General features: G+C 69.0%; 40 protein-coding genes and 1 tRNA gene. 11 read left to right on the forward strand and 30 right to left on the reverse strand.

Annotated features, from left to right (window positions below; genetic code table 11):
* Positions 1–17: 17 nt before the first annotated feature.
* On the reverse strand, positions 18–1301 hold the full coding sequence (locus ACEN2M_RS17160) for an APC family permease (RefSeq protein ID WP_441649356.1): 1284 nt from the start codon (positions 1299–1301) through the stop codon (positions 18–20).
* A 115-nt stretch (positions 1302–1416) separates the two neighbouring features.
* Here ACEN2M_RS17160 and ACEN2M_RS17165 point away from each other — a divergent pair, with 115 nt between their 5' ends.
* Positions 1417–1779, forward strand: a complete 363-nt coding sequence (locus ACEN2M_RS17165) for a hypothetical protein (RefSeq protein WP_441649357.1) — start codon at positions 1417–1419, stop codon at positions 1777–1779.
* Between the two features lie 13 nt (positions 1780–1792).
* Positions 1793–2092: a DUF1905 domain-containing protein gene (locus ACEN2M_RS17170; protein ID WP_441649358.1), complete on the forward strand. Its 300-nt coding sequence runs from the start codon at positions 1793–1795 to the stop codon at positions 2090–2092.
* 63 nt (positions 2093–2155) lie between these two features.
* Here the strand turns inward: ACEN2M_RS17170 and ACEN2M_RS17175 are convergent, their stop codons facing one another.
* The 3 genes from ACEN2M_RS17175 to ACEN2M_RS17185 all read right to left on the reverse strand — a co-directional run bounded on the left by ACEN2M_RS17175 (position 2156) and on the right by ACEN2M_RS17185 (position 4663).
* Complete coding sequence (locus tag ACEN2M_RS17175; RefSeq protein WP_441649359.1) at positions 2156–3133, reverse strand: ribose-phosphate diphosphokinase; 978 nt, start codon at positions 3131–3133, stop codon at positions 2156–2158.
* Positions 3134–4558, reverse strand: a complete 1425-nt coding sequence (gene glmU, locus ACEN2M_RS17180) for a bifunctional UDP-N-acetylglucosamine diphosphorylase/glucosamine-1-phosphate N-acetyltransferase GlmU (RefSeq protein WP_441649360.1) — start codon at positions 4556–4558, stop codon at positions 3134–3136.
* 33 nt (positions 4559–4591) lie between these two features.
* Positions 4592–4663, reverse strand: a tRNA-Gln gene (locus ACEN2M_RS17185).
* Between the two features lie 103 nt (positions 4664–4766).
* On the opposite strand from ACEN2M_RS17185, the gene ACEN2M_RS17190 reads away from it, so the two are divergent.
* Positions 4767–5258: a MarR family winged helix-turn-helix transcriptional regulator gene (locus ACEN2M_RS17190; protein WP_441649361.1), complete on the forward strand. Its 492-nt coding sequence runs from the start codon at positions 4767–4769 to the stop codon at positions 5256–5258.
* 7 nt (positions 5259–5265) lie between these two features.
* Here the strand turns inward: ACEN2M_RS17190 and ACEN2M_RS17195 are convergent, their stop codons facing one another.
* The 22 genes from ACEN2M_RS17195 to rsmI form a co-directional block, all read right to left on the reverse strand.
* Positions 5266–6039, reverse strand: a complete 774-nt coding sequence (locus ACEN2M_RS17195; protein WP_441649393.1) for a phosphate ABC transporter ATP-binding protein — start codon at positions 6037–6039, stop codon at positions 5266–5268.
* 258 nt (positions 6040–6297) lie between these two features.
* The gene (locus ACEN2M_RS17200; RefSeq protein ID WP_441649362.1) at positions 6298–7158 is read right to left on the reverse strand and encodes a sortase; all 861 of its coding nucleotides are present in this window, start codon (positions 7156–7158) and stop codon (positions 6298–6300) included.
* Positions 7159–7310: 152 nt separating this feature from the next.
* On the reverse strand, positions 7311–8042 hold the full coding sequence (locus ACEN2M_RS17205; RefSeq protein WP_441649363.1) for a hypothetical protein: 732 nt from the start codon (positions 8040–8042) through the stop codon (positions 7311–7313).
* 93 nt (positions 8043–8135) lie between these two features.
* The gene (locus ACEN2M_RS17210; RefSeq protein ID WP_441649364.1) at positions 8136–9194 is read right to left on the reverse strand and encodes a WxL protein peptidoglycan domain-containing protein; all 1059 of its coding nucleotides are present in this window, start codon (positions 9192–9194) and stop codon (positions 8136–8138) included.
* Positions 9195–9287: 93 nt separating this feature from the next.
* Positions 9288–10367, reverse strand: coding sequence for a hypothetical protein (locus tag ACEN2M_RS17215; RefSeq protein ID WP_441649365.1), 1080 nt, complete (start codon positions 10365–10367; stop codon positions 9288–9290).
* A gap of 68 nt (positions 10368–10435) precedes the next feature.
* On the reverse strand, positions 10436–11542 hold the full coding sequence (locus tag ACEN2M_RS17220) for a hypothetical protein (protein ID WP_441649366.1): 1107 nt from the start codon (positions 11540–11542) through the stop codon (positions 10436–10438).
* Between the two features lie 109 nt (positions 11543–11651).
* Entirely contained in the window at positions 11652–14255 is a 2604-nt protein-coding gene (locus ACEN2M_RS17225; RefSeq protein ID WP_441649367.1) for a hypothetical protein, read from the reverse strand.
* On the reverse strand, positions 14252–15886 hold the full coding sequence (gene pstS / locus ACEN2M_RS17230; RefSeq protein ID WP_441649368.1) for a phosphate ABC transporter substrate-binding protein PstS: 1635 nt from the start codon (positions 15884–15886) through the stop codon (positions 14252–14254). Before pstS ends, ACEN2M_RS17225 begins: the two co-directional genes overlap by 4 nt.
* Entirely contained in the window at positions 15883–17142 is a 1260-nt protein-coding gene (gene pstA / locus ACEN2M_RS17235; RefSeq protein WP_441649369.1) for a phosphate ABC transporter permease PstA, read from the reverse strand. Before pstA ends, pstS begins: the two co-directional genes overlap by 4 nt.
* A gap of 2 nt (positions 17143–17144) precedes the next feature.
* On the reverse strand, positions 17145–18185 hold the full coding sequence (gene pstC, locus ACEN2M_RS17240) for a phosphate ABC transporter permease subunit PstC (protein ID WP_441649370.1): 1041 nt from the start codon (positions 18183–18185) through the stop codon (positions 17145–17147).
* A 169-nt stretch (positions 18186–18354) separates the two neighbouring features.
* A complete protein-coding gene (locus ACEN2M_RS17245; protein WP_441649371.1) occupies positions 18355–20073 on the reverse strand; it encodes a protein kinase domain-containing protein in 1719 nt (572 codons plus the stop codon).
* Positions 20070–20882 carry a murein transglycosylase gene (locus ACEN2M_RS17250; protein ID WP_441649372.1) on the reverse strand — a complete coding sequence of 271 codons (813 nt, stop codon included), beginning with the start codon at positions 20880–20882 and terminating at the stop codon, positions 20070–20072. The genes ACEN2M_RS17245 and ACEN2M_RS17250 overlap by 4 nt, the downstream gene beginning before the upstream one ends.
* Entirely contained in the window at positions 20879–21439 is a 561-nt protein-coding gene (locus ACEN2M_RS17255; protein ID WP_441649373.1) for a hypothetical protein, read from the reverse strand. Before ACEN2M_RS17255 ends, ACEN2M_RS17250 begins: the two co-directional genes overlap by 4 nt.
* A gap of 168 nt (positions 21440–21607) precedes the next feature.
* Positions 21608–22267 carry a methionine ABC transporter permease gene (locus ACEN2M_RS17260; RefSeq protein WP_441649374.1) on the reverse strand — a complete coding sequence of 220 codons (660 nt, stop codon included), beginning with the start codon at positions 22265–22267 and terminating at the stop codon, positions 21608–21610.
* Positions 22268–22269: 2 nt separating this feature from the next.
* Entirely contained in the window at positions 22270–23310 is a 1041-nt protein-coding gene (locus ACEN2M_RS17265) for a methionine ABC transporter ATP-binding protein (RefSeq protein WP_441649375.1), read from the reverse strand.
* A gap of 70 nt (positions 23311–23380) precedes the next feature.
* A complete protein-coding gene (locus ACEN2M_RS17270) occupies positions 23381–24271 on the reverse strand; it encodes a MetQ/NlpA family ABC transporter substrate-binding protein (RefSeq protein WP_441649376.1) in 891 nt (296 codons plus the stop codon).
* Between the two features lie 288 nt (positions 24272–24559).
* The gene (locus ACEN2M_RS17275; RefSeq protein WP_441649377.1) at positions 24560–26365 is read right to left on the reverse strand and encodes an ABC-F family ATP-binding cassette domain-containing protein; all 1806 of its coding nucleotides are present in this window, start codon (positions 26363–26365) and stop codon (positions 24560–24562) included.
* Between the two features lie 47 nt (positions 26366–26412).
* Positions 26413–27351, reverse strand: a complete 939-nt coding sequence (locus ACEN2M_RS17280) for a 4-(cytidine 5'-diphospho)-2-C-methyl-D-erythritol kinase (protein ID WP_441649378.1) — start codon at positions 27349–27351, stop codon at positions 26413–26415.
* A gap of 9 nt (positions 27352–27360) precedes the next feature.
* The gene (gene rsmA, locus ACEN2M_RS17285; RefSeq protein WP_441649379.1) at positions 27361–28251 is read right to left on the reverse strand and encodes a 16S rRNA (adenine(1518)-N(6)/adenine(1519)-N(6))-dimethyltransferase RsmA; all 891 of its coding nucleotides are present in this window, start codon (positions 28249–28251) and stop codon (positions 27361–27363) included.
* Complete coding sequence (locus tag ACEN2M_RS17290; RefSeq protein WP_441649380.1) at positions 28248–29204, reverse strand: TatD family hydrolase; 957 nt, start codon at positions 29202–29204, stop codon at positions 28248–28250. Before ACEN2M_RS17290 ends, rsmA begins: the two co-directional genes overlap by 4 nt.
* Complete coding sequence (gene metG, locus ACEN2M_RS17295; RefSeq protein WP_441649381.1) at positions 29197–30759, reverse strand: methionine--tRNA ligase; 1563 nt, start codon at positions 30757–30759, stop codon at positions 29197–29199. Before metG ends, ACEN2M_RS17290 begins: the two co-directional genes overlap by 8 nt.
* A gap of 67 nt (positions 30760–30826) precedes the next feature.
* Entirely contained in the window at positions 30827–31702 is an 876-nt protein-coding gene (gene rsmI / locus ACEN2M_RS17300) for a 16S rRNA (cytidine(1402)-2'-O)-methyltransferase (protein ID WP_441649382.1), read from the reverse strand.
* Between rsmI and ACEN2M_RS17305 the strand changes: the two genes are divergently transcribed.
* The 5 genes from ACEN2M_RS17305 to ACEN2M_RS17325 all read left to right on the forward strand — a co-directional run bounded on the left by ACEN2M_RS17305 (position 31701) and on the right by ACEN2M_RS17325 (position 37682).
* A complete protein-coding gene (locus tag ACEN2M_RS17305; RefSeq protein ID WP_441649383.1) occupies positions 31701–33296 on the forward strand; it encodes a dolichyl-phosphate-mannose--protein mannosyltransferase in 1596 nt (531 codons plus the stop codon). The genes rsmI and ACEN2M_RS17305 overlap by 2 nt on opposite strands.
* 190 nt (positions 33297–33486) lie before the next feature.
* Positions 33487–34587: a fatty acid desaturase family protein gene (locus ACEN2M_RS17310; protein ID WP_441649384.1), complete on the forward strand. Its 1101-nt coding sequence runs from the start codon at positions 33487–33489 to the stop codon at positions 34585–34587.
* An 84-nt stretch (positions 34588–34671) separates the two neighbouring features.
* A complete protein-coding gene (locus ACEN2M_RS17315; protein ID WP_441649385.1) occupies positions 34672–35706 on the forward strand; it encodes a YeiH family protein in 1035 nt (344 codons plus the stop codon).
* Positions 35707–35790: 84 nt separating this feature from the next.
* Positions 35791–37092, forward strand: a complete 1302-nt coding sequence (locus ACEN2M_RS17320) for an O-acetylhomoserine aminocarboxypropyltransferase/cysteine synthase family protein (protein ID WP_441649386.1) — start codon at positions 35791–35793, stop codon at positions 37090–37092.
* A gap of 89 nt (positions 37093–37181) precedes the next feature.
* Entirely contained in the window at positions 37182–37682 is a 501-nt protein-coding gene (locus ACEN2M_RS17325; protein ID WP_441649394.1) for a CoA-binding protein, read from the forward strand.
* Positions 37683–37698: 16 nt separating this feature from the next.
* On the opposite strand, the gene ACEN2M_RS17330 is transcribed toward ACEN2M_RS17325, so the two are convergent.
* Positions 37699–38478: an ABC transporter permease gene (locus ACEN2M_RS17330; RefSeq protein ID WP_441649387.1), complete on the reverse strand. Its 780-nt coding sequence runs from the start codon at positions 38476–38478 to the stop codon at positions 37699–37701.
* A complete protein-coding gene (locus ACEN2M_RS17335) occupies positions 38475–39482 on the reverse strand; it encodes an ATP-binding cassette domain-containing protein (protein WP_441649388.1) in 1008 nt (335 codons plus the stop codon). The genes ACEN2M_RS17330 and ACEN2M_RS17335 overlap by 4 nt, the downstream gene beginning before the upstream one ends.
* A 62-nt stretch (positions 39483–39544) precedes the next feature.
* Between ACEN2M_RS17335 and ACEN2M_RS17340 the strand changes: the two genes are divergently transcribed.
* On the forward strand, positions 39545–40504 hold the full coding sequence (locus tag ACEN2M_RS17340; protein WP_441649389.1) for a helix-turn-helix transcriptional regulator: 960 nt from the start codon (positions 39545–39547) through the stop codon (positions 40502–40504).
* Between the two features lie 22 nt (positions 40505–40526).
* On the forward strand, positions 40527–41906 hold the full coding sequence (locus tag ACEN2M_RS17345) for an L-serine ammonia-lyase (RefSeq protein ID WP_441649390.1): 1380 nt from the start codon (positions 40527–40529) through the stop codon (positions 41904–41906).
* 20 nt (positions 41907–41926) lie between these two features.
* Here ACEN2M_RS17345 and ACEN2M_RS17350 read toward each other — a convergent pair whose 3' ends face one another.
* Positions 41927–43807: a DUF2207 domain-containing protein gene (locus ACEN2M_RS17350; protein WP_441649391.1), complete on the reverse strand. Its 1881-nt coding sequence runs from the start codon at positions 43805–43807 to the stop codon at positions 41927–41929.
* A gap of 181 nt (positions 43808–43988) precedes the next feature.
* Here ACEN2M_RS17350 and ACEN2M_RS17355 point away from each other — a divergent pair, with 181 nt between their 5' ends.
* Positions 43989–44441: a LysM peptidoglycan-binding domain-containing protein gene (locus ACEN2M_RS17355; RefSeq protein ID WP_441649392.1), complete on the forward strand. Its 453-nt coding sequence runs from the start codon at positions 43989–43991 to the stop codon at positions 44439–44441.
* Positions 44442–44506: 65 nt separating this feature from the next.
* Here ACEN2M_RS17355 and ACEN2M_RS17360 read toward each other — a convergent pair whose 3' ends face one another.
* Positions 44507–45526 (reverse strand): Gfo/Idh/MocA family protein, encoded by a 1020-nt coding sequence (locus tag ACEN2M_RS17360; protein WP_441649395.1) that lies wholly within the window; start codon positions 45524–45526, stop codon positions 44507–44509.
* Positions 45527–45628: the final 102 nt, after the last annotated feature.

The raw sequence follows: 45628 nt of genomic DNA on the forward strand, positions 1-45628 counted from the left end.
ACGGCGACCACAGAGATCTACATGAATTTGGGGTCGGCGGAGGCGTAAGGTGGGGAGAAGAGACAGGCCCGGCCCGGGCGCGGGGCCCGGCCGAGGAGGCCCAGGGCGAGCCAGGCCGCGGCGGCCAGCACGCCGGGCCAGGGCAGGGTCACCGCGAGAAGCAGGCACCCGGCGGCTCCCAGGAACTGCACCCAGCGGGGCAGCCAGCGCTGTTCGGGTGGCTGCCGCAGGGCCGCCAGGTGCGCGATCGCGTAGTAGACCAGCACCGCGCAGGCCGAGAAGCCCACCAGCTGGGCGGGCTCGAGCAGCAGCACGCCGGCGACGGCGACGAGTCCGATGGTCACCTCGGCCGTCACCGGCGCGTGCGTCTGCGCCGAGATGCGGCTGAGCGCGCCGGGCAGGTCCCCCTCCCTGGCCATGGCCAGCCCGGTGCGGCTGAGCCCGGCCAGGATCCCGGCCAACGAGCCCAGGCAGGCGACGGCCGCCAGCACCCTGGCAATGCCGGTCCACGGCTCAGCGCCGCCCACCAGGTCGGCCAGCGGCGAGGAGGAGGCCGCCAGCCGTTCGGGGCCCAGCACCGTGACGGTCAGCACCCCGAGCACCCCGTAGATCACCAGGGTGAGCCCGAGCGCAGCCACGATCGCCCGCGGCAGGGTGTGGCGCGGGTTCCGCACCTCCTCCCCCAGTGTGGCCATGCGGGCGTACCCGGCGAAGGCGAAGAAGAGCAGACCGGCCGACTGCAGGATGCCCGCCCAGCCGCCCTCCAGCAGCGTCGCCGGGTCGAACGCGGCCGCCCTGGACCCGCCCACGATCCCGGCTCCCACGACGACCACCAGCGCGAGCAGGCCGCCGAGCACCAGGAACACCACCACCGCGCTGAGCCTGGCGGTGCTGCGGATGCCGGCGAGATTCACGGCGCCGAGCACGAGGATCGCCAGTACCGCCACCAGCCTGGCCTGCTCCGGCCACAGGTAACCGCCCAGGATCAGGGCGATGGCTCCGGCGGAGGCGGTCTTGCCGGCCAGGAACAACCAGCCGGCGGCAAACCCCCACCACGGTCCGAGGGTGGCCCGTCCGAACGCGTACGCTCCCCCGGAGACGGGGTGACTCATTGACAGCTGGGCCGAACTCAGGGCGTTGAGCGAGGCGATGAGCCCGGCGATGACGAGGCCGATGAGCAGGCCGGAGCCGGCCGCCGCCGCCGCGGGCGCCCAGACATAGAAGACGCCGGCGCCGATCATCGCGGCCAGGCCCACCACGATCGCCCCGCCGGAGCCGAGGTGCCGCTGCAGCGTCGTCATGCCCGCGGGCCCTGCCATCCGTTCATGCCACCAGCGTAAGGGCGCGAGGTGAACGGCCGGCATCCCGATTGGTCATGTGCCCGGCACGCGCAGTCTGATTTACTGGTGGGTACCCATGAGCAACGACCACCCCGAACTCTCCGGCTACGAGCCCTATGACTCCGCCCGCCCCCTCCGCGGCCGGCGGATGGTGCTGCTCATGCGTGTCGTGGTGGTGCTGGGCCTGGTGGCCCTGATCGTGCCCGGCGTCCTCACCAGTCTGAGCATCGCCTCGGCCACCGCCGTGCGCGCCTGCACGCAGGCCGTGGCCCGCTATTACCCGCTCTCCGAGGGCATCGACGCCAGGTTCGAACTGGCCGGGGCCGGCGGCTTCGGCTGGCAGTGCTACGCGATCGACCAGAACGAGCGCCAGACCTTCGTGCTGCCGTTGGGCATCATCCCCGGTCCCTTCCGGCCACCGGCGACCAGCGTTTCCTGACGAGAGGAACCCCGTGGGTCCCCGGTTCACCTTCACGACCACGCTCTGGAACACCGAGAGCATGAACGCCTGGGTCTTCGTGTCGCTGCCGCACGACCAGTCCGCCGACATCCGCGACCTCACCGATGGCCTGCGCACCGGGTTCGGCTCGCAACGGGTCAAGGTGAGCATCAATGCGTCGCACTGGGCCACCTCGATCTTCCCGGAGAGCGCCACCGGCCGGTTCGTGCTTCCGGTGAAAAAGGCCATTCGCCAGGCCGAGGGCATCGACGTGGGCGACACGGCCACGGTCACCATGGAGCTCGTGCTCTGACCGGGCCCTGAAACGACGACAGGCCGGCCCCGAGAACGGGACCGGCCTGGCAGAAGCTCGGGGTTATGCAGCACCCTCGAACATCGACGTGACGGATCCCTCGTCGAAGACCTCGTGGATGGCGCGCGCGAGCAGCGGCGCGATCGGCAGCACGGTCAGCGTGGGGAAGCGCTTGTCTTCGGGGATCGGCAGGGTGTCGGTGACGACGACCTCCTGGATGGCCTCGTTCTGCAGCAGCTCCAGTGCGGGCGGGCTGAACACGGCGTGCGTGGCGGCCACGACGACACCGGTGGCACCGGCGGCCATGAGCGCCTCGGCGGCCTGCACGATGGTGCGGCCGGTGTCGATCAGGTCGTCGACGATCAGGCACACCCGGCCCTTGACCTCTCCGACGATCTCGTGCACCGTGATCTGGTTGGGCACCAGCGGGTCGCGGCGCTTGTGGATGATGGCCAGCGGGGCGCCGAGCTTGTCGCTCCAGATGTCGGCGACGCGCACACGGCCCATGTCCGGGGACACGATGGTGAGCGTGGACGGGTCAAGCTTGGCGCGGAAGTGCTCGAGCAGAACGGGCATGGCGAAGAGGTGGTCGACGGGGCCGTCGAAGAAACCCTGGATCTGCGCGGCGTGCAGGTCGACCGACATGATGCGGTCGGCGCCGGCCACCTTGAACAGGTCGGCGACGAGGCGGGCGGAGATCGGTTCGCGACCGCGGCCCTTTTTGTCTTGGCGGGCATACGGGTAGAACGGGGCGACCACGGTGATCCGCTTGGCCGACGCACGCTTGAGCGCGTCTACCATGATGAGCTGTTCCATCAGCCACTCGTTGATCGGGTTCGTGTGCGACTGGATGACGAACGCGTCGGCCCCGCGCACGCTCTCGTCGAACCTGGCGTAGATCTCGCCGTTGGCGAAGGTGCGTGCGTCGGTGGGGATCAGCTCCGAACCAAGTTCTGCGGCGATGTCGATAGCGAGCTGTGGGTGCGCTCGCCCCGAGATGAGCACCAATTTCTTCTCGCCGCTGCTCTTGATTCCAGGCACCTAGTCTCCGCTCTGTGACGCGGCTGTCGCCGCATCTGTTCCCGGCCGGTTGGTCTCTACCCAACCGACCATATTGCGTTGCGGAGCCACGTTGATCGCGAGCGCCCCGGCCTGCACGTCCTTGCGGACAACAGTGCCGGCGCCCGTGTAGGCTCCGTCTCCGATTCTAATCGGCGCGACGAACACGTTGTGCGATCCGGTGCGCACATGCGACCCGATCACGGACGGGTTCTTGTTCACGCCGTCGTAGTTCGCGAAGATCGTGCCGGCCCCGATGTTGGAGTGCACCCCGACCGTGGCATCGCCGACGTAGCTGAGGTGCGGCACCTTGCTGCCCTCGCCGATGACGGCGTTCTTGGTCTCGACGAAGGTGCCGATCTTGCCGTCGGCGCCCAGCCAGGTGCCGGGGCGGAGGTAGGCGAACGGTCCCACGGTGGCGCCGGCGCCGATCACCGCGAGGGTGCCGTCGGTGCGCTTGACGGTGGCGCCCTCCCCGATCTCACAGTCCAGCAGCGTGGTGTCCGGGCCGACGATCGCGCCGGTGGCCACGGTGGTGGAGCCGAGGATCTGGGTGCCGGGCAGCAGGGTCACGTCGCTCGCGAGGGTGGCCTTGAGGTCGATCCAGGTGGTGGCCGGGTCCTGCACGGTCACGCCGGCCAGCTGCCAGCCGCGCACGATCACGGCGTTGAGCTTGGCGGCGGTGTCGCTGAGCTGGGCGCGGTCGTTGATGCCGGCGACGAGCCAGGCATCCGCCACCGGAACGGCGCGCACCTCTGACCCGGCGGCGCGCAGCAGCCCGATCACGTCGGTGAGGTACTTCTCGCCCTGCACGTTCTCGGTGGTGAGACGGGCGAGCTGGTCGCGCAGTTCGTTCAGCCCGAAGACGTACACCCCGGCGTTGATCTCGTCGACGGCGCGTTCGTCGTCGCTGGCGTCCTTGTGCTCCACGATGCGGTCGAAGGTGCCGTCGTCCGACCGGATGATGCGGCCGTAGCCGGTCACGTCGGTCGGGAAGGCGGAGAGCACCGTGGCGGAGACCGCGCGTTCGCGGTGTGCCTCGATGAAGTTGCTGAGGGTGGCGGCGTTCAGCAGCGGCACGTCACCGCTGACCACGAGAACGTCTCCGTCGAAGTCGGCCGGCAACGCGGCGACGGCGAGCTCCACGGCGCGGCCGGTGCCGGGCACCTCGTCCTGGTCGACGAGCAGGCTCTCCGGCAGGTCGAGTGCGACGAGCTCGGCGAGGCGTTCCCGCTCGTGGCGCAGCACCGTGATCACGTGCGCGGCATCCAGTGCCCTGGCCGTGGCCAGCACGTGGCTGATGATGGGCAGACCGGCGAGCGGGTGCATGAGCTTGGGCAGGCTGGACTTCATGCGGGTGCCTTGGCCGGCGGCCAGCACGATGACGGCGAGACGGGAATCGGTCACTGGTTTCCTCTCAATTGTGCTCTCACACCTGAGCTCCGCCGCCAGGACTCGAACCTAGACCTAACAGCTCCAAAGGCTGTCGTGCTGCCATTACACCACGGCGGATTGCGTCGGCTCGGGGCCGGGCAACGGAGTCAAGTCTGCCAGATGCGGGGGCGACTGCGCGTCATCTGCCGGTTCAGGGTGCCGAAAACCGGATAATGGACGGATGCCTGCCAATGACGAAGTCGACCGGATCGTTGATGCGTGGCTGCGCGAGCGCCCAGACCTGGATTTTGCGCCCCTGCAGGTCTTCTCCCGCGTCGCCAGGCTGAGCAAGCACCTCGACCGGGCCCGTCGCACCGCGTTCTCGAGGTCGGAGCTGGACTCCTGGGAATTCGACGTGCTGTCGGCGCTCCGCCGGGCGGGCGCCCCGTTCGAGTTGAGCCCCAAGCTGCTGCTGCAGCAGACCCTGGTCTCCAGCGGCACCATGACCAATCGCATCGACAGGCTGGTCGAGCGTGGCCTGGTCACCAGGCGCACCGATCCGAACGACGGCCGCGGCATCTTTGTGGGCATGACCGCGGGCGGCCTCACCCGGGTGGATGCGGCGATCACCCGCCTGGTCGACGCGGAGGCCGCCCTGCTGCAAAGCCTGCCCGCCGCCGACCAGGAGCGCCTGGCCGCGCTGCTGCGGAAGCTCAGCCTGGACTTCGACTGAGCGGCGGCTAGCCGAACCGGCCGTTGACGTAGTCCGCGGTTCGGTTGTCGATCGGGTCGCCGAACATCAGCTCGGTCGGCCCGTGTTCCACGATCCCGCCCGGGGTGCCCTGGGCGGCGAGGAAGAACGCGCAGTTCTGGGAGACCCGCTGGGCCTGCTGCATGTTGTGCGTGACGATGACGATAGTCACCTCGTGGGCCAGTTCGAGCATGGTCTCCTCGATCACCCGGGTCGAGGTGGGGTCCAGCGCCGAGCAGGGTTCATCCATCAGCAGGATCCGGGGCGTCACCGCGAGCGACCTGGCGATGCAGAGGCGCTGCTGCTGTCCGCCCGACAGCCCGCCGCCGGGAGCACGCAGCCGGTCGCGCACCTCGGTCCACAGGCCGGCCTTGGTCAGGCAGCTCTCGACCAGGTAGTCCTTTTCGTCGGTCGAGGCGCGCCGCCCGGTGAGGGTGAGCCCGGCGATGACGTTGTCGTAGATCGACATGGCGGGGAACGGGTTGGGCTTCTGGAAGACCATCCCGATGTGCTTGCGGGCGTCGACGAGCTTGCGCTCGGGGTCGTAGATGTCCTCCCCGTCCAGCAGTACCTCGCCGGCCAGGCTCGCGGACGGCACGAGCTCGTGCATCCGGTTCAGGATGCGCAGGAACGTCGACTTGCCGCAGCCGGACGGACCGATCAGCGAGGTGATGACGCCCGCGGGCATGGTCAGGTTCACCCTGTCGAGCACCTGCCGCTCACCGAACCAGGCCGAGATGTTGCGGCCCTCCAGGGTGGCCAGTGGTTCGCGTGGGGCCGTGAGCGGGCTGAAGCCCGACGGCACCGCTCCGATCAGCACGGGCACCGACCCGGCCGGATCCGACGGCCGCCGGGTCCACGGCGGCGTGAGCCGGCTCCGTTTCGCCGGCAGCGCCGGCCCACCGCCCCGGCGCGAGCGACGGTCGCCCTCCGCGGCGGGGTCCGGCATCGTGACCGCCGGCAGCACCCGCGTCAATTCGTCATCCTGCGTGGGCTGGTTCATGAGCACTCGTTTCGTTCGCTACAGCAGATTGGGGAGGAGACGCACGATTTGGTCGGCGACCAGCAGCCCTCCGACAGTCACGACGGGCAGGAAGACAGTCCAGGTCTTCTGCACGCCGACCCGGCGAAATGCCCAGATCGCCGCGAGTTCGACCAGGAGGAAGAACTGCAGGGCGAAGGCCAGCGCCCACACCGTGGTGGTGTCCGTCGCCAGCTCCTTGTGCGCCGCCGGCAGGGTGACGTAGGTGGTCTGACGGATGCCCGCCGGCTGCGTCTCGCTGGTCAGCACCGCATCCACCCGGGCCACACCGCCCGGCACGAACGCCGGCCCGCGGGCGGTCTCCAGGATCAGCCGGCTCTCGCCGGCTTTCAGGGGCGCCGGGGACGGGTCGCCGGCGTAGCGCACCCCGATCACGGCGAAGGTCTGTTCCCCCTGGCCGGTGAGCACCGTGAACTCCTGGCCGGGCGCCAGCTCCTGCACGCGCGCGAACGGTCCGCCGTACGCGGCGGCACGCCCCATGACCACGCTGATCCCGGCCTGGCCGGGCAGAACCGTGTCGCGCCGGTGGCCGGGTCCGTTGCGGGTGGTGCCCGAATCGGAGCCCTCGACGAAGACCTCGTGCACACCGATCGACGGGATGTCGATGATGCCCAGCGGGGCGCCATCGGCCAGCAGCACCTTGTCGACGGTGCCCTCGCTGACCGGTGCCGTGCCCTCGGCCAGCTGCACGCGCAAGGTGTCTGTCGCCTGTTGTTGGGAGACCAGGTGCTGCAGGTTTCCCAGCACGGTGAGGTTTGCGAGGAAGCCGAAGATCAACGCGGCCACGATCGCCAGGATGGTGCGCAGCAACAGGTCGGCCGGGGTCAGGATCACCACCATCGGAGGTGCGGGCGGGCGGCGCGGCGGTTTCGGCGGCTGGCGCGGTCGCCATCCCCTGGGCGGTCCAGCACCGACCGGGGGCGCGTCCAACGGATCCCACGACGGCGATGACACCCTGTCGGGCTTCCAGCCGCGCGGCGGCTTGGTCAACGTCACGACACGAGCTCCCCGGCGCCGACAGTGAAGAGACGCTTGGTCCGCAGCGCATATCGCGCGGCGACGGCGAGGCCGGCGCCCAGCGCGGAGATCAGAAGCACGAAGTACGGCGGCACGAGGAGCAGCGCGTCCCGCGTCATCGGGGTCAGTTCGGTGCCGTCGACAGAGGCCGGCGGGGTGAGGGTCACGTGGGTGTTGTAGGCGCTCCACTGCCCCATTCCGGGGAGCGTCGCCGTGACAGTGCGGGTCTCGCCGCCGGGGAGGCCGGTGAGGGATGCGTCATCGACGCTGCGGATTTCCAGGCCCAGCGCGTTGTCCACCCAGAACCGCAGCGTGGAGTCGATGGGGGTGGTGGTGAGGTTCTTCACCGTGAACTTCAGGTCGATCTCGCCGCCGTCCGGTCCCACGTTCGGGTGCGAGGTCGCCGTGAGCCCACTCACCGCCAGGATGCCGGCCAACACCACAGGGTCGGTTCCGAGCGCGTCGGCCACTGCCGCGCCCACCGGCGTCGACTGTGTGGTGGCGGGAGGAACCGGCTTCGTCGTGCTGGTGAGCGGTGTCGTCGCGGTGGGAGTTGCCGTGGGCCCGACGACACTCACGGTCAGGCCAACCCCGTCGGGGTCGTCGTTCGCCTGGGCGCTCACGGAGAGCCCCGTCAGGCCGATCATGGGAACCAGCGCGCAGAGCACCACGAAGAAGAGTCGACGCGCGGGAGGGGAGGTGAGCACAGTCAAGTTAGGCCGGTCCGGTTTTCTGTGAGCTGAAGAGCGGGCAAACTACAGGCAAACGGGCCAGAACGAGAAGACGTCGCGCGGGCGGAGTCACGCAATGGCTTCGCCGCCAGCCTTGCGCCTGGCCTCAGCCTCGGTGTACTCGATCCACGCCGCCGCACGAGCGGAGTCCCTGGCGCGGCCCAGCCGCATGAGGAGCAGCACGAACCCGGCGAGGGCGACGAGGATCAGCGCCGCCCACGGAACCACGAACATGTCGCTGCTGCGCTCGGCGGTGGGCAGGAGACCCGGCGGTAGGGCGTCTTCGTCGACCGTGGCGGCGAGTGAGACGGTCGGGTTGAGATAGACCCAGGGCCCCACCCCTGGCACGACGATGGTCACGGTGCGCGAGCTGCCGGGCAGCATCTCGGAGATCGGTGTCCTGGTTAGATCGGAAAGCGGGATTCCGAAGATGCCGCGTACCTGGGCGACGGTATTCGCGGCGAGGGAGACGTTTCCGGTGTTCTGCAGGCTGATGGTCAGCGAGGTCTCGCCGGCAAACGGGTTGAGCTCACCCCGGTACGAGGGCTTGATGCTGCTGATGGTCAGGCCGGGCTGCAGTTCGCCCTTCACGCGGGCATACAGGCGGATGGCGACGCGGCGGTCGACGGAGACCTCGCCGGCCGGCGAAAGCGCCGAGACGATGATGCCGCCGGCGTGGTCGCCCGGCCGGGCATCGGCGGGAACAGACATCGTAAACGGGATGATCTGCTGCGCGCCGGGGTCGAGGGTGACCTCGACCTTGTTGACTCCGTTGTCAAAGGTGACCCAGCGGCCGACGTCCACGGTCTCCACGCCCCCGTCGAGCAGCGAAAAACTGCCGTCTTCGGCGTTGAATGCGTCGGTGGCGTACACGGTGACGGACTGCGTCGTGGTGCCAGTGTTCTGCACTAGGTACTCGTCGGAAACCTGCTGGCCGGGGTCGACCTGATAGCTGTAGCGCGACCGGGACTGGTCGACGCTTCCATCGGCGGCCGGGGCGCCCGCTATGGCGTCAGAGTCGTCCGCCCGGGCACCGGCGGCCCCCAGGCCAACTGTGAGGCCAAGGGTGACGAACAGCCCGGCGGCGGCGAGGCCGAGGCGGTGGGTGTGGGTGCGACGGAGGGTCACGGTCTGCGATCTCTTTCCAGGCGAAGGGAGGTGTGGAACCGGATGGGGGGAGGGACGGCACGACCGCCGGCCCTCCCCTGTCATTCGGCGTGATTACTTCGAGACGACCGTGAGGGTCATCGTGGACTTGTAGGTGCCGGCTGTCTTCGCCTGCGGGGCGACGAAGGTTAGACCGGCATCCAGGACGCTGGCACCGACGGTGTTGCCCGCCGCCGCGGATGCGAACATCGCCGGGTATGAGGCAGAGCCGGCTACCTGAGCGGCAGCGGCGGTGAGACCGGTCGCTGTGGTGCCGGCGGCGGTGATGGTCGGTGCGAATCCGAGCTGGGTTTTGCCGATGGTGCTCGTCGCATCCGCGGAGTTCACGAAGTCAGCGACGCTGGCTGAGAGCTCCCAACCATTGACCGTGAGCACCCGACCGTCGTTCACCGTGATGGCGCCCAATGTTCCGGTGGTGGTCGACTTGTTGTTGACGAGCGTCGGGGTGTTGAAGGTCGCCGCGGCGCCGGCCGGGATGCTCAACGAGAGCACTCCGTTGACGGCGCCGGTCACGGTCGGCTCGAGAGCCACCGTGCCCTGGGTGCCTGCCGGAGCGGGCGGTTCAACGGGCGGCGTCACCACGGTGGTGTCAACTCCGGTCACGGCGTACGCACCGGTACCGGCAGTCATCGAGATCGTACGGTAAAAGGCCGCGAGAACGGTGACGCCGTCGTTGGTAGTGCAGGCAACGCCGAGGCTGTACTTGCCACCCGCAGCCCGCACTGCTCCGATGTCACCATTGGTGAGGGTCGACGGGGTCAATGTGGGAGCCAGAATCTGTTTAGCGTCGGGAAGTGCGGCCGGGTTGAAGGCGTTGGTGGAGGTGGCCTTCCACGTCAACGCTGTGCGCTCGGTGCCGACGGGCGAGATGAAGACATACGCTCCGGTACTCTCGATCGGGCACAGGGTCGGGTCGGCGTAGAAGAGGTCGGTACCGGACCCGTAGTTGTCTTCCTCGAAGCCCCAGACCTTAGCGGAGTCGGGGACGAGCACGCCGTCAGTGTCATACATGTAGAGAGGTGCGTCGGAGCCGTTGGCCTGCACCGCAGCGGAGGCCATGGACGCTCCAGCGGCGAGAAGCGCCAGAGTCAGAACGCCGGTGGCGCCGAACTTGACTTTATTGTCGAGCTTCATTGTCAGATCCTTTTCAGAGTTTTTCAGTGCGGTGAAATAGGGGTGAATTGGGGAAGAAGCGAGCGTACTTAGGGGGTCTTGGCAACGCGGTAGGCGACGACCCCGGCGGTGGGGGCGAGGAAGCCGAACTTCCTCTTGACCGCGCCGGCCTTGGAGATCAGCGTCTGCGAGTTCGTCAGGCCCGTCGCCTGAGTCGAGTCCAGAAGCTTGTCGAGGTTGGCGTCGTATTTCGGGTCTGCGCTGTTCACTCGGGCATATTGAACAACGAGAAAGGTGTCGCGACCCCAGGTGGTGTCGGCGTAGTACGCGGGGTTGGGCACCATGGCGGAGCCGGCACCGGTGACGGGCGCCTGGCCGGAAACCAGCGAGCCGAGCGCGCCGGTGCCACGCTTGTCGTAGCTGGCGCCGGTGTTCATGGCGATCCAGCGGGACACGGCCATGGGCATGACCGACTCCGCGGTCAGAGTGGTCGCGTCATGTTCCTGTCCCTCGACGACGCAGCCGCCTTCGGCAACGGTCAACATGGAGGTCTCTGTGACGCCGATCTTCGAGATAAAGTCCTTGCGGGTTCCTGAACCCCCTTGCGGGATGATCGGCGTGACGGTGGTGCCGCCAATCTGGAACCCGGCCGAGCACTCGTAGAGGCTCTTCATCTGGCTGGCTGTGATGGAGTCAATTCCAGAAGCGGCACCCTTATACGCGTAGGCGATCGCATCGCGTCCGAACGGCACATACAAGAGTTCTCCGTTGGCGTCCTTGGTTCCTCCGCTGGACGAACGGGCGATGTCAACCTGGCCGGTGATGACGACGTTGGCGGGACTCCCAGGCGTGGCGGACGTGTACTTGGAGCCGTCGATGGAGCGACTGAGCGCCTTGACTCCGTCGCCGGAACCGTTGGGCCGTCCAAAGCGCACGCCGCTGGTTTTGGTCGTGATGTAGGGGGACCCGGTCGCGTCGAACGAGCCGATGGTGGTGGAGTTGGCCGTGGAGCGAACCGAGGCTCCCGAGATGGCGGTGCCGTTGGCCAGTGCGCTGACGACGTCTTCGAGGGTGTCGGATCCGACAATGGAGTAGCTGTTGGAGACGGGATCGGCGTGAGCCGGGGCGGCGAGGGCAATGCCAGACAGGGTGACGCCGACAGTCGCGCAGAACGCAATAGCCTTCTTCGAAATCACTGTGATGCCTTTCGGGTGTGGTGCAAGGAACGGAATCCGGACGGACCCGCTTGTCCCGACGTGCTCTCCCTGGTCAGTGCCCTGGGCCGAACCGTCAAGCTATGGCGCATCAGAGTCGCTTTCGTCTGATGCGCGAAATCATGGGAACCGCCCCAGCGGCCGCAAGCCCGGAGAGCAAACCGGCCGGGACGGCCATGGCGACCGGACCGACGGCTGGGTCGTCAGGGGTCTTCGCCCCGAGCAGTGCGCCGGCTGCAGTACCGGTGCTTGTCGGGCCTGTGGCCGCCGCCACCGGCGCCGCTGCTGCCGCCACGGCCTCGGTGCCGCTGGCCGCTGTGTTGGATCGGGGCGGGGTCGCGGGAGCGACCGCAGCCGCGGCGGGGGGCTTGACCGCCGGCTTCGCATTAGGGCTGATGCCCTGTTCGATGGCCGTGGCCGCCGCCAGCGCCTGATCGATCCAGCTCGTTGGCATGGGGGCATACCCAGCCGGCAGCTGGCCGAGTTCCGTGCCTGGGACCTGGCCCTTCGACGCCGCGTAGCGGATCAGGTTGGCGAATTTGGCGCGCTGACCGGCATCTGTTTGGAGGGGGTTGAGGGCGGCGTAGACCGGCATCGTCAGTGGGTAGGCCGTGAGAGCTCCCGCCGTCGTCGCCGAGGCCGGATCGAACTCCAGCACCTTCGGCTGATGCGCCGTTGGCGTCATGGCTGCGGCCGCGGCGAGCATCGAGTCCGAGTCCGGCGCGATGTAGGCACCCGCAGGGTTGAGCAGCGAGGCCGTGACGTTCTGATAACGCGCCGCAGACGCCGCGGTGCTGAGCCCGATGACACCCTGCTCACCGACCAGCGCGCGGGTTGTCTTCAGGTACTTCGGTGGGGTGCTGGTGGAATCCCAGCCGCCGAGCTGGAGGCCGTCACCGCGGAGGGTGAGATAGGCTCCGTTCTCGAAATCGGAAGTGTACGGTCGCCAGGTCACCAGGTTCACCGGCCCGACGCCGTTCGTGCCCGTCGTCGCGGGCTTCTCGACGGGATCCGCCTTGGGGAAGTTGTCCCTGGGTAGCGCGAAGGCCGTGCCCGTCGGGTTGATACCGGCGTTGGTGGAGTACCACGGGTTGACGATCATGCCCCATTCGTCCGGCGTGCCGTCCAGGAAGGCGACCGCGTCGGCATCCGCCATCACGTATCGCCACAGCTGGGTGGCCAGGTCCGAACGCCCGGACGGAGCGAGCGAGTCGGCCAGGGAGACACTGTTGAGATCCTGGGAGGCCCACTCCGCGTCGTTGATCGCCAGGAAATCGGGATCGCTGGTGATATTGCGCGCGTTGTCACCCTGATCGTCGTAGTCGATGTAATTGATGTGGGACAGGTCGGCACCGGGCGGGAGCGCCGAGACATACGAGGCCGTAAGCAGCTTCGCGATCAGGCGGGGAGTGAGGTTCAGCGATGTGAAGGACTGGGTCTCCCGGTCCTTGTACGCCTGGTCAATATCCTCGACGGGCCTCACCCTGCGGTCGATGGCGAACGACACTGTGACGCCGGATATCCCGACGGGCGCGTACTGCAGCGGGTCCGCCGTGGAGATCGTTGAGGGGAAGGACGTCAACGCGAGCGGGCTCGGGACCGTGCCGCTGGCCTTGGCCATCACATCAGCCTCGTTGCCGGTGCTCAGCACGAACGCGGAACCGGTGGCGCCCGCGCACAGATTCGGCTGCCACGACGAGATCGCGCCGGCGATGAGCTCGCTGCCGCCGAGCTGTGATTCCGCGCTGCCGATCTCACAGCGCACGCCGACAGGCTTGAAGTCGAGCTTGACGGCGACGTGGTGCTGCCAGGCGTCCCAGAACAGGCCGGGCCGGATGATCTGGGTCACACCTGAGTCGCCGGTTCCCCGCGGAATGATGACCAGCCAGCAGGACTGGCCCGTGGTGTCCTTTCCGGCCACGATCACGGGCTGGCCGCAGCCGAGCCCTGGCGACTGCATCGACGTCTGCACCTCGAACTTGACCGAGCCGTTGCCGGCGTCGTCTGACCCGGCCCACTTGACCTCGTTCGAGGTGTATTCGGTGAAGAACTCGTTCTTGTTGACGTCGACGGTGGTGTCGTGCACGAGCACGCCCTTGTCGTTCTTGACCACCGAGGTCACGGTCTCGCCGCTGACGGCGCGGAAAGGGATGGACGTGTACGGCGGGTTGGCGTACCCCCGGCCGGCCGTGGTGTAGTCCTTGTCCTGATCTGCGATGTTCGGGGCAAGTCCGGTGTCGGGTTCGTCAGGGTCCGCTTCGACGTTGGCCTCGACGTTGGCGTCGCGGCCCGCGTTGGGGAAGGCTCCGTACTGGCAGGTGGTGCGGTCGGGGTGCCCGGCATTCAGGGGGTCTTCGCCCCAGCACTGCGCGATTTGCAGGAAGTTCTCGCCACCGACGCTGCCCTGCGGCCGCACCGACTTCTTGCCGCCGGTCCAGCTCACCAGGATGCCCTCCGACACGAGGTCGGCGGTCTTGGAGACGGTCACGGCGAGGTCAGGGAATGGTGCCCCGGCCGGGTCGAGCTCATAGTCCGCGGAGGTCACGGTGACGGCACTGGAGTTGTCGGCCAGGGCTGCGGTGGGGGCCAGGGAGGTGAGCGCGGCAACGCCGACGCCCACCATAAGGCCTACGACGATGCCGCTGGCGCCGGCCCTGGTCCAGAGCGATGCCTTCAAGGCCTTGTGCCGGCTCACTTGACGCCGTCCTTGCCGCCGCGCGGGGCCAGGCGCCGCCAGAAGACCGGCGGCAGCACCGCCGCGGCCACGAGCAGGGTGGCGGCCAGGAGCATCAGCGACTGCTGCATCCCCCAGCCGTCGTCCGCCAGGGTGAAGGGCGTGGCCACCGCGGCGCCGGCCAGGGTCGACCCGGCTGCCCCGCCGGAGATGAGAGCGCCGTTTGCATCGTAAACGGCCGCGGCACCCGTTGAGGTGGAGGCGGCGGCACCGGTCGCGGCGGCGGTCTCCGTAGTCGCACCACCGGTGGCGCTGCCACCGGTGCCCGACCCGGAGATCGGCGTCTCGGCCAAGGCTCCACCCGTTCCGGACGTGCACTGGTTGGGGCCGACCTTGTCACAGTCCTGCGGCTGAGCTGCGGTGAGGGCCAGCTGGTTGCTCGAGGGTGAATCGCCGGGTTTGAAAGTCGGGTTGTTGCACTTGTTGATGTCCACCCCGGTGGTGTCGGCGCCGGGCACCCGCTTGATCTGGTCGAACCCGGCGAGAACGAGGTTCATCGGCAGTGGCGAGTAGCCGAGATCGGCGGCCTGCTGCTGGCCCTCGCAGAGCATGTAGTTGGCGAACGCCCCGAGGGTGGTGCCCTTCTTGGCCGTGAACACTCCGCCCACCTCGGTGGGAACGATCATGTAGGAGTAGCTCGAAAGTGCGTAGGTTCGCGGGTCTGCACTGTTGTAGACGCCGTCGAGCACCTGGGTGAGGAAGTTGGGACCGGGCGTCTGGTCGATCTGCGCGGTCATCAGGGCGACCGCCACGGAGTTAGCCGTGGGTTCCACGTAGTAGCCGGCCTGGTTGAGCACCTTGGCGACCGGAAAGCCGGACTCGAGGGCGTAGGAATACTCGACGTAGGTGATGGCGCCTTCGCCGTAGTCCTGGCTGACGTAGCCGGCCACTCCCGACGACCCGCTCTGGGCCTTGGCGTTGCCGAAGGTGGGGTACTGCGAGGTCAGGCCGCACGGCAAGGCGCGTCCCACGGAGGCGCAGAACGCGTTCCACAAGGCCGGGTGCTGCTTGGACATCCACAGGCTGAACTGAGCGGTGGAGCCGGAGCCGTCCGAGCGCACGACGGGCACGATGCCCTTGTCGGGCATGGCCAGGCCGGGGTTGTCGGCCTGGATGGCGGGGTCGTTCCAGTTGGTGATGGCGCCGGTGAAGATCTTGGTGATGACCTCGCCGCTCAGGCGCAGGTTCGATACCCGCACTCCGTTGATCTTGAGGTTGTACATGAACGAGGTGCCGCCGGCCACGATGGGCATGTAGGCGTAGCCCCTCAAGGGTGATTCCGGTGTCGATCCATCCTCGGGGGCGAGCTGGAACGGGATCTCGCTGACGGCGAAGTCGACGTTTCCGGCGACGAAGTCGCGGCGACCGGCCGAGGAGCCCACCCCGGAGTAGTTCACGGTCATGCCGTAGTTGTTGGCGACGTTCTTGCGCCACTGGTCGAGGGCATTCTGGGACCAGGTCGATCCGGTGCCGGTGATCGGGTCGTAGCTGGCGGCCTGGGCGGGAACGGTGCCCGTCACGCTCATGAGCACGATGGCAAGCAGGGCAACAATGGCGCGGATCGTACGGATCCACCGGGTCTGCGGCGTCACAGGGACGTCTCCTTCGTGGTCGGGTCGGTGCTGTTCGGGTCAGTCGTCTTCGGGTCGGAGCTGGGCGGGGCCGGACGGATCGGGCTGCTGCCAGCCGGGTCCGGCCGCCGGGCGCCCTGGATGGTGATGCGCTGCAGGTCGCGCAGCGAAGCGTCAAGGACGCGCCGTTGCTGCCGCGGTGTGAGGTCACCCGGCGCGCGACCACCGATCAGCCGGGCGATGGCGAACAGGGCCAGGACCAGCAGGATCAGCACAGCGGCGGCGCCGAAACCGCGGGCGATCATGTTGGGCTCCGGTGACTTCACGAAGTCGAACACCTGCAGTGGCAGCGAGATCATCGGCCCCGCGAACGGGTCGAGGTTCACGACGGCCGTCACACCGGAGGTCAGCAGCACAGGGCTGGTCTCGCCGATCCCCCGCGCCGTGCCGAGGATCACCGCGGTGGCCAGGCCGGGCCGGGCCGTGGGGAGGACGACATGCCAGATGGTGCGCCACCGGGTCGAGCCCAGCGCGTAGGCGGCCTCGCGCAGGTTGCCGGCCACGAGGCGCAACACGATGTCGGATGCCCGGATGACGATGGGCAGCATCATCACCGTGATCGCCATCGACGCGGCGAAGCCCGACCGCTGGTGGGTGATCAGCACGATGATCGCCGAGTAGACGAACAGTCCCGCCACGATGGAGGGCAGCGCCGTCATCGCGTCCGAGATGGTGCGCACGAACCTGGCGAAACGGCCGCCGACCTCGTTGAGGAACAGGGCGGTGAGGATCCCCAGCGGCACCGTGACCACGAGAGCCATTCCGATCTGTATCAAGGTGCCGAGGATGGCGTGCACGATGCCGCCCATGTCCAGGCCGTCGAGGGGCCCGGCCTTTTCCATGCTCTGGGTGAAGAAGTTCAGGTGTGGCAGCGCCTCCTGGCCGCGCACCAGGGTGAAGGCCACGACGAACACCAGGGCGCCGAAGAGCACCACACCGGCGCTGGCGAGCAGCACCGCCATCACCCGGTCCTTCACCTCCTGGAAATCCGACGAGAAACTCACCAGGAGGGCATAGAAGCCGATGAAGGCGAGGAAGGCGACGATGGACCAGCCGACCCCGCCGGAGAGCGGGGTGAACCAGCCGAAGATCAGGGTGGCCAGGGCGATGCCGGCGGCGGCGGCACCCAGAACGTTGAACCTGTCGTCGAGCCTGGCCGCGCGCACGCGACGGCGGGGGCCGATCTCGATGCCCTCTGAGGATGGGATGAATGTCATGGTCAGCTGCTCTCTGCGCCGGAGCGGGATCTCGCCACGATCGACGACGCCGTGAAGTTGACCACCAGGGTCAGCAGGAACAGCACCAGACCGGCGGCCATCAGTGCGGAGAGGCCGAACTCACTCGACTCGCCGTAGCGGAGGGCGATCAGTGCCGACACCGAGTTGCTGCCGGTCTTCAGCACCTCCCAGTTCAGGGTGAAGATCGGGGAGATGATCATGTACACGGCGATGGTCTCGCCCAGCGCCCGGCCGAGGCCCAGCATGGTGCCGCCGATGATGCCGCCGCGACCGAATGGGAGCACGACGGCCTGGATCATGCCCCAGCGGGTGGAGCCGAGCGCGAACGCGGCCTCGCGTTCACCGATCGGGGCCTGGGAGAAGGCTTCGCGCATGACCGACGTCGTGGTGGGCACCACCATGAGCCCGACGACGATGCCGGCAATGAAGGCCGAGGAGGTGAAGGCGCTGGCGTCGCTGAGCGCGGCACCGGAGGCATCCGTCACGGCGAAGAACGGGATCCAGCCGAAGTAGGTGGAGATCCAGCTGGCCACCGGGATGACGTTGGCCTGCAGGAAGAAGACACCCCAGAGGCCGAAGACCACGCTGGGCACGGCGGCCATCAGGTCGACCAGGGTGACCAGGGTGGAGCGCAGCCGGCCCTGCGCGACCTCGGAGATGAGCAGCGCCGTTCCCAGCGCCAGCGGAACGGCCACGCACATGGCGATCAGGGCGATGGTGATGGTGCCGAAGAGCACGGCGGCGATGCCGAAACTCTCCGACTCCGGGGACCACTCCTGTTCGGTCAGGAACGAGAAGCCCGCGACGCCGAGGGCGTCGCTGGCGCGGATCGACAGGAAGACGCCCACGGCCAGCATGATCGAGACGGTGACGACGCCGGCCGTGAACGCCACGGATCGGAAGACGGTATCGGACACCGACGGCCGGGATACCAGTACCCGCCGAGGCTCCTCGTCGAGGGGGAATGCCTCGGTGTCCGGCGCTGTGGGCGCGAACAGCTCGTCGATGGTCGTGCGTGGCATGGGGGTCCTCGGGAGGGAGCATGGGTGCGAAGGCTGGGGTGGAGCGTGGGGCGGACCGGGTAAGCGGCCTCACGTCCGAGTCACATGTTTGGGTTGCCGGGTGAATTCGCGGCGTCGGTTCAGCTACCGAGTCATGGACGCGGTGTGTGGAGTTGGCGCCGGAGCGGGCTCAGGGAGCCGGGGCCGGTGGTGCGGTGGCGCCGGGTGTCGTCGTGGGGCCCGGCGACGGGGTTGGCGTGCTCGGCGGAAGGGCGGCCAGCTCCCCCGCCACCACGAGCGTCACCGAGGTTCCGAGGCGGAGCACCGCGGCTTGGCCCGGCTGGCTCGTGAGCACGATCCCCGGCTCCGTCGACGCCTCAGAGCGGCTCTCGACGACCGCAACGAAACCGGCGTTCTGCAGGGCAGCCACGCCCTCCGCCGAGGTAAGTCCCACGGTGTCGGGAACACTATTGGAGCCTGATGCGACCACCACGTTCACCGCGTCACCGTCCGTCAGCCAGGACCCGGCACCCGGTTCGAGGGCGAGCACGGTGTCGCCGGCGCGCACTGAGTCCCTGGTCGTCAGGCCGCCCAGCCTGAGCCCGGCGGATTCCAGGGCGGCGCGCGCCTCGCCGAGCGACATCATGGTGAGCTCGGGTACCTGCACCGAGTCGGCTGGCGCCTCGACCGGCGTCGGCGGCGGCGCCGGCGTCTCGGTCGGGGTCTGCGCGGGCGCCGGCGTGCTGCTCACGGCCACGACCGACCCGCCGGCGTCGCTGGCGGCAGCAGCCCAACCCGCCGCGACCACGCCGATGATGAGCACCAGGGCCACCCACGGGCCGGGCCGGGCCGCACCCTGCCGACGGCCGGCGCGCAGCGGAGCGGGCGACCCGGCTTGGGCGTACCGCGGGGCGGCCTGCGGGGAGCGGAGCAGCACCGTGGTGCGGGCGGAGTCGGTCACGGGGACGTCGATCCTGGAGTCGAACCGGCGGGTGTGGTCGTCGCCGGGATCGGTGGCCGCGGGCGCCGGTGCGGCCAGCGCCAGGATCGCCAGGCGCATCTGGTCGGCGGACTCGAACCTGTCGTCGGGGTGCTTGAGCAGGGCCCGCACGACGATGCGGTCGACACCCCGCGGGATGCCCGCGCGAACCACGGACGGCACGGGCGGCGGCGTCAGGGCGTGGGCGCGCATCACGGCCGCCGCCGACTCGCGCGCAAACGGCGGCCGACCGGTCAGCGCGAAGTACAGCACGCCGCCGAGCTGGTAGAGGTCACCGCGCTCGTCCACGGGCACCCCGGCGGCCTGCTCAGGTGACATGTAGTTCACGCTGCCGAGAACGCCGACCGGCCCGGCGCCGTCGGCCGGTTCGCTGCCGAGCACGTCCGACCCGAGTGCCGCCCGCCCGGCGGCATCCGCCAGACCGAAGTCGAGCAGACGAATGCCGGCGCTGTGCAGGCTGCCGTCCTCGGCCGGGTCCACCATGATGTTGGCCGGCGAGATGTCGCGGTGGATCAGTCCGGCGCCGTGCGCCGCGACCAAAGCCTGCAGTACCGCCAGGCCGACGGTGAGCGCATCCTGCACCGGAAGCGGCCCGGCCTGCCCGACATGCTCGGCCAGGGTCGTGCCGGATGCGAGGTCCAGGGCGATCCAGGCCTGTGGTTCCTCGGCGTCGTCGTGCACGCCCACGTCCTGCACAGCCACGATATTCGGATGCCGTACCCGGCCCGCCGCCCGGGCCTCGCGGAAGAACGCGTCCCGGAGCCGTGGCGACAGAGACAGCTCGGGATGCAAGATCTTGAGCGCGAGGGAGTCGCCGGAGCGGGTGTCCACGGCCGCGAAGACCGAGGACGACCCGCCGGTACCCAGCAGCGCGCCGAGCCGGTAGCGCCCGGAGATCAGCCCGCTCACGGCATCCGCGCGGCGTAGCCGTTCGCCGTCACCGCGACCGCATCGACATAGCTCTGCACTCGGTTGTAGGAGTAGACGGCCGCACGCCAGTTCGCCGCGACCGAGAGGTCGCCGGTCTCGCACAGGTACCGGCCGGTGGTCAGCGCGGCATCGTCGATCTGCTGCGGATCGGCGAGAGCGTCACCGTTGCCGTCCGCACCCCACTGTTCCCAGGTCGCCGGGATGAACTGGAGCGGGCCGACGGCACGATCCCAGTCGGTGCTCTCGTCCCAGCGGCCGGCGTCGGTGTCGGGGAACGCGTCGTACACCGACCCATCGAGCAGGGGGCCGAAGATTCCCGGCACCGCCTGGCCGTCCGCGCCGATCGCGGAGCCGTCGTGGCTGCCGTGGCCGGATTCGATCGAGCCCAGCGCCGCCAGGGTCGTCCAGCCCAGCCGGCACCCCGGTTGTTCGCTCGCCAGGCGCAGTGCGGCGCCCGCATACCCGGACAACGCCCGGGCAGGAATACCGGTTGCCTGGGCCGCCGCCTCGGTCCAGTCCGCCGAGACCAGGTCTGTGGCCTGCAGCCCGGTGTGCTCCAGCCCGCTCGGCCGGGCGCTCCCGCCCGCCCCTGACGCTGCCGGGTCGGCGGGCGCTGATGGAGCCGGGGCGGGCAGCAGCACGGCGGGCACAGCCGTGCTCTGCGGCCCGGCAGCCGGGCGCGATGCGCTGCCTCCCGACGCCAGCAGGGCTCCGCCGACCAGCCAGGCGGCCAGGACCAGGAACAGGCCCAGGGGCACCCAGTCGGCCCAGCGCACGCGAGTGCTCACCAGGCGCCGGCCAGCTCGGCGTCGTCGCTGGGCCTGCTGGGCCGGGGGCGGCGGGCGCCGGGCTCGGCCAGGCGCCGGGCGTCGACGGTCACCACCGCGCCGCGCAAGGCGGCCAGCGCGCCGGCGCAGGCCTCCCGGCTGGCCGACGTCGTTCCGTACCACCGTCCGCTCGTCATCACGGCGACGTCGTCGAGTGTTGCCACCCAGCCGTGGGTGCCCGATGCCGGACCGGTCACGATCGTCACGGCCATCCGGTCGACGCCGAGCTGGAGCGCGAGCACATGCGAACGGGCCAGGGCGAATGACGAGTACACCGAGGAACTGCGACCCAGCTCGCGACTGTTCGACGCGAGCAGCCGCCAGATCCCCGACTGCGTCGCCCAGGACCCGTCTGTGGCCACCGCGCTGCGGCCGGGTGCCCGGCGCACGGCCGGCGGGATCCTGGCCAGGGTGACCTCGCCCAATTGCAGGTGTTCCCGCAGGGCAAGCCAGCCCTGCAGTCGTGGGTCGGAGGCCGAAATGAAGACCGAAAAAACCACGCTTGCGCTCGTCGACACGCTCTGCCTCACAACCCTGGAATGACTCGGTGCGAGGACGAACCGACCGGAGCGTCGGTGTGGACAACGGTGGCGTAGCCAGCCTCAGCCAGAACATTCGTGGGGCGAGGTGACCGCGAGCGGTCACTGTGCTGAACGAGAGGTGTACGAGCGCTGACCGTACGCTGACTAGCGGCGGAGGGCCTTGCGGGCCAGCCGGTTGCCGAGGAACTGCACCAGCTGGACGAAGATGATGATCAGCAGCACCGCGGCCCAGGTGACTACGGGGTCGAATTGGCGCCAGCCGTAGAGCAGGGCGAACGCGCCGAGCCCGCCGCCGCCGACGTAGCCGGCCACCGCCGACATGTCCACGAGGGCCACGAAGATGAAGGTGTAGCCCAGAATCAGCGGGCCGAGCGCCTCGGGTAGCAGCACCGTGAAGATGATGCGCACCGGTCCGGCGCCCACGCTGCGGGCCGCCTCGATCACGCCGGGCGTCACGGTGAGCAGATTCTGCTCCACGATGCGGGCCATGGCGAACATGGCGGCCAGCGCGATGGTGAAGATCATCGCGTTGTTGCCGATGCCGGTGCCGACGACGGCGCGGGTGAGCGGTTGCACCGCGGCCAGGAAGATGATGAACGGGATGGGCCTGATCGTGTTCACGAGTACGTTGAGCACCCCGAACACGGAGCGGTTGGCCAGGATGCTGCCGGCCCGGGTGAGGTAGAGGCCGAGGCCCACGATGAGCCCGCCGAAGCCACCGAAGAGCAGCGTGAGCCCCACGATGTACAGGGTCTCCCAGGCGGCTTTCCAGAGTTCGGGCAGAAGATCGATAAGACCGTCCATGATCAACGCACCTCGGTGACTGTGGTGAGCGCCCGCACGCGATCCAGTGCGGCGTCAATGGTGGAATCGTCGCCGGTCAGCGCGAGGGTGAGGTGCCCGAACGGGCGCCCCTGGATCTCGTTGATGCCGCCGTAGACGACCTGGAAGGCGATGCCGTCGCGGGACAGCTCGCCGAAAACCTGGGTCTGGTCGACCGTGTCGCTGCGGAACGCGAGAGTCACGATCCGGCCGGTGTGCCGGGCGCGGAGCACCTCCAGCTCCGGCTTGGACGGCAGTCCCTTGACCACCGTCGACACGAAACGAGCGGATGCCGCTTGCTGCGGGTTCGAGAACACATCGAACACGTCGCCGCGTTCGATGATGCGGCCCTGGTCCATCACGGCGACCTTGGTGGCCAGGGTCTGGATGACATCCATTTCGTGGGTGATGACGATGATGGTGACGCCGAACTCGCGGTTGACCCGCTTGAGCAGCTCGAGCACCTCGTGGGTGGTCTCGGGGTCGAGGGCGCTGGTGGCCTCGTCGGCCAGCAGGAGCGCCGGCGACGACGCGAGCGCCCTGGCGATGCCCACCCGCTGTTTCTGCCCGCCGGAGAGCTGGTCGGGGTAGGACCCGGCCTTGTCGGCCAGTCCCACAAAATCAAGCATCTCGGCGACCCGCTTGGCGCGGTCGGCCTTCTCGCGGCCGGCCACCTCGAGCGGGTAGGCCACGTTGCGGGCGACAGTGCGGGAGTTGAGCAGGTTGAATTGCTGGAAGATCATGCCGATGCCCAGGCGCACCGGCCGCAGCTCGCGTTCGGGCAGGCGGGCCACATCACGACCGTCGATCAGGATCTCACCGGCGGTCGAGCGTTCGAGCACGTTCACGAGCCGCACCAGGGTGCTCTTGCCCGCCCCGGAGTAGCCGATGATGCCGTAAACGTCGCCGGCGTCGACGGTGAGGCTCACGTCGTCGATCGCCGTCACATCCGGGGCACCCTTGAGAGTGGCCGGGTACACCTTGCTGACGTTGCGGAGTTCCACGAGTGGGGTTGGAGCGGGCATGCAGATCCTTCGGTTGAAACGGGGAAAGGCCGACCAGAACGCTGAGCGTTCCGGCCGGCCGTTGTACTGCCTACTTCTGGTCTGCGGTGTCTTCCTCGACCGTGGCCAGGGCGGCCTGCAGGTCGGCGGGCGACGTCGTGGCCAGCACTGCCGAGTTGCCGGAGACCTCGAGGAGGCCGTCGGTGACGGTCGAGGTGGTCTGGAACAGGTCGACCAGCTTGGCGTAGGTCTCGTTGTCCTTGTCCTCGGCGCGCACGGCGAACACGTTCACGTAGGGCAGCGCGGACTCGTCGGACGGGTCGTCCTTGACGAGGGCGTCGTCGAACGAGAGACCGGCCTTCTCCACGAAGTCGTTGTTGATGATCGCCGCGTCAACGTCGGGCAGCGACGTGGCGGTGAGCGAGGGCTCGAGGGCGGTGACGGTGACCTTCGACTTGTCGGTGTCGACGTCGTCGAGGGTGGAGAAGATGGTGCCGCCGTCCTTGAGGGTCACCAGGTCGGCGCTCTGCAGCACGAGCAGGGCGCGGGCCAGGTTGCTCGCGTCGTTGGGCACGGCGACGGTGTCGCCCTTCTTCAGCTCCGCCACATCGGTGACCTTGGTGGAGTACAGCCCGAGCGGGTAGATGGCCGTTGCGCCGATGGGCGTGAGGTCTTCGCCGCTGGAGACGTTGTAGTCGGCCAGGTAGACCAGGTGCTGGAACTGGTTGATGTCGATGTCACCGTTGCTCAACGCCGGGTTGGGCTGGTTGTACTCGGCGAAGTCGACGATCTCCACGGTGATGCCCTCGGCCGCGGCGGCCTCGGTGTAGTCGGCCCAGTACGGGTCGCTGGCACCGACGACGCCGATCTTCACGGTCTCGTCCTCGCCGCCCGCTCCGCCGGCGCAACCGGCGAGCAGGGTCAGGCTGGCGCCGAGGGCCACGGTGGCCAGAAGGCCCTTTTTCACGCTGATGTTCTTCACGCTGTTCTCCACGTTTCGATTGCTGTCTGTGTGTCCGCCCGGTGCAGGCAGGTCGCGCCGCTCACGACACGTTCGTTTCAGGCACAGAGAACGCCACGAAACTGTGCGCGCGGGAATCTGTGCTGCAGCGTCGCGTGGCACTCTTCTACGGTAGCCGCAGCTCGCACGACGCGTGGGGCGCCAGGTCACGGAACGTCACAGATACTTCGACAAAAACCGCCCAGTCACAGAATCTGCGAACTGGGCGGTCCTCATGCAACCGGGGGCCGGCTGCGTGAAACAGTTGGTTCACTTCTCGAGCAGCACCGAGAGTTCCACCCAGCGGGTTTCGAAGCCCGCGACGGCGTCTTCGGCCAGGGTGACCTCGGCCTGGAGTTTGCCCAGGCCCGTGTAGTCGCTCTGGTCGTGTGCGGCCAGGGAATTGTGAAGTTCCTTGATCTTCGCCTGCTGCTTGGCAACCTTGCGGTCGATGGAGGCGAGTTCCTTCTGGGCGTTCCGCAGCTCGGCGCCGCCGAGCGCCGGCTTGCCGGAACCCTTGGCGGTGGCGGAGGTCGGCGAGGCCGCATCCGCTGTGAAACTGCCGCCGGCGACCTGGCGTTTGCGCAGCTCCAGGTACTGGTCGACGCCGCCGGGCAGGTGGTGGAAGCCACCGTCGGAGACCGCGTACTGGTTGTCGGTGACCCGCTCGATCAGGTACCGGTCGTGCGAGACCACCAGGAGCGTGCCGGGGAAGGAGTCGAGCAGGTCTTCCATGGCGGCGAGCATGTCGGTGTCCAGGTCGTTGGTGGGCTCGTCGAGGATGAGCACGTTCGGCTCGTCCAGCACGATCAAGAGCAGCTGCAGGCGGCGCTTCTGGCCACCGGAGAGGTCCTTGACCTGGGTGGAGAGCTGAGCGCTCATGAAGCCCATGCGCTCGAGCATCTGGCCGGGCGTGATCTCCTTGCCGCCGGCCATGTACGAGGTGCGCTGGCGGGCGATGACGTCGCTGACCCTGTCGTTGCGGATGTCGTCGAGCTCGAACAGCTGCTGGGTGAGCACGGCCACCTTGATGGTCTTGCCGCGCTTGACCTTGCCGGTGTCGGGAGTGAGGGTGCCGGCGACCAGGTTGAGCAGGGTCGACTTGCCGGCGCCGTTGACTCCGAGGATGCCGGTGCGCTCGCCCGGTGCGATCAGCCAGGTGATGCCGTTGAGCACGGTCTTCTCGCCGAAGCTCACGGAGACGTCGACGAGGTCGACGACATCCTTGCCGAGGCGCTGCATGGCCATCGACTGCATCGACACGGTGTCGCGGGGCGGCGGCTCGTTCTCGATCAGTTCGTTGGCGGCGTCGATGCGGAACTTGGGCTTGGCGGTGCGGGCGGGGGCTCCGCGGCGCAGCCACGCCAATTCCTTCTTCATCAGGTTCTGGCGCTTGCCCTCCATCACGGCGCTCATCCGGTCGCGCTCCACGCGCTGCAGGATGTAGGCGGCGTAACCACCCTCGAACGGTTCGATCAGGCGGTCGTGCACCTCCCAGGTCATGTTGCAGACCTCGTCGAGGAACCACCGGTCGTGGGTGACGACCACGAGGCCGCCGGAATTCTGGGCCCACCGGTTCTTGAGGTGGCCGGCCAGCCAGGAGATGCCTTCCACGTCGAGGTGGTTGGTGGGCTCATCGAGGAAGACCACGTCGTGGTCGCCGATGAGCACCTGGGCGAGGGCCACCCGGCGGCGCTGGCCACCGGAGAGGTCGTCGACGAGGGTGTCCCAGGGGATGTCGCGCACGAGGCCCGCGATGACGTCGCGAACCTTGGCGTCGCCGGCCCAGACGTGCTCGTCGATGCCGCCGACGATGGTGTGGCCAACGGTCTGACCGTTGACGAGGTCGTCGGACTGGTCGAGCACGCCGATGGTGACGCCGCGCCTTCGGGTCACCCGGCCGGAATCGGGCTCCATGCGGCCGGCGAGCAGGCGCAGGAGGGTGGACTTGCCGTCGCCGTTGCGGCCGACGATGCCAATGCGGTCACCCTCGTTCAGTCCGGCGGTGACGCTGTCGAAGATGACGCGGGTGGGAAATTCAAGGTGCAGGGACTCGGCCCCGAGCAAATGTGCCATAGGGTTCGAGCCTATCGCCCGCAGCTGAGAGCCCCGACCGCCGGTCTCTACGTGGTGAGGATGCGGGCGCCGTGCACGGGGCCCGTTGCCCGCACCACGCGCAGTCGGGCGGCGCTGAGCGCGACCTGCAGTTCGAGGCCGGCATCCACGTCGGGCACGAGGAACGCGACGGTGGGACCGGACCCGGACAGGATCCCGGCCAGTGCGCCGTTCGCCTCGCCGAGCTCCAGCACCCGACCCAGACCGGGGGCCAGCTGCAGCGCCGGCGCCTGCAGGTCGTTGTGCATCGACTCGGCGAGCATCGCCGGGTCGCCGGCACGCAGGGCCTGCAGCACATTGGCGTCCACCGTGGGCTGCTGCTGCACGGGGAAGATGTCCTGGGCGTGCCGGGTGCGGTGCCTGTCCAACTCGCTGTACACCGACGGCGTAGACATGCCGAACTCGGCCAGGGCGAGCACCCAGTGGAAGGTGCCCTTGGCCAGGGCAGGGCTCAGCTGGTCACCGCGTCCGGTGCCGATGGCGGTGCCGCCGGTGACGGCGAAGGGAACATCCGCGCCGAGGGTGGCCGCGATCTTGAGCAGCTCCTCGCGGCTGAGCTCGGTTCCCCACAGCGCGTCGCAGGCCAGCAGCGTTGCCGCGGCATCCGCAGACCCGCCGCCCATGCCGCCGGCGATGGGAACGTTCTTGTCGATCTCGAGGTGCACCCCGCCGGTGTACCCGGTGGCCCTGGCCAGTGCGCGGGCGGCCTTGATCGCCAGGTTGCTGCCGTCGACGGCGAGCCCGGAGGTGTCGACCGAGCCGGTGAACGCGACGCTGAAGTCGTCGGCGGCGCGCGCACGCACGTCTTCATAGAGCGAGACGGCCTGGAACGCGGTGGCGAGATCGTGGTAGCCGTCGTGCATCACGGCCCCCACCTTGAGGAAGACGTTGATTTTGCCCGGGGCCCTCGCATGCACAACCGGTGAGGTCGTCGCCGTGTTGGTCATGGTTCTAACCTAGGCCAGCCAGGCCCGGGCAATCGCCAGGAAGTCGTTGACGGTGAGCTGCTCGCCGCGCTCGGTGGGATCGATGCCCGCCGCGCTGAGCACGGCCGTGGCCTGGGCGGAGTCGCCCAGCACACCCGACAGCGACTGGCGCAGCATCTTGCGGCGCTGCTGGAAGGCACCGTCGACGAGCGCGAACGTCGCCAGGCGCAGTTCCTCCGATTCGAGTTCCTCGGCGCGTCGTTCGAAGGCGATGAGGATGGAGTCGACGTTGGGGACCGGCCAGAACACCTGCCGGCTCACCTTGCCCGCGGTGCGGAACGTGCCGTACCAGGCGGCCTTGACGCTGGGGCTGCCGTAGATCTTCGACCCGGGTGCAGCAGCGAGGCGCTCGCCCACCTCGGCCTGCACCATCACGACGCCGGCGCGGATGGAGGCGAAGTGCTCGAGCAGGTGCAGCAGGACCGGCACCGACACGTTGTACGGCAGGTTCGCCACCAGCCGGGTGGGCTCCCCCGGCAGGTCGGCGATCTTCAACGCGTCGGCACGGATGACCGTGAGCTTCGCAGCCGGCTGCATGAGCTGCACGGTCAACGGAAGCTGCTCGGCGAGGCGGTCGTCGATCTCGACGGCCACCACGGCAGCGCCCACCTCGAGGATGCCCAGGGTGAGCGACCCGAGGCCGGGGCCCACCTCCACGACGGTTTCGCCGGGCTGCACGGCGGCCACCTTGACGATGCGCCGCACGGTGTTGCCGTCGATGACGAAGTTCTGGCCGAGCTTCTTGGTGGGGTTGACCCCGAGCATCTCGGCGAGGTCGCGGATCTCAGCCGGCCCGAGCAGGGTGGGTGCGCCGGGTTCGCGGGCGGATTCGTGGGCAGGGTTGTAAGCAGAGTCGGTCATGCGAGGCCTCCGGCCGGGCTGATTCGGGGGTCACGGCGGGTGTCGGTCAACACCACGGGCTCCGCGTCCCAGCGGCCGTAGACGAGTTCGGTGTTCGAGGTGATCTGGGCGGCGAGCACCGAGACGTCAGTCTGCAGGTGGTCGGCCATGGCGCGCAGGGTGTGCGGCAGCAGGTAGGGCGCGTTGGGGCGGCCGCGGTGCGGAGTGGGAGTGAGGTAGGGCGCGTCGGTCTCCACCAGCAGCAGGGCGCGCGGGGCCACGTCGAGCGCCTCGCGCAGGCCGGCGGCGTTCTTGAAGCTCACCGGTCCGGCGAACGACATGTACCAGCCCTGGTCCGCGCAGAGCCGGGCCAGCTCGGCGCCGCCGGAGAAGCAGTGAAAGACCGTGCGCTCGGGGGCGCCGACCCGCAACAGCGTCTCGACTACCTCGTCGTGGGCGTCCCTGTCGTGGATCTGCAGGGCCAGGCCGTGCCGTTTGGCGATCTCGATGTGCGCCTCGAACGAACGGAACTGGGCGGCCCGGCCGTGCGGCGCGGTGCGGTAGAAGTCCAGTCCGGTCTCGCCCACCGCGACCACCCGGGGGCGGCCGGCGAGCTCGTCGATCACGGCGAGACCCTCGTCGAGGGTGCCGGCCGCTTCCAGCTCCGGCGCATCGTTGGGGTGGATGGCGACGGCGGCGAGCATCCTGGGTTCGCGGGCGGCCAGCTCGGCCGACCAGCGTGAGGTGGCCACGTCGGTGCCCACCTGGATGACACCGCGCACGCCCACGCTCGACGCCAGGTCGAGCTGCTCGGCGACCGACAACGGGGTGATGCCGTCGCTGATCTCCAGGTGCGTGTGGTTGTCGTAGACGCCCACGATCAGCGGCTCGGGTGCCGGCGGGTAGACCAGGTCGCGGCCGGCGGTCGCCTCCCGCGACCGGATGTGGGTGGAGTCGGCGGAAGCGTCAGCCAACCGTGGCCTCGATGCGCGGGAACAGTGCGGTCAGGGGCGTCACGTGAGTGCCGCCGGTCCACTCCCAGGCCCGGTTGATGGGGGTTTCTTCGACCAGGCCGGTGCCGCCGAGCGCGCTCCACAGCGTCGCGGTGGCCTGCGGGGTGACCGGGGACAGCAGCACGGCGAGGGTGCCGAGGCCGCGCACCACGGTGTGCAGCACGGTTTCCAGGCGTTCGCGGTCGTCGGGGTTCTTGGCAAGCGCCCACGGTTCCTGGGTGGTGATGTAGCCGTTGAGCTCGTCGACGAGTTCCCACACCGCGGCGAGGGTCTCGTGCAGGGCAAGCCTGTCGATGGCCTCGTCGGCGGCCCGGGTGACCCGGATCGAGGTCTCGAGGATGGCGGCATCCGCGTCCTGCGGCGTGCCACCGGCCGGGATTTCGCCGTCGCAGTAGCGCACGACCATGGCGATGACGCGGGAGGCCAGGTTGCCGAAGCCGTTGGCGAGCTCGGACTGGTAGCGGGCGGACAGGTCTTCCCAGGAGAACGAGCCGTCCTGGCCGAAGCTGATGGCGCGCATGAAGTAGTACCGGAACGTGTCGGAACCGAACACGTCGGTGATCTGGTTGGGCGCGATGCCGGTGAGCTTGGACTTGCTCATCTTCTCGCCGCCCACGAGCAGCCAGCCGTGGCCGAAGACCTGGGTGGGCACCGGGAGCCCTGCGGCCAGCAGCATGGCGGGCCAGATCACGGCGTGGAAGCGGAGGATGTCCTTGCCGACGATGTGGGTGGCGGGCCAGAGCCGGCTGAACTTCTCGTCGTCCTGGCCGTAGCCGGCGGCGGTGATGTAGTTCAGCAGCGCGTCGAACCAGACGTAGACGACGTGGCTGTCGTCCCAGGGCACCTTGATTCCCCAGTCGAAGCTGGACCGGGAGATCGACAGGTCGGAGAGGCCCTGCTTGACGAAGGAGATGACCTCGTTGCGGGCGGATTCCGGCTGGATGAAGTTGGGGTTGGCCTCGTACATGGCCAGCAGCTGGTCGGTGAAGGTGCTCATGCGGAAGAAGTAGTTCTTCTCGTGCAGCAGTTCGACCGGGATGGAGTGGATGGCGCAGACCTGCTGGCCGGTGTACTCGCCGGTGCCGTCGACGAGGTCGCTGGGCTGCTTGTACTCCTCGCAGCCCACACAGTAGAAGCCCTCGTACTCGCCGGTGTAGATGTGGCCGGCGTCGAAGAGGTGCTGCAGGAACTTCTGCGCGTTCACCTCGTGGCGCACGTCCGTCGTGCGGATGAAGTCGTCGTTTCGGATGTCGACGGTTTCCAGCAGCGGCTTCCACGCGGTCTCCACGAGCCGGTCGGCCCACTCCTTGGGGGTGACCCCGTTGGCGGTGGCGGTGCGCAGGATCTTCTGGCCGTGCTCGTCGGTGCCGGTGAGCAGCCAGGCGTCCTCCCCACGCTGCCGGTGCCAGCGGGCAAGCACATCCGCGGCCACCTCCGTGTAGGCGTGCCCGATGTGCGGGACATCATTCACATAGAAAATAGGCGTGGTGATGTAAAAAGATGAGCCGTCGGACATGCTCACATCTTATGGTCACCTGCGCTGGCGTCAGACCCTGTTACGTCGCGCGGTGCCGTTCGGCGGCTCAATCCAGCGGCAACTCGGGCTGCGGGGCCGCCTTCCGGCGGGTTGACCCGGCTCCGGCGGCCTTGCCCGTGAGCGCGGCTTCGTACAGGTCGCGCTTGCCGAGCCCGGATGCGGCGGAGACATCGGCCGCGGCATCCTTCAGGCGGGCGCCGGCCGCGACCAGCGCCAGCACTTCGTCGACACCGGTGGCCAGGTCGAGCACCCGGGGTGTGGCGCCGGCCACGACGATGCAGATCTCCCCGCGCACCCCGGCGGCGGCCCATTCGGCCAGCTCAGCGGCGCTGCCCCGTTTGACCTCTTCATAGAACTTGGTCAGTTCCCGGCAGACCACCACCCGGCGGTCGGCGCCGAGAACGGCGGCGAGGTCGGTGAGCGACGCGGCGAGCCGGTTGGGCGACTCGAAGAAGACCATGGTGCGGCGCTCGGTGGCCACCTCGCGCAGGGTCTGCATCCGCTCGCCGTGTTTGCGCGGCAGGAAGCCCTCGAAGGTGAACCTGTCGGTGGGCAGGCCCGAGACTGCCAGCGCGGTGAGCACGGCCGACGGTCCGGGCAGCGCTGTGACGGTGACGCCGGCGGCGATGGCCGCATCCACCAGGTGGAAGCCGGGGTCGGAGACGGTGGGCATGCCGGCGTCGCTGAGCACGAGAAGGTCGGTGTCGCGGGCGAGTTCGACGAGTTCGGCGGCCTTGCCGCGTTCGTTGTGGTCGTGCAGGGCGATCAGGCGGGGCCGGTTCTCCACGCCAAGGGCCTTGAGCAGGTGCACGGTCACCCGGGTGTCTTCGGCGGCGATGACCGTGCTGGTGCGCAGCGCCTCGATCAGGCGGGTCGAGGCGTCCCCGAGGTTTCCGATGGGGGTGGCAGCCAGAATGATCATGGTCCCAGTCTCGCAGGAGAAGCTCCTCGCCCCCGCTCACTACGATGGTCAGGTGCTCCTCGCCCACCGTGTTTCCCACAGCCTGACCGACCGTTGGCCCTCCCTGTGGGCCACCCGGTGGGTTCGTCTCGCCGGCCCGGCCCTGGTGGTGCTGCTCGCCGCCGGCTTACGGTTCTGGAACCTCGGCCACCCCGGCACCCTGGTGTTCGACGAGACCTTCTATGTGAAGGACGCGTGGAGCCTGTTCAACAACGGCTACGAGTCGACCTGGCCCGATGGTGCCGACGCCCTGTTCGCCGCCGGGCAGAGCAATATCTTCTCCACCGCGCCGTCATTCGTGGTGCATCCGCCGCTCGGCAAGTGGTTGATCGCCTTGGGGCTGGCCGCGTTCGGGGCCGACAACCCATTCGCCTGGCGGATCGTCACCGCCCTGATCGGGCTGCTCGCGGTGGTGCTGCTCATGCTCATCGCCCAGAAGCTGTTCGGCTCGGTGCTGCTGACCTCGATCGCCGGGTTCCTGTTCGCCATCGACGGCAACGCCATCGTGATGAGCCGGGTGGCGCTGCTCGACAACTACGTGATGTTCTTCGCACTGCTCGGCTTCGGCGCGGTGCTGATGGATCGCGACCACCACAGGGTCCGGCTCGGGGCGTGGCTGAACGAGAAGCGCGACAACGAGATCGAACCGACTTGGGGCCCCGCCCTCTGGTGGCGGCCGTGGGTGCTCGCCGCCGGCCTGGCGTTCGGACTGGCCTGCTCGGTGAAGTGGTCGGGCGCCTACTTCCTGGCGGCCTTCGGCATCTACCTCGTGGTCGTCGACGCCCTCGCCCGGCGCCGCGCCGGACTGCCGTTCTGGATCAGCGGGGCGATTCTCAAGCAGGGTCCGGTGACCTTCCTGCTGCTGGTGCCCGTGGCCGTGATCACCTTCGTGGCCTCGTGGGCCGGCTGGTTCGTCACCCGCGGCGGCTACTACCGGGACTGGGCGGATCAGGCCGGGCAGGCCTGGACCGGAGCCCTCGCCTGGGTGCCGCACAGCCTGCAGAGCTTCTGGCACTATCAGTCGGCGGCCTACGCGTATCACGTGGGCCTGGTCACTCCGCATCCGTACCAGGCGAACCCGCTCACCTGGCTGCTGATGTCCCGGCCGACGAGCATGTACTACGAGGGCAGTTCCCTGGGCGAGAACGGCTGCGGCTTCGCCACCTGCTCCGAAGCCATCACCGGCATCGCCAACCCGCTGATCTGGTGGGCGGCGACCGCCGCCATCCTCTACCTGGTGTACAGGCTGGCCCGATATCGCGAATGGCGGGTCGGCCTGATCCTGATGGGCATGGTCGCCGGCTACCTGCCCTGGCTGATGTACCTGAACCGCACGGTGTTCCAGTTCTATACGATCGCGTTCGAGCCGTACCTGATTCTCGGTCTCACCCTGGTGATCGGACTGCTCCTCAAGAGCGCCTCCGGCAAGGCCATTGTCGTGACGCTGCTCGCCCTCGCCACCCTCGTGAGCGCCTATTACTTCCCGCTCTGGACCGGCGCCCAGGTTCCGTTCGCCTTCTGGCAGGCCCACATCTGGCTGCCGAGCTGGCGCTGACCAGCATTTCCGGTAAAAATCCACTGTATGCACGGCTGTGAACGTATGCCAAAACTGGAATACATCCCCTGTTAACTGCGTGTGAATTAGAACGATTTTTGGGGGTTCGACCCGTAGGATGGCCGGTATCTGCTTGACGAGTGTTTGCTCTATAACCGACTGAGAAGTCCAGATACAAACCAAAGGCCTCATGTCGGAAGCATCTGCCGCACCCACGGTGCGTATTGTCCGCACTCGTAAGGGTGGCGACTCCAAGAACCCCACCACCGAGTACTCCTCCCTGCTGCACACAGTGCGCAATCTGGGTCTGCTCCAGCGCGCCACCGGCTTCTACTGGGGCATGTTCGCCGCCCTGGTGCTGATCACCGCCGGCCTCGGCGTCGGCTTCGTGCTCCTCGGGGACTCCTGGTACCAGCTGATCATCGCCGGCGTGCTCGGCATCATCCTCACCCAGTTCGCCTTCCTCGCCCACGAGGCGTCGCACCGCCAGGTCTTCGAGTCCGGCCCCGCCAACGACCGGGCCGGCCGCATTCTCGCCAACCTGTTCGTGGGCATCAGCTACGCCTGGTGGATGACCAAGCACAGCAGGCACCACGCCAACCCCAATGTGGTGGGCAAGGACCCGGACATCGAGCCCGACGTGATCCGGTTCAACGAGAAGGACGCGTCAGAGGTCAGCTGGCTCACCTCGTTCATCACCCGCAAGCAGGGCTACCTGTTCTTCCCGCTGCTCACCCTCGAGGGCATCAACCTGCACATCCACGGCTTCAAGACCGTGTTCGGCAAGGGCAAGGTCGACAAGCGCTGGCTCGAGATCACCATGCTCACCAGCCGCATCGTGCTGTACTTCGCCGTCATCTTCTACTTCCTGCCGCTGGGCATGGCGTTCGCCTTCATCGGCGTGCAGATGGCCGTCTTCGGGGTCTACATGGGCGCCTCGTTCGCCCCGAACCACAAGGGCATGCCGCAGCTGCCGCACGAGAGCAAGGTCGACTTCCTCCGTCGCCAGGTGCTCACGTCGCGCAACATCCGCGGTGGCACCATGATGGACACCTTCATGGGCGGCCTGAACTACCAGGTCGAGCACCACCTGTTCCCCAACATGGCTCGCCCGCACCTGAAGAAGGCGCAGGAGATCACCAAGGAATACTGCGAGTCGAACAAGATCCTCTACACCGAGACCGGCCTGTTCGAGTCCTACGGCATCGTGGTCGCCTACCTCAACAAGGTGGGCCTGGCCGCCCGCGACCCGTTCGACTGCCCGATGGTGCAACGCTTCCACCACCGTTAACCCACCCGCACGTCAGGCCCCCCTCCGCCCGGAGGGGGGCCTTTCTGCGCGCGGGCCGGAGAACTGATGGGTAGGGTTGACAAAATGTGGATCTGGGGAGTGGGTGTGGCCGCTCTGGCCACCCTGGCGGCGTGGGCGGTGCACGCGCTCGTGCCCGGCGTGCCCCTGCTCACCGCGGCCGTGGTGCTCGGCATTCTTGTGGGGCAGCTGCCCGTGCTGCGCCCGGCGGTCTGCGGCGTGTTGAAGCCCGGTCTGTCGTTGGCGGCCAAACGCCTGATGCGGCTCGGCGTGGTGGTGCTCGGCCTCAAGCTCAGCCTGGTGGACATCGCGGGCCTCGGCTGGGTCACCATCACGACCACCGTGCTCATCGTGGTGCTCACCTTCTTCGGCACCCTCTGGCTCGGCCGCCGGGTGGGCCTGCCCGGGCACCAGCCCCTGCTCATCGCCACCGGCTTCGCCGTCTGCGGTGCCTCGGCCATCGGCGCCATGAGCGGTGTCGTCGGGGCCAAAGACAAGGAGACCGCCACCCCGGTGGCGCTGGTCACCCTGTGCGGCACCCTCGCCATCGGCGTGCTGCCGCTGCTCTGGCACCCGCTGGGCCTGACCGACCTGCAGTTCGGCCACTGGGTCGGCGCGGGCGTGCACGATGTGGGCCAGGTCGTCGCGACGGCGCAGATCGCCGGCTCGGCCGCCCTCGCGGTGGCCGTGGTCGTCAAGCTCACCCGGGTGCTGATGCTCGCTCCCCTCGTGGCGAGCGTCGCGGTCTACGAGCGCCGCCGTGCCGCCCTGCCGGTGACCGCGGGCGGCACCGCCGTCGCCTCCCCCGCCGTCGCTTTCCCCGCCGTCGCACCCGTGGCGAGCCGGCCGCCGGTGATCCCCCTGTTCGTGGCCGGGTTCCTGGCCATGGTGCTCATACGCACCCTGGTACCGGTGCCGCCGGTGCTGCTCGACGCCGCCGATCTCGTGCAGACGGTGCTGCTGGCCATGGCCCTGTTCGGGCTGGGTACCGCCGTGCGCCTGACCGAGCTCGTGCGCACCGGGGGCCGCGCCCTGGGCGTGGGCCTGGCTTCCTGGCTGCTCATCGCGGTGCTTGCCCTGGTGGCCGTGCAGCTCAGCTGAGCCCCCTTCGAGGTGCCGGCAGCATGTGGCGCTCTGTTACGCCGTCGCGGCCTTCGGCCCACGCGGGCCGGGTAGCGTACTCCCATGGCAGATCGCGAGTACGGCTTCACGACCAGGGCAATCCACGCCGGGAACATCCCCGACGCCGTCACCGGGGCCAGGGCCCTGCCCATCTACCAGACCAGCGCCTTCGTCTTCGACGACACCGCGGATGCCGCCGCTCGCTTCGCCCTGCAGAAGTACGGCAATGTCTACTCCCGGCTCTCCAACCCCACCGTGGCCGCGTTCGAGGAACGCATCGCCAGCCTCGAGGGCGGTCTCGGCGCCGTCGCCACGGCATCCGGGCTGGCGGCCCAGTACATCACCTTCGCCAGCCTCGCCGGCGCCGGCGACCACATAGTCTCCAGCGCCAACCTCTACGGCGGCTCGATCACCCAGCTCGACGTGACCCTGCGCCGGTTCGGTGTGGAGACCACCTTCGTACAGTCCGCCGACCCGGCCGACTACGCCGCCGCGATCACCGACAAGACCAAGCTGATCTTCGCCGAGACCGTCGCCAACCCGTCCGGCGAGGTCGCCGACATCGAGGGCCTGGCGGCCGTGGCGCACGCCGCCGGCATCCCGTTGATCATCGACTCCACCATCGCCACCCCCTACCTCTGCCGGCCCATCGAATGGGGCGCGGACATCGTCATCCACTCGGCCACCAAGTTCCTCGGCGGGCACGGCACCACCCTCGGCGGCGTGGTCGTGGAGAGCGGCCGGTTCAACTGGGACAGCGACAAGTTCCCCCTGTTCACCGAACCCGTGCCCAGCTACGGCGGCCTGGAATGGTCGGGCAACTTCGGCGAGTACGCCTTCCTCACCCGCCTCCGCGCCGAGCAGTTGCGCGACATCGGCCCTGTGCTCGCCCCGCATTCCGCGTTCCTGCTCGCCCAGGGCGTCGAGACGCTGCCTTACCGGCTGCAGGCGCACGTGAACAACGCCCGCATCGTGGCCGAGTGGCTCGACGCCGACCCGCGCGTCGACTTCGTGAACTGGGCCGGTCTGCCCAGCCACCCGCACTACGAACGCGGCCTCAAGTACCTGCCCAAGGGCCCGGGTTCGGTCTTCAGCTTCGGCGTCAAGGGCGGCCGTGACGCCGGCCGCACCTTCATCGAGTCCGTCGACCTGGCCAGCCACTTGGCCAACATCGGCGACGCCAAGACCCTCGTCATCCACCCGGCCTCCACCACCCACGCCCAGCTGAGCGAACAACAGCTCGTCGACGCCGGTGTGCTGGCGGGTCTCGTGCGCATCAGCGTGGGCATTGAGGATGTCGACGACATCATTTACGATCTCGACCAGGCACTGGCCCAGGCAGCCGCAACTGGAGGAGCAGCGTGAGCACCGATACCGCACGCACCGACACCGCGTCCACCGAGACGGTCCAGCTCACCAACGGGCTGAGCTGCAGCGTTCCCACCAACTCGCCACTGGCCAAGCTGCTGCGCACCCAGCGCACCTGGGAGGGTCCGGACGCCAAGGCACGGCTGGGCATCCTGCGCCGCGCGAAATCGATCGCGATCGTGGGCGCCTCGCCCAACCCGGCTCGCTCCAGCTACTTCGTGGGCACCTACCTGCAGCAGTCGAGCGACTACAGGGTGTACTTCGTCAACCCGCGCGCCGACACCATCCTCGGCGAGAAGGCCTACCCGGACCTGGCGTCACTGCCCGAGGTGCCCGACATCGTGGATGTCTTCCGCAAGGCCTCCGACATCCCCTCCGTGATCGACGACGCCATCGCCGTGGGCGCGAAGACCGTGTGGGTGCAGTTGGGCATCTGGAACCAGGAGGCCGCCGAGGACGGCGAGTCGAAGGGCCTCACCATCGTGATGGACCGCTGCATCAAAATCGAGCACGCCCGGTTCCACGGCGGGCTGCACCTGCTCGGCTTCGACACCGGGCAGATCACAGCCCGCAAGACCATCCGCTAGGCCCTGACGAACCCTGTCAGGCCCGCCGCATCCCCCGGATGCCGACCCACAGGCCGATCACGGCCGTCACCACGGCGGCCGCGAAGCCGCCGAGCACCGCCGGGGTGGCCAGGCTGCCGGCGAACAGGTCGCGCTCGGCCTGCACCACGTAGCTGAGCGGGTTGACCGCGGCGGCGACCTTCATCCAGCCCGGGGCATCGTCGAGCGGCAGCAGCATGCCCGAGAGGATCATCAGCGGAAAGATCAGGGTCTGGTGGATGATCCAGAACATCCAGTCCCGGCCCCGGCAGGCCAGCGCCACGCTGTAGCTGAGCGCGCCGAAACCGATGCCGAACACGGCCAGCAGCACGAAGCCGAGCAGCAGGCCCGGAACGCTGACGGTGAAGCCGAACGGCAGCGAGACCAGGCAGATCAGCAGGCCCTGCACGATCAGCGGCACCACTTCCTTCAGCGCCCGGCCCATCAGCAGGGCACTGCGGGCCAACGGCGCCACCAGGGTGCGTTCGTGCGAGCCGGTCTGCATCTCGCCGAGCAGGTTGGCGCCGGTGGATGCGGTTCCGAACAGCGCCACCATCACCAGGATGCCGGGCACGAACCACTGCAGGGTCTCCCCCGCGCCCAGGCCGGACGAGGCCACCAGCAGCGGGCCGAACAGGCCGAGGAACACCAGCGGCTGCACCAGGCTGAAGAGGGCGCTGAACGGGTCACGCATGACGGGGCGGAGCTCCCGCACCAGGACGTTCCAGGTGTCGGCGGCCAGCCCGGTGCGGGGCGAGCTCTGAATGTCGGTGCTCATGCTGCTACCTCCTCGGGTGTCGAAACGGATGCCGACTGCCCCTCCTCGCGCAGGCTCCGGCCCGTCAGGGCCAGGAAGACGTCGTCGAGGGTGGGCTGACGGTGGGTGACGGCCACGGGCGGAAGGCCCGCGGCGTCGAGGGACCGCACCAGCTGCGGCACCGCCCGTTCTCCAGCCGCCGCGGCCTCGCCGCTGAGGGTGACCAGCGCATCGGCCGCCTCGCCCCCGGTGTGCCGGGCGGCTTTGACGGCATCCGCTGCCGAGTCGAAGGTGAGGGTGATGCGGTCACCGGCCAGGCGGGACTTCAGCGCGGCGGGAGTGTCGTCGGCGATCACGACCCCGTGGTCCATCACCATCACCCGCTCGGCCAGCTGGTCGGCCTCGTCGAGGTAGTGGGTGGTGAGGAAGATCGTGGTGCCCACGGTGTCGCGCAGGCGCACGATGTGCTGCCACAGGTTGGCCCGGCTCTGCGGGTCGAGCCCGGTGGACGGTTCGTCGAGGAACAGGAGCTGCGGCCGGTGGATGAGCCCGAGGGCGATGTCGAGCCGGCGTTTCTGACCGCCGGAGAGGCCGAGCACCTGGCGGTGCGCGAGGGCGCCGAGGTCGAGCGACTCGAGCAGGTCGTCGGCCCTGGCCGCGGTGTCCCGGCGGCTGAGGCCGTAGAACGCGCCCTGACTGATCAGCTCGTCGCGTACCCGCTGGTTGTGGCCGGCCGAATTGCCCTGACCGATGTAGCCGATCCGGCGGCGCACGCCGGCCGGGTCTCGGCGGATGTCACAGCCCGCGACGGTGGCTTCGCCGCTGGTGGGCGGCAACAGGGTGGTGAGCAGCCGCAGGGTGGTGGACTTGCCCGCGCCGTTCGGCCCGAGGAACGCCACCAACTCACCGCGCTGCACCTCGAGGTCGAGGCCCGTGACGGCGTCGACGGCGCCGCCTTTGGCCGGGAACGACTTGCCGAGTCCCCGCGCCTGAATCAACGTTCGGGTGTTCTGTGGATTGGTCATGCCGACAGACTAAAAACCCATTAGGACACATTCTGTCCTCATGCAGGACGATACTGAAAAACATGTCAGACACCACCACTCGGGCCCTCGACCTGCTCTCGCTGTTGCAGAGCCACCGGCACTGGACGAGCCGCGAACTCGCCGACCGGCTCGGTGTGACGGACCGCACCCTGCGCCGCGACATCGAACGCCTGCGCGAGCTGGGTTACGAGATCGACGCGACCCGCGGCTCCGTCGGCGGTTACCGGCTGGTCGCCGGCACCGGCCTGCCGCCGCTGCTGCTCACCGACGACGAGGGTGTCGCGATCGCCGTCGGCCTCCGCTCCCAGGCCGCCGCCGGGATCCGCGGCTCGGAACACACCACCCTGAGCGCCCTGGCGAAGATCGAGCAGGTGTTGCCGCCGGCGCTCCGGCGCCGCATCGAGGCCCTGCAATCGCACACCACCGTCACGCCGGGTCAGGGCCCGGCGGTCGACGCCGACCTACTGGCCCAGCTGGCGTTGAGCTGCCGGGACAGCGAACGCATCCGGTTCGGCTACACGGCCGCGACCGGGCGGCAATCGACCCGGAGCACCGAACCGCACATGCTCGTGCCGCACGGGCGCCGGTGGTACCTCGTGGCCTGGGACAGGGACCGCACCGACTGGCGCACCTTCAGGCTCGACCGCATCCACACCCTGCAGCAGACCAGGGTGATGTTCCCGCCCCGGGAGCTGACCGCGGCCGGGGCCGCCGCCCTGGTCGCCGCGGCCGTGACCTACTCCGAGACCAGCTACACCGCGACGGTGCTGCTCGACCTGCCGCTGACGGAGGTCAGGGCCGCCTTCGGCTGGTGGGCCAGGGAGGCGAGCGCCCGGGGTGCCGACCAGACCGAATGGCCGCTGGCCAGCGACCACCTGGCAGGCCTGGCCACCGCGCTGCTCTGGATTCCCGCCGACGTGCACTACAGCGTGGAAGCGTCCGCGGAGGTTCTCGGCTTCCTCCGCGGCCATGCCGATCGTGTTCGCGCCGCCGCCGGGTAGCCGCGCGCGTACGATGGGGCGGGTGACTGCGTACGTATCGGCTCTCGACCTCTTCTCCATCGGAATCGGTCCATCCAGTTCCCACACCGTCGGCCCGATGCGGGCCGCCCTGGCGTTCGCCGACCACGTGGCCGCGAGCGGCCGGCTCCCCGAGGTGCGCCGCATCCACTGCTCGCTGTTCGGCTCCCTGGGCTCCACGGGCCTCGGCCACGGCACCCCGGATGCGATCCTGGCCGGGCTGGCGGGGCTCACCCCCGAGTCCTGCGACCCCGACGACGTGCGCGACCGCTGGGCCGGCCTCACCGAGCAGGCAACCCTGCTGCTGAACGGCACACATCCGGTGACGGTGCAGAAGAGCGACGTGACCTTCGAGCCGCGCACCCGGCTGCCCGGGCATCCCAACGCCATGACACTTACCGCGTGGGGCGACGACCCGGATGCCGCGGCGCTGCTGGAAGAGACCTATTACTCGATCGGCGGCGGATTCATCCGCCGCGACGGCGACCCGGTGCGCCCGGCCTCGTTGGTGACCCAGCCGATGCCGTACGCCTCGAGCGCCGCGCTGCTCGACCTCTGCGACAGCCACGGCATCGGCATCTGCGATGTCGCCAGGGCCAACGAGGAGGCCATCCACGGTGCCGACAGGCTGGACGCCGGATTGGACGCGATCTGGGGTGCCATGCACGCCTGCGTCGAGGCCGGCCTGCGCGTTGACGGCACCCTGCCCGGCGGGCTGGGCGTCAAGCGCCGCGCCTCGGCCATCCGTATGCAGTTGGAAGAATATGACGGGCTGCAGCAGCGCGAACGGGACACCTCGACGGAGTGGCTGCACGCCTTTGCGCTGGCCGTGAACGAGGAGAACGCGTCGGGCGGGCGCGTCGTGACCGCACCGACCAACGGGGCGGCCGGCATCATCCCCGCCGTGGCCCACTACTACCTGCGCTTCGTGCCCGGCGCGAACGCGGCCGGCATCCGTCGGTTCCTGCTCACCGCGGTGGCGATCGGTTCCCTGGTCAAGGCGAACGCGTCGATCTCCGGGGCGGAGGGGGGCTGCCAGGCCGAGGTCGGCTCCGCCTGTGCCATGGCGGCCGGGGCCCTGTGCTCGGTGCTCGGCGGCACTCCGCGTCAGGTGGAGAACGCGGCCGAGATCGCCATGGAACACCACCTCGGCCTCACCTGCGACCCGGTCGGCGGGCTCGTGCAGGTGCCCTGTATCGAGCGGAACGCCATCGCGGCGTCCACCGCGGTGTCGGCCGCACGCCTGGCGCTGCACGGCGACGGCACCCACCTGGTGTCGCTCGACACCGTGATCGAGACCATGCGTCAGACCGGCCTGGACATGATGACCAAGTACAAGGAGACCAGCGAGGGCGGCCTCGCGGTCAACGTCATCGAGTGCTGAGCGCCGCCCGGCCGCTCGGGTCAGCGGCCGCCGCCGCCTCCGCCTCCGCCACCTCCGCCGGAGAAGCCCCCGCCTGACGATCCCCCGGACGAGCTGCTGCGGCCGGAGCCCGCCCACGACGATCCCGACCCGGAACTCGTGGCCGGTGTGGTGGCGAAGCCGCCGGTTCGCACGGAGCGGGTGAACCCGGCGAGGTTCTGGGGGAAGGCGGCGGTGCCGCCCGCGCCGGAATACCAGTCCGGCGTCGCATCCGTGCTGTCGTAGGAGCTGCCGAGCTCGCGCGCCCATTCGCGCTCGACGCCCCAGAGCATCGCCCAGGGCAGCAGTTTCTCGTGGAGCTTCACGATCAGGTCGGTGTCGGTGCCGGTGCCCATGGCGGCGATTCGTTCCGCCCCCTCCGGGCTCTGCAGCACCCGGAGCCGGTCCGCTTCCGCCAGCGCCAGGTAGTCGCGGAGGCCCAGGAGGTAGTCGCGCTGCAGAGCGCCCTTCTCGGTCAGCCGAAGGGGCATCCGGTACTGCAACGCCACGAGCACCAGCGCCAGGACGGCGCCGGGGATCAGCCAGTCGACCAGGGTGCTGCTGACGTCGTTGTGCTCGGCCCACCGGTTGACCAGCCAGGCCAGGCCGACGAGCACGGCGGCGGCGAGGGCCAGGAAGCCGGGTACCCGGCTGACGCCCCGGGCGCGCAACCCTGTTGACGTGACCTGGTCGGTGATGGAGCCGCGCAGCCGGGCGATCCGGTCGCCGAGCTTCTGGTCGGCGGTGTCCAGTCGCAGCCGGGAGCCGTTCTTGAGTTTGGGGCCGAGTGCCGTGAAGATGTTCCGCTCGTCACGGTTCAGCCGGGTGGTGTCCAGCACCTCCAGGGCGTATCGCCGGCTGATCGGCTCGCTGGGGGACTCCACCAGGCGCGCGGCCCGATTGACGGCGAATCCGATCACCTGCGCGGGCAAGCCCACCTTCTTCTTGCCCAGCATCGCGGCGGCGAGCATGACCGACATGCCTTCGGGCGGGGTGTACTGCACAATGATGGTGCCGCGGCCCCTGGCATCGCGCCAGACGAAGGTGCGGAAGCCCAACAGGGTCGCCACGAGCAGCGCCGCCGCAGCCAGGATGCCCCAGGGCGCCACCGTCACGATCCAGGAGTCGTCGGGGCTGGGTGGGAGGGTGAACGTGCCGGCGCTGAAGCCGACCGCGATCGTCATGTTCTCCCCCGGGGCCAGGTCGCGCGAGGTCGCGGTGAACACGGTGCCGGCCGCCTCCGTGGCCGACTCTAACGCGCAGGTGTCGTCACCCCCGTAGTAGCCGACGTAGCAGGCGGTGTTGCCGGTGAGCGCTTCGGCGAGTGCCGCGTCCAGGTGCAGGCGTGCGGTCAGGGATCCGAACTCCTGGCCCCAGCCGGTGCCGTTGACGTCCCAGTAGAACTCGTCGGCGCCGGTGTCGGCGAAGCCGCCGATGACGTCGCGCTGGGTGTACTCGAGAACATAGGTGGTGCGCCCGTGCACGAAGTCGTCGGTGCCGAGGGCCAGTTCGGTGAACCCGTCCTGGCTGCTGGTCTCGTAGGGCACCGGCGTGCCGGACTCGTCGGTGACGCCGACCACGCTCACGTCGAGGTCTGCACCCCGGTACTCGTTCGGGATGGCCCGCACGATGCCGCGGTTCTGGTCCTCGGCCGGGAAGTCGGCCACGATGGTCTCGACGGTACGCAAGGTGGCGTGGCCGTCCGCGGCTCGGTTCAGCTCGTAGTCCACGGTGAACGAATCGAAGCTGAAGTCGTTGGCGTCCGTCGGTGCGGATGCCGCGGCCGGTGCGGCTGTCGCAGCGGCACCGGCGAGGGTCAGTCCCGCGGTCAGGGCGAGGGTCAGTGCCAGCAGGCGCGGGCGCCGGTGTGTTCGTGGTGTCATGATTTCCCCCGGTTGGATTCTATCCAGCGGGGCCTGCCGAACACGGGAGGGTGTCCCCCGCTTTAGGCACAGCGCGGGGCCCCGTCAATGGATTCTCTGACCTAAACTGTCAATCCGGGGGTACACCATCAACTTTGTGAACAGTTCACCGCAGTCGGTCCGTCCGTCACGGCGGCTCGTCGTGCGATCGGTTGTGCTGCCGGCGATGCTGATCGGCGGCCTGGCCCTGGCCGGCTGTTCCGCAGCTCCGGCGCCCGTGGTGACGGCGACAGTCGTGGTGACGCAGACTCCCACGCCCACGCCGACTCCTACTCCCACGCCCACGGTGCCGCCCGCTGCGGTGGTGGAAGATCCGAGCCTGGTGCCGAACGCCGAGGTACCGGCCGAGCCCATTCCCGAGGGCCCGGCGGTCGACCTCGGCGCCATCCCGGGCGCAGAGGCCGCCCCGGTGAAGGATGACGCCGGCAACCTGATCAGCTACACGGTGATCGAGGGCGACTCGTTCTTCGACATCGCCCAGCGCTTCGACCTGCCGATGCAGCAGCTCCTGCGCATGAACCCGAAGGTGTCCGGGCTCGGCGAGAACATCTACCTCCGTCAGGTCATCAACCTGGACTGGACCACGACGGGCTGAGCCCAGCGCGGGTCAGCCCGTCAGCGCGGTCAGCGCGGTCAGCGCGGTCAGCGCGGTCAGCGCGGTCAGCGCACCGAGGCGTGGATGCGTTCGATCAGCTCGATGGTGTGCGCCGAGTCGACGGCGTTCACCGGCAGCGGTGCCCCGCGCAACAGCGCGTTCGCCAGGGCCTCGTAGAAGCCCGCGTAGTTTCCGCGCTGGGTCGGCACGACCTGGCTGGCGCCGTCGGCGCCGAGCCGGCCCCAGGTGGACTCGGGTTCGATGCCGAAGTCGGCGTCGCTGGGCAGGTTGCCGGCCTGGATGGCGGCTTCCTGGCCGTCCACGCCCCATTTGGTGTAGCCGGCGGCCGAGCCGAGCACCCGGAACCGCGGACCGGCCTGGGCCGCGAACGAGCTCACCCAGAGGTGCGAGCGCACGCCGGAGCCGTGGTGCAGTGACACAAACGAGTCGTCGTCGGCGGCGCCGCCGGGACGGCGAGTGGACAGTTCGGCGGTGAAGTCGTCGACCGGGCCGAACAGCAGCACGGCCTGGTCGATCAGGTGGGCGCCGAGGTCGTAGAGCACCCCACCGCCGGCCGCCGGGGTCGCGCCGGCCTTCCAGCTGCGGGGAGTCCCCGGCTTGAAGAACTCGAACCGGGACTCGAACCTGTAGACGTCGCCGAGCGCGCCCTCGGCCAGGAGCGCCTGCAGAGTGAGGAAGTCACCGTCCCAGCGGCGGTTCTGGAACACCGTGAGCGGCAGGCCCAGGCTCTCGGCGCGGTTGAGCAGGGCCCACCCCTGCTCCGAGTCCACCGAGAACGGCTTGTCGATGACCACGGCGAGGCCGGCATCGAGGGCGGCATTGGCCAGGGCAACGTGGGTCTCCGGCGGGGTGCCGATCACGACGAGGTCGAGGTCGGCCGCCTGGGCGAACAGAGCCTCGGCGGTGGGCACGATTCGCACGCCGGGGTAGCTCTCGGTCGCCTTGGCACCCCGCTCCGGGTCTCCGGTCACGATGGCGTCGAGCGAGAAGTCGGGGTTGGCTGCGAGGAACGGCGCGTGGAAGACTCGGCCGGAGAGTCCGTAGCCGATCACGGCCGCGCGAATGGGGCCGGTGGGCCGGGTGCTGCCGTTCGCCGGCCGGGCCGACGCCGCAGGCTTGTCCGGGCTGGCGGCCGGGGCGGCGGCCGGGGCGGCGGGCGGGGCGGC

Source organism: Cryobacterium sp. W22_MBD10_FK3, assembly GCF_052113745.1.
Lineage (GTDB): Bacteria > Actinomycetota > Actinomycetes > Actinomycetales > Microbacteriaceae > Cryobacterium.

Coding starts and splice junctions, on each gene's coding strand:
- pstA (WP_441649369.1), bottom strand. CDS start 17,142: ATGACATTCATCCCATCCTCAGAGGGCATCGAGATCGGCCCCCGCCGT.
- ACEN2M_RS17165 (WP_441649357.1), top strand. CDS start 1,417: ATGAGCAACGACCACCCCGAACTCTCCGGCTACGAGCCCTATGACTCC.
- ACEN2M_RS17265 (WP_441649375.1), bottom strand. CDS start 23,310: ATGCCCGCTCCAACCCCACTCGTGGAACTCCGCAACGTCAGCAAGGTG.
- metG (WP_441649381.1), bottom strand. CDS start 30,759: ATGTCCGACGGCTCATCTTTTTACATCACCACGCCTATTTTCTATGTG.
- ACEN2M_RS17320 (WP_441649386.1), top strand. CDS start 35,791: ATGGCAGATCGCGAGTACGGCTTCACGACCAGGGCAATCCACGCCGGG.
- rsmI (WP_441649382.1), bottom strand. CDS start 31,702: ATGATCATTCTGGCTGCCACCCCCATCGGAAACCTCGGGGACGCCTCG.
- ACEN2M_RS17215 (WP_441649365.1), bottom strand. CDS start 10,367: ATGAAGCTCGACAATAAAGTCAAGTTCGGCGCCACCGGCGTTCTGACT.
- ACEN2M_RS17315 (WP_441649385.1), top strand. CDS start 34,672: ATGTGGATCTGGGGAGTGGGTGTGGCCGCTCTGGCCACCCTGGCGGCG.
- ACEN2M_RS17160 (WP_441649356.1), bottom strand. CDS start 1,301: ATGACGACGCTGCAGCGGCACCTCGGCTCCGGCGGGGCGATCGTGGTG.
- pstC (WP_441649370.1), bottom strand. CDS start 18,185: ATGCCACGCACGACCATCGACGAGCTGTTCGCGCCCACAGCGCCGGAC.
- rsmA (WP_441649379.1), bottom strand. CDS start 28,251: ATGACCGACTCTGCTTACAACCCTGCCCACGAATCCGCCCGCGAACCC.
- ACEN2M_RS17340 (WP_441649389.1), top strand. CDS start 39,545: ATGTCAGACACCACCACTCGGGCCCTCGACCTGCTCTCGCTGTTGCAG.
- ACEN2M_RS17305 (WP_441649383.1), top strand. CDS start 31,701: ATGGTCCCAGTCTCGCAGGAGAAGCTCCTCGCCCCCGCTCACTACGAT.
- ACEN2M_RS17350 (WP_441649391.1), bottom strand. CDS start 43,807: ATGACACCACGAACACACCGGCGCCCGCGCCTGCTGGCACTGACCCTC.
- ACEN2M_RS17335 (WP_441649388.1), bottom strand. CDS start 39,482: ATGACCAATCCACAGAACACCCGAACGTTGATTCAGGCGCGGGGACTC.
- ACEN2M_RS17260 (WP_441649374.1), bottom strand. CDS start 22,267: ATGGACGGTCTTATCGATCTTCTGCCCGAACTCTGGAAAGCCGCCTGG.
- ACEN2M_RS17280 (WP_441649378.1), bottom strand. CDS start 27,351: ATGACCAACACGGCGACGACCTCACCGGTTGTGCATGCGAGGGCCCCG.
- ACEN2M_RS17200 (WP_441649362.1), bottom strand. CDS start 7,158: ATGGTGGTGATCCTGACCCCGGCCGACCTGTTGCTGCGCACCATCCTG.
- ACEN2M_RS17310 (WP_441649384.1), top strand. CDS start 33,487: ATGTCGGAAGCATCTGCCGCACCCACGGTGCGTATTGTCCGCACTCGT.
- ACEN2M_RS17190 (WP_441649361.1), top strand. CDS start 4,767: ATGCCTGCCAATGACGAAGTCGACCGGATCGTTGATGCGTGGCTGCGC.
- ACEN2M_RS17275 (WP_441649377.1), bottom strand. CDS start 26,365: ATGGCACATTTGCTCGGGGCCGAGTCCCTGCACCTTGAATTTCCCACC.
- ACEN2M_RS17330 (WP_441649387.1), bottom strand. CDS start 38,478: ATGAGCACCGACATTCAGAGCTCGCCCCGCACCGGGCTGGCCGCCGAC.